This window comes from Amycolatopsis tolypomycina, from assembly GCF_900105945.1.
In the GTDB taxonomy this organism is placed as follows: domain Bacteria; phylum Actinomycetota; class Actinomycetes; order Mycobacteriales; family Pseudonocardiaceae; genus Amycolatopsis; species Amycolatopsis tolypomycina.
The window spans coordinates 1-55,379 of sequence record NZ_FNSO01000003.1; the positions used below are offsets into that span (position 1 = coordinate 1).

The 55,379-nt window shown below is 71.2% G+C and carries 57 protein-coding genes and 4 pseudogenes (1 of these 61 running past the window's edge); 21 read left to right on the forward strand and 40 right to left on the reverse strand.

The window, feature by feature from the left end; all coding sequences use genetic code 11:
• Positions 1–130: 130 nt before the first annotated feature.
• The 7 genes and pseudogenes from arfB to BLW76_RS05525 all read right to left on the reverse strand — a co-directional run bounded on the left by arfB (position 131) and on the right by BLW76_RS05525 (position 5,932).
• A pseudogene (arfB, locus tag BLW76_RS05495) lies at positions 131–563 on the reverse strand (alternative ribosome rescue aminoacyl-tRNA hydrolase ArfB).
• A 2-nt stretch (positions 564–565) separates the two neighbouring features.
• Positions 566–1,632, reverse strand: a pseudogene (gene purM / locus BLW76_RS05500) (phosphoribosylformylglycinamidine cyclo-ligase).
• A gap of 28 nt (positions 1,633–1,660) precedes the next feature.
• Positions 1,661–3,187 (reverse strand): amidophosphoribosyltransferase, encoded by a 1,527-nt coding sequence (gene purF, locus BLW76_RS05505; RefSeq protein WP_091304777.1) that lies wholly within the window; start codon positions 3,185–3,187, stop codon positions 1,661–1,663.
• Between the two features lie 118 nt (positions 3,188–3,305).
• Complete coding sequence (locus BLW76_RS05510; protein WP_091304778.1) at positions 3,306–3,611, reverse strand: hypothetical protein; 306 nt, start codon at positions 3,609–3,611, stop codon at positions 3,306–3,308.
• Positions 3,598–3,837, reverse strand: a complete 240-nt coding sequence (locus BLW76_RS05515) for a DUF397 domain-containing protein (RefSeq protein WP_091304779.1) — start codon at positions 3,835–3,837, stop codon at positions 3,598–3,600. Before BLW76_RS05515 ends, BLW76_RS05510 begins: the two co-directional genes overlap by 14 nt.
• 263 nt (positions 3,838–4,100) lie before the next feature.
• Entirely contained in the window at positions 4,101–4,979 is an 879-nt protein-coding gene (locus BLW76_RS05520) for a helix-turn-helix domain-containing protein (RefSeq protein WP_091304780.1), read from the reverse strand.
• 59 nt (positions 4,980–5,038) lie between these two features.
• The gene (locus BLW76_RS05525; RefSeq protein WP_091304781.1) at positions 5,039–5,932 is read right to left on the reverse strand and encodes an IS982 family transposase; all 894 of its coding nucleotides are present in this window, start codon (positions 5,930–5,932) and stop codon (positions 5,039–5,041) included.
• A gap of 227 nt (positions 5,933–6,159) precedes the next feature.
• Between BLW76_RS05525 and BLW76_RS05530 the strand changes: the two genes are divergently transcribed.
• Positions 6,160–6,957, forward strand: coding sequence for an SAM-dependent methyltransferase (locus BLW76_RS05530; protein WP_167384554.1), 798 nt, complete (start codon positions 6,160–6,162; stop codon positions 6,955–6,957).
• Positions 6,958–6,979: 22 nt separating this feature from the next.
• Here the strand turns inward: BLW76_RS05530 and BLW76_RS05535 are convergent, their stop codons facing one another.
• A complete protein-coding gene (locus tag BLW76_RS05535) occupies positions 6,980–7,360 on the reverse strand; it encodes a sterol carrier family protein (protein ID WP_167384481.1) in 381 nt (126 codons plus the stop codon).
• 56 nt (positions 7,361–7,416) lie between these two features.
• Between BLW76_RS05535 and BLW76_RS05540 the strand changes: the two genes are divergently transcribed.
• The 5 genes from BLW76_RS05540 (at position 7,417) to BLW76_RS05560 (ending at position 12,203) form a co-directional block, all read left to right on the forward strand.
• Positions 7,417–8,124 carry a type VII secretion system-associated protein gene (locus tag BLW76_RS05540; RefSeq protein ID WP_091304784.1) on the forward strand — a complete coding sequence of 236 codons (708 nt, stop codon included), beginning with the start codon at positions 7,417–7,419 and terminating at the stop codon, positions 8,122–8,124.
• A 104-nt stretch (positions 8,125–8,228) separates the two neighbouring features.
• Positions 8,229–9,029 (forward strand): lysozyme, encoded by an 801-nt coding sequence (locus tag BLW76_RS05545; protein ID WP_091304785.1) that lies wholly within the window; start codon positions 8,229–8,231, stop codon positions 9,027–9,029.
• A 193-nt stretch (positions 9,030–9,222) separates the two neighbouring features.
• Entirely contained in the window at positions 9,223–10,092 is an 870-nt protein-coding gene (locus BLW76_RS05550; RefSeq protein WP_091304786.1) for a lysozyme, read from the forward strand.
• 175 nt (positions 10,093–10,267) lie between these two features.
• Positions 10,268–11,119, forward strand: a complete 852-nt coding sequence (locus tag BLW76_RS05555) for a hypothetical protein (protein ID WP_091304787.1) — start codon at positions 10,268–10,270, stop codon at positions 11,117–11,119.
• Between the two features lie 4 nt (positions 11,120–11,123).
• Positions 11,124–12,203: a pentapeptide repeat-containing protein gene (locus tag BLW76_RS05560; RefSeq protein WP_091304788.1), complete on the forward strand. Its 1,080-nt coding sequence runs from the start codon at positions 11,124–11,126 to the stop codon at positions 12,201–12,203.
• 66 nt (positions 12,204–12,269) lie between these two features.
• Here BLW76_RS05560 and BLW76_RS05565 read toward each other — a convergent pair whose 3' ends face one another.
• Positions 12,270–12,992 (reverse strand): TetR/AcrR family transcriptional regulator, encoded by a 723-nt coding sequence (locus tag BLW76_RS05565; RefSeq protein WP_208613221.1) that lies wholly within the window; start codon positions 12,990–12,992, stop codon positions 12,270–12,272.
• 68 nt (positions 12,993–13,060) lie between these two features.
• Here BLW76_RS05565 and BLW76_RS05570 point away from each other — a divergent pair, with 68 nt between their 5' ends.
• Positions 13,061–14,224, forward strand: coding sequence for a DUF418 domain-containing protein (locus BLW76_RS05570; RefSeq protein WP_091304789.1), 1,164 nt, complete (start codon positions 13,061–13,063; stop codon positions 14,222–14,224).
• Between the two features lie 40 nt (positions 14,225–14,264).
• Here BLW76_RS05570 and purL read toward each other — a convergent pair whose 3' ends face one another.
• On the reverse strand, positions 14,265–16,571 hold the full coding sequence (purL, locus tag BLW76_RS05575) for a phosphoribosylformylglycinamidine synthase subunit PurL (protein ID WP_167384482.1): 2,307 nt from the start codon (positions 16,569–16,571) through the stop codon (positions 14,265–14,267).
• Between the two features lie 282 nt (positions 16,572–16,853).
• Here purL and BLW76_RS05580 point away from each other — a divergent pair, with 282 nt between their 5' ends.
• From BLW76_RS05580 to BLW76_RS05590, 3 genes are all read left to right on the forward strand, one after another.
• Entirely contained in the window at positions 16,854–18,488 is a 1,635-nt protein-coding gene (locus BLW76_RS05580; protein ID WP_091304790.1) for an ABC transporter ATP-binding protein, read from the forward strand.
• The gene (locus tag BLW76_RS05585) at positions 18,485–20,230 is read left to right on the forward strand and encodes an ABC transporter ATP-binding protein (protein ID WP_091304791.1); all 1,746 of its coding nucleotides are present in this window, start codon (positions 18,485–18,487) and stop codon (positions 20,228–20,230) included. Before BLW76_RS05580 ends, BLW76_RS05585 begins: the two co-directional genes overlap by 4 nt.
• Positions 20,231–20,296: 66 nt before the next feature.
• The gene (locus BLW76_RS05590) at positions 20,297–20,722 is read left to right on the forward strand and encodes a pyridoxamine 5'-phosphate oxidase family protein (RefSeq protein ID WP_091304792.1); all 426 of its coding nucleotides are present in this window, start codon (positions 20,297–20,299) and stop codon (positions 20,720–20,722) included.
• An 86-nt stretch (positions 20,723–20,808) separates the two neighbouring features.
• Here BLW76_RS05590 and purQ read toward each other — a convergent pair whose 3' ends face one another.
• Positions 20,809–21,486, reverse strand: coding sequence for a phosphoribosylformylglycinamidine synthase subunit PurQ (purQ, locus tag BLW76_RS05595; protein ID WP_091304793.1), 678 nt, complete (start codon positions 21,484–21,486; stop codon positions 20,809–20,811).
• On the reverse strand, positions 21,483–21,722 hold the full coding sequence (purS, locus tag BLW76_RS05600) for a phosphoribosylformylglycinamidine synthase subunit PurS (protein ID WP_013230759.1): 240 nt from the start codon (positions 21,720–21,722) through the stop codon (positions 21,483–21,485). Before purS ends, purQ begins: the two co-directional genes overlap by 4 nt.
• 155 nt (positions 21,723–21,877) lie before the next feature.
• Here purS and BLW76_RS05605 point away from each other — a divergent pair, with 155 nt between their 5' ends.
• Positions 21,878–23,452: a GMC family oxidoreductase gene (locus BLW76_RS05605; RefSeq protein ID WP_091304794.1), complete on the forward strand. Its 1,575-nt coding sequence runs from the start codon at positions 21,878–21,880 to the stop codon at positions 23,450–23,452.
• 119 nt (positions 23,453–23,571) lie between these two features.
• Here the strand turns inward: BLW76_RS05605 and BLW76_RS05610 are convergent, their stop codons facing one another.
• Both BLW76_RS05610 and BLW76_RS05615 read right to left on the reverse strand, forming a co-directional pair.
• A complete protein-coding gene (locus tag BLW76_RS05610) occupies positions 23,572–25,068 on the reverse strand; it encodes an aldehyde dehydrogenase family protein (protein WP_091304795.1) in 1,497 nt (498 codons plus the stop codon).
• A 33-nt stretch (positions 25,069–25,101) separates the two neighbouring features.
• A complete protein-coding gene (locus BLW76_RS05615) occupies positions 25,102–26,247 on the reverse strand; it encodes an MFS transporter (RefSeq protein WP_091304796.1) in 1,146 nt (381 codons plus the stop codon).
• Positions 26,248–26,308: 61 nt separating this feature from the next.
• Here BLW76_RS05615 and BLW76_RS05620 point away from each other — a divergent pair, with 61 nt between their 5' ends.
• Positions 26,309–27,241, forward strand: a complete 933-nt coding sequence (locus tag BLW76_RS05620; RefSeq protein ID WP_167384483.1) for an ArsR/SmtB family transcription factor — start codon at positions 26,309–26,311, stop codon at positions 27,239–27,241.
• A gap of 44 nt (positions 27,242–27,285) precedes the next feature.
• Positions 27,286–27,921, forward strand: a complete 636-nt coding sequence (locus BLW76_RS05625) for an MBL fold metallo-hydrolase (RefSeq protein WP_091304798.1) — start codon at positions 27,286–27,288, stop codon at positions 27,919–27,921.
• Positions 27,922–27,938: 17 nt separating this feature from the next.
• Here the strand turns inward: BLW76_RS05625 and BLW76_RS05630 are convergent, their stop codons facing one another.
• On the reverse strand, positions 27,939–28,880 hold the full coding sequence (locus BLW76_RS05630; protein WP_091304799.1) for an SDR family NAD(P)-dependent oxidoreductase: 942 nt from the start codon (positions 28,878–28,880) through the stop codon (positions 27,939–27,941).
• A 92-nt stretch (positions 28,881–28,972) separates the two neighbouring features.
• On the opposite strand from BLW76_RS05630, the gene BLW76_RS05635 reads away from it, so the two are divergent.
• The gene (locus BLW76_RS05635) at positions 28,973–29,632 is read left to right on the forward strand and encodes a TetR/AcrR family transcriptional regulator (RefSeq protein WP_091305766.1); all 660 of its coding nucleotides are present in this window, start codon (positions 28,973–28,975) and stop codon (positions 29,630–29,632) included.
• A 19-nt stretch (positions 29,633–29,651) separates the two neighbouring features.
• On the opposite strand, the gene BLW76_RS05640 is transcribed toward BLW76_RS05635, so the two are convergent.
• The 3 genes from BLW76_RS05640 to BLW76_RS05650 all read right to left on the reverse strand — a co-directional run bounded on the left by BLW76_RS05640 (position 29,652) and on the right by BLW76_RS05650 (position 31,816).
• Complete coding sequence (locus BLW76_RS05640) at positions 29,652–30,359, reverse strand: DUF2334 domain-containing protein (protein ID WP_208613222.1); 708 nt, start codon at positions 30,357–30,359, stop codon at positions 29,652–29,654.
• Positions 30,360–30,426: 67 nt separating this feature from the next.
• Positions 30,427–30,891 carry an NADPH-dependent FMN reductase gene (locus tag BLW76_RS05645; protein ID WP_091304800.1) on the reverse strand — a complete coding sequence of 155 codons (465 nt, stop codon included), beginning with the start codon at positions 30,889–30,891 and terminating at the stop codon, positions 30,427–30,429.
• Positions 30,812–31,816, reverse strand: a complete 1,005-nt coding sequence (locus BLW76_RS05650; protein ID WP_091304801.1) for a phosphoribosylaminoimidazolesuccinocarboxamide synthase — start codon at positions 31,814–31,816, stop codon at positions 30,812–30,814. The genes BLW76_RS05645 and BLW76_RS05650 overlap by 80 nt, the downstream gene beginning before the upstream one ends.
• Positions 31,817–31,863: 47 nt before the next feature.
• Between BLW76_RS05650 and BLW76_RS05655 the strand changes: the two genes are divergently transcribed.
• Complete coding sequence (locus tag BLW76_RS05655) at positions 31,864–32,670, forward strand: SAM hydrolase/SAM-dependent halogenase family protein (protein WP_091304802.1); 807 nt, start codon at positions 31,864–31,866, stop codon at positions 32,668–32,670.
• On the opposite strand, the gene BLW76_RS05660 is transcribed toward BLW76_RS05655, so the two are convergent.
• The 10 genes from BLW76_RS05660 to BLW76_RS05705 all read right to left on the reverse strand — a co-directional run bounded on the left by BLW76_RS05660 (position 32,553) and on the right by BLW76_RS05705 (position 41,231).
• Positions 32,553–33,434, reverse strand: a complete 882-nt coding sequence (locus BLW76_RS05660) for an MOSC domain-containing protein (RefSeq protein WP_208613223.1) — start codon at positions 33,432–33,434, stop codon at positions 32,553–32,555. The genes BLW76_RS05655 and BLW76_RS05660 overlap by 118 nt on opposite strands.
• Before the next feature lie 9 nt (positions 33,435–33,443).
• Positions 33,444–33,869, reverse strand: coding sequence for a hypothetical protein (locus BLW76_RS05665; RefSeq protein ID WP_244170064.1), 426 nt, complete (start codon positions 33,867–33,869; stop codon positions 33,444–33,446).
• A 53-nt stretch (positions 33,870–33,922) separates the two neighbouring features.
• Positions 33,923–34,663, reverse strand: coding sequence for an amino acid ABC transporter ATP-binding protein (locus BLW76_RS05670; RefSeq protein ID WP_091304803.1), 741 nt, complete (start codon positions 34,661–34,663; stop codon positions 33,923–33,925).
• A complete protein-coding gene (locus BLW76_RS05675) occupies positions 34,660–35,424 on the reverse strand; it encodes an amino acid ABC transporter permease (protein ID WP_091304804.1) in 765 nt (254 codons plus the stop codon). The genes BLW76_RS05670 and BLW76_RS05675 overlap by 4 nt, the downstream gene beginning before the upstream one ends.
• 6 nt (positions 35,425–35,430) lie before the next feature.
• Positions 35,431–36,210, reverse strand: coding sequence for an ABC transporter substrate-binding protein (locus BLW76_RS05680; RefSeq protein WP_091304805.1), 780 nt, complete (start codon positions 36,208–36,210; stop codon positions 35,431–35,433).
• Positions 36,211–36,217: 7 nt separating this feature from the next.
• Entirely contained in the window at positions 36,218–36,982 is a 765-nt protein-coding gene (locus tag BLW76_RS05685) for an ABC transporter substrate-binding protein (protein ID WP_091304806.1), read from the reverse strand.
• A gap of 1 nt (position 36,983) precedes the next feature.
• Positions 36,984–37,802: a substrate-binding periplasmic protein gene (locus BLW76_RS05690; RefSeq protein WP_091305771.1), complete on the reverse strand. Its 819-nt coding sequence runs from the start codon at positions 37,800–37,802 to the stop codon at positions 36,984–36,986.
• 114 nt (positions 37,803–37,916) lie between these two features.
• The gene (gene purB, locus BLW76_RS05695; protein WP_091304807.1) at positions 37,917–39,344 is read right to left on the reverse strand and encodes an adenylosuccinate lyase; all 1,428 of its coding nucleotides are present in this window, start codon (positions 39,342–39,344) and stop codon (positions 37,917–37,919) included.
• 46 nt (positions 39,345–39,390) lie between these two features.
• Positions 39,391–40,536, reverse strand: a complete 1,146-nt coding sequence (gene dgoD, locus BLW76_RS05700; protein WP_091304808.1) for a galactonate dehydratase — start codon at positions 40,534–40,536, stop codon at positions 39,391–39,393.
• 17 nt (positions 40,537–40,553) lie between these two features.
• The gene (locus BLW76_RS05705; protein ID WP_091304809.1) at positions 40,554–41,231 is read right to left on the reverse strand and encodes an SDR family NAD(P)-dependent oxidoreductase; all 678 of its coding nucleotides are present in this window, start codon (positions 41,229–41,231) and stop codon (positions 40,554–40,556) included.
• Between the two features lie 73 nt (positions 41,232–41,304).
• On the opposite strand from BLW76_RS05705, the gene BLW76_RS05710 reads away from it, so the two are divergent.
• The 3 genes from BLW76_RS05710 to BLW76_RS05720 are packed head-to-tail and all read left to right on the forward strand — an operon-like array spanning position 41,305 to position 43,669.
• Positions 41,305–41,922 (forward strand): bifunctional 4-hydroxy-2-oxoglutarate aldolase/2-dehydro-3-deoxy-phosphogluconate aldolase, encoded by a 618-nt coding sequence (locus BLW76_RS05710; protein ID WP_091304810.1) that lies wholly within the window; start codon positions 41,305–41,307, stop codon positions 41,920–41,922.
• Entirely contained in the window at positions 41,915–42,919 is a 1,005-nt protein-coding gene (locus tag BLW76_RS05715; protein WP_091304811.1) for a lactonase family protein, read from the forward strand. Before BLW76_RS05710 ends, BLW76_RS05715 begins: the two co-directional genes overlap by 8 nt.
• A gap of 45 nt (positions 42,920–42,964) precedes the next feature.
• Positions 42,965–43,669 carry a FadR/GntR family transcriptional regulator gene (locus BLW76_RS05720; RefSeq protein WP_091304812.1) on the forward strand — a complete coding sequence of 235 codons (705 nt, stop codon included), beginning with the start codon at positions 42,965–42,967 and terminating at the stop codon, positions 43,667–43,669.
• Here the strand turns inward: BLW76_RS05720 and BLW76_RS05725 are convergent.
• From BLW76_RS05725 to BLW76_RS05735, 3 genes are read right to left on the reverse strand one after another with little or no spacing between them, the layout of a single operon-like run.
• A complete protein-coding gene (locus BLW76_RS05725) occupies positions 43,651–44,265 on the reverse strand; it encodes a TetR/AcrR family transcriptional regulator (protein WP_091304813.1) in 615 nt (204 codons plus the stop codon). The genes BLW76_RS05720 and BLW76_RS05725 overlap by 19 nt on opposite strands.
• A gap of 34 nt (positions 44,266–44,299) precedes the next feature.
• Entirely contained in the window at positions 44,300–45,016 is a 717-nt protein-coding gene (locus BLW76_RS05730) for a hypothetical protein (protein ID WP_091304814.1), read from the reverse strand.
• Entirely contained in the window at positions 45,009–45,518 is a 510-nt protein-coding gene (locus BLW76_RS05735; protein ID WP_091304815.1) for a SigE family RNA polymerase sigma factor, read from the reverse strand. The genes BLW76_RS05730 and BLW76_RS05735 overlap by 8 nt, the downstream gene beginning before the upstream one ends.
• A 136-nt stretch (positions 45,519–45,654) precedes the next feature.
• Here BLW76_RS05735 and BLW76_RS05740 point away from each other — a divergent pair, with 136 nt between their 5' ends.
• The 3 genes from BLW76_RS05740 (at position 45,655) to BLW76_RS05750 (ending at position 48,179) form a co-directional block, all read left to right on the forward strand.
• A complete protein-coding gene (locus BLW76_RS05740) occupies positions 45,655–46,677 on the forward strand; it encodes a threonine aldolase family protein (RefSeq protein WP_091304816.1) in 1,023 nt (340 codons plus the stop codon).
• Positions 46,678–46,697: 20 nt separating this feature from the next.
• Positions 46,698–47,276: an HAD family hydrolase gene (locus tag BLW76_RS05745; RefSeq protein ID WP_091304817.1), complete on the forward strand. Its 579-nt coding sequence runs from the start codon at positions 46,698–46,700 to the stop codon at positions 47,274–47,276.
• Between the two features lie 87 nt (positions 47,277–47,363).
• Positions 47,364–48,179 (forward strand): SAM-dependent methyltransferase, encoded by an 816-nt coding sequence (locus BLW76_RS05750; RefSeq protein ID WP_091304818.1) that lies wholly within the window; start codon positions 47,364–47,366, stop codon positions 48,177–48,179.
• A gap of 3 nt (positions 48,180–48,182) precedes the next feature.
• On the opposite strand, the gene BLW76_RS05755 is transcribed toward BLW76_RS05750, so the two are convergent.
• The 9 genes and pseudogenes from BLW76_RS05755 to BLW76_RS05795 all read right to left on the reverse strand — a co-directional run.
• Positions 48,183–48,371 carry a hypothetical protein gene (locus tag BLW76_RS05755; RefSeq protein WP_091304819.1) on the reverse strand — a complete coding sequence of 63 codons (189 nt, stop codon included), beginning with the start codon at positions 48,369–48,371 and terminating at the stop codon, positions 48,183–48,185.
• Positions 48,372–48,468: 97 nt separating this feature from the next.
• Positions 48,469–49,650 (reverse strand): pyridoxal phosphate-dependent aminotransferase, encoded by a 1,182-nt coding sequence (locus BLW76_RS05760; protein WP_091304820.1) that lies wholly within the window; start codon positions 49,648–49,650, stop codon positions 48,469–48,471.
• A gap of 9 nt (positions 49,651–49,659) precedes the next feature.
• Positions 49,660–49,875, reverse strand: a pseudogene (locus tag BLW76_RS05765) (transglycosylase SLT domain-containing protein); the annotation flags it as partial.
• A 1,095-nt stretch (positions 49,876–50,970) separates the two neighbouring features.
• Positions 50,971–51,891 (reverse strand): annotated as a pseudogene (locus tag BLW76_RS50760) (WXG100 family type VII secretion target); the annotation flags it as partial.
• A 19-nt stretch (positions 51,892–51,910) separates the two neighbouring features.
• Complete coding sequence (locus BLW76_RS05775) at positions 51,911–52,222, reverse strand: hypothetical protein (RefSeq protein ID WP_091304821.1); 312 nt, start codon at positions 52,220–52,222, stop codon at positions 51,911–51,913.
• Between the two features lie 133 nt (positions 52,223–52,355).
• Positions 52,356–53,114, reverse strand: a complete 759-nt coding sequence (locus BLW76_RS05780; RefSeq protein ID WP_091304822.1) for an ESX secretion-associated protein EspG — start codon at positions 53,112–53,114, stop codon at positions 52,356–52,358.
• 2 nt (positions 53,115–53,116) lie between these two features.
• Positions 53,117–54,700: a PPE domain-containing protein gene (locus tag BLW76_RS05785; RefSeq protein ID WP_091304823.1), complete on the reverse strand. Its 1,584-nt coding sequence runs from the start codon at positions 54,698–54,700 to the stop codon at positions 53,117–53,119.
• 9 nt (positions 54,701–54,709) lie between these two features.
• The gene (locus tag BLW76_RS05790) at positions 54,710–55,276 is read right to left on the reverse strand and encodes a DUF3558 domain-containing protein (protein ID WP_091305772.1); all 567 of its coding nucleotides are present in this window, start codon (positions 55,274–55,276) and stop codon (positions 54,710–54,712) included.
• Positions 55,277–55,292: 16 nt separating this feature from the next.
• Positions 55,293–55,379, reverse strand: partial view of a hypothetical protein gene (locus BLW76_RS05795; RefSeq protein WP_208613224.1) — the end only. It continues 294 nt past the right edge of the window; only the last 87 of its 381 coding nucleotides appear in the window; its start codon lies off the right edge, out of view — the gene reads right to left on this strand; the stop codon is at positions 55,293–55,295.

Genomic DNA, 55,379 nt, shown 5'->3' on the forward strand with positions numbered 1-55,379 from the left:
GCCTCACCCGCGAGGTCCACGAGGCCGGGGCGCACACGGCGTTCCTCACCCCCGGCGACCTGGGGATCGGGAACGTCTACGCCCGCGTCGGCTACCGGCCGGCGGGCGAGTGCGTGCACCTCTCGATGAGTTAGTCGTCGAAGCGGCCGGAGCGGCCCTTCTTCACGTCGCTCCGGCGCTTTCTTCGACGCCAGGCGGCGCTCCTTCGAACCCCGCGAGGGTTTCGTGGGACGCCGCTTGGCGGGCGGCCGGCGCCGAGGCGTCGAGCAGGAGGTTCGCGAGCCTGCCGCGGGCTGCCTCACGGTTCTGCAGCTGGGACCGGTGTTCGCTGGCCGCGATCGTCAGGACGCCGTCGACCAGCCGGGACGCCAGCCCGGCCAGCAGCGCTCACGCAGGTGCTCGGGGATCGACGGCGACCCGGCGACGTCGAACGACAGCTCGACCCGCGAGTCCGTCGTGTTGACGCCTTGACCGCCGGGGCCGGACGACCGCGAGAAGCGTTCGCTGAGCTCGGCTTCCGGGATGACGAACCGGGAGCCGACGACGACGTCCCCGGCGGCCACCGTCAGAACCGCGGGTGGTCGCCCGAGAGCACGCGCGCGGGCCGTCGACGTCTTCGGCGGGCTGGACGTCGCCGAGCACCCATGCCGGGACATGCCGCGCGGTGAGCATGGCCAGCGCCCTGTCCACGTCTTCGGCGCCGACGATCGCGACCATGCCGACACCCATGTTGAACGTCTTCTCCAGCTCGGCGCGCTCGACCTTGCCGCGCTGGCCGATCAGCGCGAACACCGGCGCCGGCGTCCAGGTGCCGCGGTCGAGCCGGGCGACCAGGCCGCGCGCATGACGCGCGCGAGGTTGGCCTCCAGGCCGCCGCCGGTGATGTGCGCGAACGTCCGGACCTCGGTCTCGGCGGCGAGCGCCAGGCAGTCCTTCGCGTAGATCCGCGTCGGCTCCAGCATCTCCTCGCCGAGGGTGCGGCCGAACTCCTCGACGTGCCCGCCGAGCGGCATCCGGGCGATGTCCAGCAGCACGTGGCGGGCCAGGGAGTACCCGTTCGAGTGCAATCCGGACGAGCCGAGCGCCAGCACGACGTCACCGGGCGGACCTTCTCGGCGAGAGCAGCTGGGCCGCCTCGACCACGCCGACGCCGGTGGCCGACATGTCGTAGTCGTGCTCGCCCATCAGGCCCGGGTGCTCGGCCGTCTCGCCGCCGAGCAGCGCGCAGCCGGCCTGGACGCAGCCCTCGGCGATGCCGCCGACCAGGGCGGCGATCTTCTCCGGGTGCACCTTGCCGACGGCGATGTAGTCCTGCAGGAACAGCGGCTCGGCGCCGGTCACGACCAGGTCGTCGACCACCATGGCGACCAGGTCGATGCCGACCGTGTCGTACTTGTCGAGCGCCTGCGCGACCGCGATCTTGGTGCCGACGCCGTCGGTCGAGGACGCGAGGATCGGCTCCTTCCACTTGTCGAGCTTGAGGGAGAAGAGCCCGGCGAAGCCGCCGACACCGCCCATGACCTCGGGCCGCGTGGCCCGCTCGGCGTGCGGCTTGAGCAGCTCGACGGCTTGGTCGCCGGCGTCGATGCTGACGCCGGCGGCGGCGTACGTGGCGCTCGTGGACTCGCTCACGGTGGACGGACTCCCTACTGGAAGGAACTCAGGGACGCCGGACGGCGTCCTCGGCACCGTACCCGGCGGGGCTGACGGGGGTCGCCGCGCCATTGACCGCGTCGAGGCTTTCGAGCAGGTGTTTCCCGATCAACGCGTCTTCCGGCAGCGGGATCGGGTACTCGCCCGAGAAGCACGCCGTGCACAGCCGCGACTTCGGCTGTTCCGTGGCCGCTACCAGGCCGTCCAGGGAAATGTAGCCCAGGGAGTCGGCCCCGATCGAGCGCCGGATGCCGTCGGTGTCGACGCCGTTCGCGACCAGCTCGGCCCGCGAAGCGAAGTCGATGCCGTAGAAGCACGGCCAGCGCACGGGCGGCGACGCGATCCGGACGTGCACCTCGAGCGCGCCGGCTTCCCGCAACATGCGGACGAGCGCGCGCTGGGTGTTGCCGCGGACGATCGAGTCGTCCACCACGACCAGGCGCTTGCCGCGGATGACGTCGCGCAGCGGGTTCAGCTTGAGCCGGATGCCCAGCTGGCGGATGGTCTGCGACGGCTGGATGAAGGTGCGCCCGACGTAGGCGTTCTTGACCAGGCCGGTGCCGTAGGGGATACCCGAGCCCTGCGCGTAGCCGATCGCGGCCGGGGTGCCCGACTCCGGTACCGGCATCACCAGGTCGGCCTCGACCGGCTGCTCGGCCGCGAGGCGGCGGCCGATCTCGACGCGGGTGGCGTGCACGCCGCGGCCGGCGATCGTGGTGTCGGGGCGGGCCAGGTAGACGTACTCGAACACGCAGCCCTTGGGGTCCGGGTTCGCGAACCGCGAGGACCGCAGGCCCTCGGCGTCGATGGCGATCAGCTCGCCCGGCTCGACCTCGCGGACGAACGACGCGCCGACGATGTCGAGGCCCGCCGTCTCGCTCGAGACGACCCAGCCGCGCTCGAGCCTGCCGAGCACCAGCGGGTGCACGCCGTGCGGGTCACGCGCCGCGTACAGCGTGTTTTCGTCGGAGAACACCAGGCAGAACGCGCCCTTCAGGGTGGGCAGCAGCTCCATGGCCGCGGCCTCGATGCCCTTGTCGGCGGCGTTCGCGGCGAGCAGGCCGCAGATCAGGTCGGAGTCGCTGGACGAGCCGGTGAGGCCCGCGTGCGGCTTCAGCCCCGCTTCGATGGTGCGTTCGCGCAGCTCGGCCGTGTTCACCAGGTTGCCGTTGTGCGCGAAGGAGAGGCCGCTGCCGGTCTCGGTGGTGCGGAAGATCGGCTGGGCGTTCTCCCAGATGGTCGCGCCGGTGGTCGAGTACCGGCAGTGACCGACGGCGATGTGGCCCTGCAGCGACTGCAGGATCTGCTCGTCGAACACCTGGCTGACCAGGCCGAGGTCCTTGAAGACCACGATCTGCGAGCCGTCGGAGACGGAGATGCCGGCGGCCTCCTGGCCCCGGTGCTGCAGGGCGTAGAGGCCGTAGTAGGTCAGCTTCGCGACTTCTTCCCCGGGAGCCCAGACGCCGAAGACGCCACACTCCTCACGGGGTTCCGGTTCGGGCTGGTCGGACACGAGCTGCGGGTCGGAAACCACCGAGGAGCTCCTGGGAAGACGTGGTCAGGCCGATTTCAGTGTAGACGGTGCGGGCATGAGTCAGGCCCCGCCCGGCGTGGTTCTGACCACTTCGGACGGGGCCCGCAAGCCTGTTCCGCTAACACGCGTCGGGCAACGAAAGGATCTCCGCCAGCACCTGCGCGCCTTCCCCGCGGCGGCGCCACAGCCACCGCTCCGGCTCGAAGATGTTCTCCTCCGAGCCGGGCATCCTGGTCGCCACGACGTCGTCCTCGGCGTTGAGCCGGACCACGTCCACCACGTCGTCGTGCACCCGCACGCCGACGACGGCGAGGACCTCGCCGCGCTCGTCGGCGGGGTGGACGAACTGGTAGCCGCGAGCCACCAGCTCCTGCAGACCGGTCTCGATGTCGAAGACGGGGGCGACGGCCTCAGCCGAGGACATCGTCGAATTCACCGTCCTTCGCGCCCGCCAGGAACGCCGCCATCTCGGCGCGCGTGTAGACGAGCGCCGGGCCGGTCGGGAAGCGCGAGTTGCGCATCGCGATCTCGCCGTTGGACAGCGGCGCGACCTCGACGCAGTTGCCGTTGAAGTTGCTGTAGCTCGCCTTGCGCCATGCGACACCGGTCAGCCGATCAGCCGGGACGCCGTTCTCGAATCGCTCAGCCATGATCCCACCTCTCGCAGCAGAAAAGCCTTCCGGACGATGCATCTGCATGTGCATTTGCCCGCGTGTCCGAGGCTAGCACGTGTGCTTGCAGCGGTAAATGCACGTGCAGAATTTCTTGCAAAGTTCTCGGACGGTAAAGAATCAGCTGGTCGAGCTTACCCTGTCGGGTGACAGATACTCGCCCTAACGGGTTAACCGCTACGCCAAGTTACCGGTCAGCGGGCAGCACCCGGCACCGCCGAATCGGGTACAGGCAAGGCTTTCTAGATCTCCTGGCGACGCTTCGCGAGCATCCCCCGGCTCCGCTCCGGAGTCTCCGCGTCGACGGCCAGCATGTCGAGCGCGCGGCTGTACTTTTCGATCTCTTCGCGCTTCTCGATGTAGTGCGCGCCCGTCAGGTACTCGACGTAGGCGATGTTCGGCAGTTCGGGCTCGCCGAACCGCAGCAGCGAAAAAGCGTGTTCCGCGGAGAGGCCGCTGCTCTCGTACGGCAGCACCTGGATCGACACGTGCGGCAACGCGCTCATTTCCAGCAGGTATTCGATCTGCTGCTTGAGGACCTTCGGGCCACCGATCGGGCGGTGCAGCACCGACTCGTCGAGCACCATCCACACGCGGGGCGCGTCCGGCCTGCTGAACATCTTCTGGCGGCGCATCCGCAGCGCGACGAGCTGGTCGACCCGCTCGTCGGCCATGTCCGGGCGGCCGTGGCTGAAGATCGCTCGTGCGTACGGCTCGACCTGCAGGAGGCCCGACACGTAGATCGGCTCCCAGATCTGGATTCGCGCGGCGGCTTCTTCGAGGCCGACCAGGTCGGTGAACCAGTTCGGCATGGTGTCGCCGAAGCGCCGCCACCAGCCCGGCTCGTTCGACTGCTTGACCATGTCGAGGAACGCCCGGCGCTCGGCCGGGTCGTCGACGCCGTACATCGTCAGCAGGTCGGTGACGTCGCGTTCCTTGAACCCGACCCGGCCCAGCTCCAGCCGGCTGATCTTGGACTCGGACCCACGGATGTTGTAACCGGCCTGCTGACGGGTGATGCCGGCCTCTTCGCGGAGACGGCGCAGTTGCGAGCCGAGGATCATGCGGCGCGCCGTCGGGCCGATGTTCTGTTCACCTGCGGACGCGTTCACCGCGTTCATTCCCGGCCCTTCCGCGCTCACGTCACCAGGGGGTTCTAGACGAGTAATGCGTAACTCGGTCAGTGGTCGTAGGCGGTCAGTGATCGGGTGATGGGTTGGCCGGTGGCGCGGTTGTGCCAGATGGCGGCGGTGAGGGCCAGGAGGCGTTGGGCGATGCGGACTCCGACGCCTTCGATGGTGCGTCCACCGTGCTGTTCCAGGTTCAGCTGGCCCTTGAGGGTGTCGTTGACCGACTCGATGAGCTGGCGGATGGACTTGAGCAGCGGCTCACCGGGATGCGGCTTGCGGTTGCGGTAGGACGGCCGGATCAGCCGGACCCCGCGCTCGGCCAGGAAGCGGTCCAGTTCCGCGGAGACGTAGCCCTTGTCGGCGATGATCAGCAGCCCCGGACGTTCGGTGAGCAGGTGGGGTTCGTGGTCGCAGATGGCCATGAGCACCTGCCGCTCGTCGACCTTCGGGTCGGCCAGCGCCCAGGCGATGGGGAGTCCGGCCGGGGTGCAGACCAGATGCAGCCGCAGTCCCCAGAACCAGCGCGAGTGGGAGCGGCAGAAGCCATACTTTGCCCAGCCGGCCAGCTCCGAACGCTGGACCGTGGGTCGGGAGCGACCGCATTCGACCGGGGTGGAGTCCACGATCCAGGTGGTGTCGGTCCACAGGTCGGTGTCCGCCGCCAGCCAGCGCATGACCTGCTTGACCAGCGGCAACGCGGCACGCAGCCGACGGTTGTAGCCGGACTGGCCAGGCAGATAGCGGAACGCGCCGGGCATCCGGGCGGGCAGGAACCGCAGCCAGCGGGCCTCGGAGGTGAACCCCAGCAACGCCTGGGCCACGGCCAAGGTCACCAGCTCCGCGTCGGTCAGCTTCGGCGGCCTGCCCACCCGCCGCCTGCCGGCGAGGTGGTCGTCGATCTTGACGTAGAGTGCGGTGAGAAGGGTGTTCAGGTCTGTCGTCACAAACCGATCTTGAACACCCTTCGCCCATCTCCAGCCACCACCCAGACTTACGCATTACTCGTCTAGCCCGACTACCGAAAGTACACGTTGAGGCTTCTTGCGCAAAGGGGTGACCCGGTTTACCCCATGCGCGCGTCGTCCTACTGTACGTAGAGCACGAGACTTTCAACACAAAACTTGCGAGGTTCAAGATGCCCGACGCCGCGACCCGGACCGAACGAGTTCCCGTGGGGGTCGACCCGACCCGAGCGAGCATCGCGCGCGTGTACGACGCCTTCCTCCTCGGGAAGGACAACTACGAGATCGACCGGGAGGTCCTGCACAAGGTGCAGAAGGCCGCCCCGGAGGCACAGGACCTCGCGTTCGAAAACCGCGGCTTCCTGATCCGGGCCTGCCGCTTCCTCGCCAGCCAGACCGGCATCACGCAGTTCCTCGACTGCGGCTCCGGCCTGCCGACCGCCGAGAACACCCACCAGGTCGTCCAGCGGATCAACCCGGAGATCAAGGTCGTCTACGTCGACAACGACCCGGTCGTGCTCGCCCACGGCCGCGCGCTGCTCGAAGAGAACGAGAACACCCACTTCGTCGCCGAGGACATCTTCGAGCCGCAGCGGATCCTCGAGCACGAGGCCGTCCGGCAGCACATCGACTTCTCGCAGCCGGTCGCCTTCCTCCAGCTGGGCACGCTGCACCACTACAACGGCCCGCACGAGCGGCCGGCGGAGATCATGAAGGAGTACGTCGACGCGCTGCCGTCGGGCTCGTTCGTGGCGATCTCGCACTTCTTCGACCCCGAGGACGAGGACTCCGCCACCGCCCGCAAGATGGAGGACTTCTTCCTGCACAGCCCGATGGGCTCGGGCACCTTCCGGACGCAGAAGGAGATCGAGGACCTGTTCGCCGGCCTCGAGATGGTGCCCCCCGGCGTCGTCCGCTGCGCCGACTGGTGGCCGGACGGCCCGCGGCTCAAGGAGCTCAACGTGGCCCAGCGGACCATCGCGGGCGGGATCGGCCGCAAGCCGTAGCCCCTGTCCCCGGTCCCGTCCGTCAGAGCCGGACGAGGGGGAGCCAGTGGGACAGGTCGGCCCGGGTGCCCGACGCGGACACCCGGCCGGCCGCCACTGCCGTGGTCCAGTCCAGTTGCCCGGTGGCCAGTTCGAGCCACGTGCGCGGGTCGGTCTCGATCACGTTCGGCGGGGTGCCGCGGGTGTGCCGCGGGCCCTCGACGCACTGCACCGCGGCGAAGGGCGGCACCCGCACCTCGACCGTCCGGCCCGGCGCGTCCGCCGCCAGCGCGCGCAGCGACAACCGCACCGCCGCAGCCAGTTCCGGGCGCGCGGGAGCGGGCTCGCCGCCCTGCAACCACGGGGAAACCGCCAGCACCGCCGCACGTAACTGTCCGGGGTCGACCGAACGCGAAGAGGCCATGGGCAAACAGTAGAGTGGCGCACCAAGACTTGGCAGGCACACCCGAGAACGTGGGGATGACGATGGCGCAGCGGGACGAGGCGGATCGGATGGTTTCGCAGCAGCCCACCGGAAGCGGAGCCGATCGCCCCGGCGGCAGGCACGGCAAGCACGACCGCACCGCGCGTCGCGACGGCCGGCAGGCGCGCCGCTCCGGCAAGCAGGGCACGCCCGAGATCACCGAGGAGATGCGCGCGAACGCCCGCGCCAACCCGAACAGCTGGCTCTACGTCATCGACGAGGCCTTCGACCCGAACGGCCCGGTGCCGTCGTGGGCGGTCGTCGGCGCCTACCCGGTGAACGACGCCGGCGACGTCGTCGCCGACTTCCACCCCAACGACCGCTACCGACCCTCGCCCAAGGCGCTCGGCTTCCCGGAACCGGCGAACGACCTCGAGCACCTGCTGCAGCTCGTCCGCACCGAGCACCGCCCGCCGTCCGACCTGCCGAAGGTCGTCCTCGACGCGACGCTGTTCGTCTACGCGATGTCGCCGGTGCAGCGGACCGTCATCGGCTTCCACAACACCGACGGCCGGGTCATGGTGCCCGCCTACACGCGCAAGTCGCTCGTGCCGCGCGAGTGGCCGCACGCGCGGGCCGTGGTCGGGCGCGACATCGTCGACCTCCTCGGCGGGCACCCGGTCGCGATCAACCCGCACGACCTCATCACGGCCGTCGTGCCGGCTGAGCACCTGATGAAGGCCATCGCCGAAGAACGACGCTGACCTGCGGCTCCCACTCGATCGAGTGATCATCGACTCGCCGATCCGGCGACGCCGGTGCATGGTGAGGCTGAAGAAGTCTCACGAGATCGGTGGGGAGCCAGAGGGTGAAAAGACGTTCGCTGCCCTTCGCCGCCGTCCTCGCGGCCACCCTCCTCGTGGCCGGGCAGGCGACGGCGAAGGCCGACGACATCTACGCCGGCGCCCAGGACCACTTCGCGGGTTCGCAGATCGCCAAGGTCGAGGGCGTCGGCGAAGCGCCGGACGTGCTGTACGGCGGTGAAGACCAGGTGCTCGGCCACGACGTCAGCGGGCACCAGGGCCCGGTCGACTGGCGGGGCGCGGCCGGCTCGGGCGCCAAGTTCGTCTACGTCAAGGCGACCGAGGGCACCGGCTTCGTCAACCCGCAGTTCGCCCAGCAGTACAACGGCTCCTACAAGGCCGGCCTGATCCGCGGCGCCTACCACTTCGCCCGGCCGGACATCTCCGACGGCGCGGCGCAGGCGCGGTACTTCCTGGCCCACGGCGGCGGCTGGTCCGCCGACGGCAAGACCCTGCCCGGCGCGCTCGACGCGGAGTACAACCCGTACGGCGAAACCTGCTACGGCAAGGACGCCGCGGGGATGGTCGCCTGGATCCGCGCGTTCTCCGACACCTACCGCGCGGCGACCGGCCGTCCCCCGACGATCTACACGTCGACGAGCTGGTGGAAGCGGTGCACCGCGAACAACGGCGGCTTCGGCGCCAACCCGCTGTGGATCGCGCGCTACAACACCTTCGTCGGCGAGCTGCCCGCCGGCTGGGGCGTGCACACGATCTGGCAGTTCGCCGACCGCGGAACCCTGCCCGGCGACCAGAACTGGTTCAACGGCTCGGCGGACCGGCTGCTCGCCCTCGCACTGGGCTGAACGGCCCAGCATTTCCAATAATAGGTGTTAACCCGTCACCAATTAACGATCTTCTTCCCGGGAAAATCACCCACACGTATACCCAATTTCACGGAACTGAGTGACAAACGCCACTTCGTCCTCAACAATCGTGCTCGGGCGGCTACCTGCAGTAAGCCGCTCGTCGCGAGGGTATCTGTGAAGGGATCCAACGATGTCCACATCCCGAAGAGGGCGGCTGTTCGCTGCCCTGGTCGTCCCGGCCACGCTGCTCCTGCTCGGCAGCACGGCCCAGGCGGCGACCTTGTCCCCCGAAGTCGACCCCGTGGCCGCGATCAACGCGGACATCGCACAGCACAACCACGATCTGGGGTCGCAGATCCGGCGCGTCGAAGGCGACAAGTCGACGCCGGACACGCAGCGGGCGGCGCAGCAGCCGCAGCCCGGCCAGGCCATCCCCGGCCAGGTGCTGGCCACGGTGGCCGGCATGGACGTCGCCAGCTACCAGGGCAACGTCGACTGGGCGTACTGGTGGAACCAGGGCAAGCGGTTCGTCTGGACCAAGGCCACGGAGAGCACCAGCTACACGAACCCGTACTTCGCGCAGCAGTACAACGGCTCCTACAACCAGGGCTTCATCCGCGGCGCCTACCACTTCGCCACCCCGAACACCTCGAGCGGCGCGGCGCAGGCGCGGTACTTCGTCGCCCACGGCGGCGGCTGGTCGAAGGACGGCAGGACGCTGCCGGGCGCGCTCGACATGGAGTACAACCCGTACGGCGCGACCTGCTACGGGCTGAGCAAGGCGGGGATGACGTCGTGGATCCTCGACTTCCACGACACGTACAAGTCCCTGACCGGGCGCTGGCCGGTCATCTACACGTCGACGAGCTGGTGGAGCAGCTGCGTGAGCGGTGACTTCTCCAGCACGGCCCCGCTGTGGGTCGCGCGGTACTCGTCGTCGGTCGGCACCCTGCCCTACAACTGGGGCTTCTACACCGTCTGGCAGTACACCTCGAGCCCGCTCGACCAGGACACCTTCAACGGTGCCTACGACCGGCTCCAGGCGCTCGCCAACGGCTGACCCACCCCGGCCCGGCTCCCGGATCGTGACGGGTTCGCGTCGTCACGATCCGGGAGCCGGTTTCATGCCGTACCGTCCGGGCATTGCAGAATGCTGCAGTCACGTCCTGGGGAACCGCACGCGCCCACCGGACGTCGGAAGCGCACGAACCCCAGCGCCCGGAAGGCACGGACCCATGACCTACCCGCCTCAGCCCGGCCAGCCTGATCCGTACGGCCAGCCGCAGTCCGGCGGCGTCCCGCAGCAGCCGTACCCCCAGCAGGGCGGGTGGGACCCCAACCAGCAGCAACAGCCGTACCCGACGCAGCAGTACCCGCCGGCCTCGGGCGGGTTCCCGGCCAACCCGCAGCCGACGTGGGGCGACCCGTACGCCCAGCAGCAACCGCAGCAGTCGGCGTGGGCGGACCCGAACGCGCAGCAGTACGGCCAGCAGGCGTGGGACCCGAACGCGGCCGCCGGCCAGCTGTCCGGCTGGGACCCGGCGACCGGCGGCTACTCGCAGGGCTTCGGCGGGCCGCCCGCGCCGCCGAAGAAGAGCAAGACCGGGATGTGGATCGCCATCGGCGCCGCGGTGGTCGTCGTGCTCGCCGTGGTGGGCGTCACGGGCTTCGTCGCGCCAGGGTTCTTCCTGTCGAAGGACGACACCAACACGGCGGCGCCGGCGTCGAGCACGTCCGCGAAGCCGACGGCGCCGAAGTCGACGACCAAGAAGCCGCCGTCCGGCAGCGAAGGCGGCAGCTCGGACGGCAAGGCCGTGCTGCAGGGCTTCGTCGACAAGCTGAACGCGGGCGACAACGCCGGCGCCGTCGCCATGGGGTGCGCCGACTCGAAGCAGCAGATCAGCTCGTGGCTCGAGACGTTCCTCGAGCCGCCGCTGCAGTTGCAGCTGAGCGACATCCCCGCGAGCAAGTCCCTCGTCGTGGCCGAGGTTTCCGGCACGTCCGCCGGCAAGCCGGTCCAGGGCACGCTGAGCGCCACGAACTTCGACAAAAAGGGCTTCTGCGTCAGCACGATGCTGGTGTCCTGAGCCGGTGAAACTCTGGCGATCGCCGCTGGCGTGGACGTTCCTCGCGTCGGTGGTGCTGCTGCTCGGGGTCGGCGGCTGGCTGCTGGCCGACCCCGCCACCAGCCGCAGCGACGCGCTCAAGACCGGCGGCCTGGCCGGCGGTGCGATCGTGGCGTTGTACGCGCTGTGGCTGAACGACCGGCGCCGCCGGGTCGAGGAACGGCGCCAGGACATCGAGCGGCAGCGGCACGAACTCGAGGCGCAGCGCGCGGAACAGGACCGCGAGCGGGTGGCGGACGAGCGGTTCGCGAAGGCGGTCGAGCTGCTCGGCCACGCGGCCGACCAGGTGCGGGTGGGGGCTCTGCACGCGCTCGCGGGGTTGGCGCGGAGCCGGCCGGGCTACACGCAGACGGTGCTGGACGTGCTGTGTTCCTACCTGCGGCGGCCGTTCGACTACACCCGGCCCACGTCCTCGGACGAGGACCCCGATCCCGAGCGGGAACGCGAGCTCACGGTCCGGCTCACGGCGCAACGGCTGGTGTCGGACCTGCTCCCGGCGCGCGACGACGACGCCCCGGCGTACGACCTCGACCTGACCGGCGCCCGGCTGGAGTACCTGGACCTGTCGGGCAAGCTGATCGGCGGGCTGCTGCTGCGGTACGCGTCGCTGCACAGCACCACGAACCTCAGCGGCTGCCGCTTCAAAGGCCGGGTGTACTTCACCGCCGCGGGCACGCAATCCGGTCGCCAGGTGGGTTACTTCCGTTGCCGCGGCGCGGTTTTCGAAAGCCGCGCCTGGTTCAGCGGCACGGAGTTCGCGGAGACCGCGGAGTTCACCGACACGACTTTCGCCGGGCGGACGGCGTTCAAGGACGCGAAGTTCGCGAAGGACGCGGGGTTCTCCGGCGTGGTCGCCTCGGAGGCGCTGGACCTGCGGCGGACTTCCTTCGAGGGGCAGACCGATCTGCGGTTCGCCTCGCTGCCCGAGTCGGTTTCGCTGTACAACACGCTGGTGCGGGCCGAGAAGGACGTGCGGTTGCCCGAGGCGTGGACGCTCGAGGAACTGCGCGACGGGATTGCCCGGATCGTGGCCAAGGCGGGCTGAGCAGCCCCCGTTTTCCACGCTACCGGCGGGCACCGACAGTTTCCGGCTGTTAGTCCACAGTGGACGTCACTGGCGGGCGATGACCGCCGCGACGCCGTCGAGGATCAGCTCCAGGCCGAACGTGAGGTCGTGGTCGGCCGGGTCTCCGCCGGCCGGCTCGAAGACCTCGGCCGTGAACAGCACGGCCGCGTCCGGGAACCGGTGCGGTTCGACCAGCTCCGCCAGTGCCCGGCCGTAGTCGCGCTCCAGCGCGGCCTGGTCGACCGCCGCGTACTGGCGGGACAGCACGGCCGCGTTCCGGATGTGCCCGCTCAGCACGTTCAGCACGCCCGCCTGCGTGCCCAGGTCCAGCCTGGTGCCGCGCAGGGCCCGCAGCAGCGCGTCCATCCAGCCGATCGCGTTCGGGCCGCGCGGCGGGCCCGCCATCGGCACGTCGACGAGCCACGGGTGTTCGGCGTACCGCGCCCGGACCGCGGTCGCCCACTGCCGCACGCCCTCGCGCCACTCCGGTGGCTCGCCGAGGTCGGGCACCGGGCCCGCGGCGTGGTCGGCCATCAGCTCGAACAGCTCCTCCTTCGAGCCGACGTGGCGGTACAGCGCCATCTTCGTGAAGCCGAGGCTCTGGGCGACCTTCTGCAGCGTCACCCCGGCCAGCCCGTCGCGGTCGGCCAGCTCGACGGCCGCGACCACCACGCTGTCGACGTCCAGCTCGGCCGGCCGTCCCGCGCGCGGCGCCGCCGGACGCCGCCACAGCCGCCGCAGGGCCGCGGGCAGCTCCGTCTCGGCCATGGGCTTCCTCCAATTAGCGTCCGAGGGATAGTATCTAGGGGACATTAACTACTGACCTGGGGAAACACATGACACGGCCGTTCGCCGCGGGGACCCGCGTGCAGGACGTCGATGCCCTGCGCGGGTTCGCGCTCCTCGGCATCTTCATCGTCAACATCACCTTCATGGCCTCCGGCTACCCCGGCAACCTCGTCACCGACCCGGCGTTCTCCTCGACGTTCGACGACGTCGTCCGCGGGCTGTCGTCGGTGTTCGTCGACATGAAGTTCTACCTCCTGTTCTCGTTCCTCTTCGGCTACAGCTTCACCCTGCAGATCGAGGCGGCCGCCCGCGCGGGCGCGGCCTTCGCGCCGCGCATGCTGTGCCGGATTGCCGGCCTGTTCGCGCTGGGCGTGCTGCACATCGTGCTCCTCTACGGCGGCGACATCCTCACCACCTACGCCGTGGTGTGCCTCATCCTGTTCTGGCTGCGCGGGGTCAGCGACCGGACGGCGCTGCGGATCGCGGCCGTCGTCTACGGCGTCGTGCTGCTCAGCGCGCTGGCGAGCGGGCTCTTCCTGGACCGCTCCGCCTTCGTGCCGTCCGGCGCCGAAGCGCTGGCCAACGCCGAACGCTCGACCGCCGCCCTGCTCGGCGGCTGGGGTGACGTCATCGGCGAGCACCTCGACGGGCTGTCGCTGCTGTTCGTGCAGGCGGTTTCGCTGCAGGGGCCGGCCGGGCTCGCGATGTTCCTGCTCGGCATGGTCGCCGGCCGTCGACGGCTGTTCGCGCGGGTGCGCGGCGACGAGCCGGTCCTGCGCCGCCTCCAGTGGATCGGCTTCCCGGTGGGGATCGCCGGCGGGGTGGCCTACACACTTGGCGGCGGGAACGGCAACACGCTTGCCGTCGCGGCGAGCATCGCCACCGCGCCGCTGCTGACCGCGGCCTACGTCGCGACGCTGCTGCGGGTGATGCACCGGACCGCCTCCGTCCGGGACGCGCTCGCGCCGGCCGGGCGCATCGCGCTGACGAACTACCTCGCCCAAGCGCTGTTCGGCCTGCTCGTCTTCACCGGTGCCGGGCTCGGGCTCGCCGGGACGTTCTCGCCGCTCGCCACGACCGGGCTGGCCGTGGCGTTCTTCGCCGTCCAGCTCGCGGCGAGCGCGTGGTGGCTGCGCGGGCACCGGTACGGGCCCGCGGAGTGGCTGCTGCGCTGGATCACCAACGCGCGGCGGCCGGCCTGGCGCGCTTGATCGGTTCGGGGCCTTCGGCGGCGCCGAAGGCCCCGACCGCTCAGTCGAACAGGGCCGGGAGCGTGCGCTCCCAGGCCTCGCGCAGCTCGTCGAGCGTGAACTCGGTGATGCCCTGCAGCTCCAGCGTGCCCGACTCCGGGTCGACGACGCCGGTCTTGCGCCACGGGAGGCCGCGCGCCGTGCACATCTCCGTGAAGCGCAGCTCTTCCGTGCGCGGAACCGCCACGAGCACGCGGCCGGCGGACTCGGAGAACAGCTGGACGAACGGGTCCTGGTCGGCGTCGAGGAACACCCGGGCGCCGCACTGTCCGATGAGGACGGTCTCGACCAGCGTCTGGATCAGGCCGCCGTCGGACAGGTCGTGCGCGGCCGAGATCATGCCGTCGCGGGAACCCGCCACCAGGATGTCCGCCAGCAGCTTCTCGCGGGCGAGATCGACCTTCGGCGGAACGCCGCCGAGGTGGCCGTGGAGCTCGCGGGCCCACGCCGAGCCGTCCAGCTCGTCGTGCGTTTCGCCCAGCAGCAGCAGGGTTTCGCCGGCTTCCGCGCCGATGCCGGTCGGGATGCGGCGGGTGACGTCGTCGATCACGCCGAGGACGCCGATCACCGGCGTCGGCAGGATCGCCGTGTCACCGGTCTGGTTGAAGAAGCTCACGTTGCCGCCGGTGACCGGGATGCCCAGCTCGACGCAGCCGTCCGCGAGGCCGTGCACGGCCTGCTCGAACTGCCACATCACGCCCGGGTCGGTCGGGGCGCCGAAGTTCAGGCAGTCCGACACCGCCACCGGCGTCGCGCCGCCCGTGGCGACGTTGCGGTAGGCCTCCGCCAGCGCCAGCTGCGCGCCGCGGTACGGGTCGAGGTAGACGAACTTGCTGTTGCAGTCGGTGGCCACCGAGACGCCGCGGCCGGTCGACTCGTCGATCCGGATCATGCCGGAGTCCGACGGCTGGGCCAGCACGGAATTGCCGCGCACGTACCGGTCGTACTGCGACGTCACCCATTCCTTCGACGCCTGGTTCGGCGCCGAGATGAGCTTGAGGACGTCCGCGCGCAGTTCTTCCGGAGTGGACGGACGCGGCAGGTTCGCCGACGTGTCCGCGATCAGGGCGTCCTGAGTGGACGGTCGTTCGATCGGCCGGTCGTACACCGGGCCCTGGTGGGCGACCGTGTGCGCCGGGACGTCGACGACGACCTCGTCGTGCCAGGTGATGACCAGGTGCTCGCCGTCGGTGACCTCGCCGATGTCGGTGGCGATGACGTCCCACTTGCGGCAGACGGCCATGAACGCCTCGACGTTCTCCGGCGCGACGACCGCGCACATGCGCTCCTGCGACTCGCTGGAGAGCACCTCGGCGGGCGTCATGCCCTTGGCGCGCAGCGGAACGCGGTCGAGGTAGATGTGCATGCCGCCGTCGCCGGCCGCGGCCAGCTCCGACGTCGCGCAGGACAGCCCGGCGCCGCCGAGGTCCTGGATGCCGACGACGAGCTTCTGCGCGAACAGCTCGAGGCAGCACTCGATGAGCACCTTCTCGGTGAAGGGGTCGCCGACCTGGACGCTCGGCAGCTTCTTGCGGCCCGACGCCGACTCGTCACCCGAAAAGGTGTCACTCGCCAGGACGGAAACGCCGCCGATGCCGTCGAGGCCGGTGCGCGCGCCGAACAGGATGATCTTGTTGCCGGTGCCGGACGCGAAGGCGAGGTGCAGGTCCTCGACGCGCATCGCGCCGACGCAGAGGGCGTTCACCAGCGGGTTGCCCGAGTAGGACGGGTCGAAGACGAGCTCGCCGCCGATGTTCGGCAGGCCGAGGCAGTTGCCGTAGCCGCCGACACCGGCGACCACACCGGGCAGCACGCGCTTGGTGTCGGGGGCGTCGGCCGGGCCGAACCGCAGTGCGTCGGCGACCGCGAGCGGCCGCGCGCCCATGGCCATGATGTCGCGGACGATGCCGCCGACCCCGGTCGCGGCGCCCTGGTACGGCTCCACATAGGACGGGTGGTTGTGGCTCTCCACCTTGAAGGTGACCGCCCAGCCCTCGCCGATGTCGACGACGCCGGCGTTCTCCCCGATGCCGGCCAGCATCTTGGCCTTCATCTCGTCGGTGGCAGTCTCCCCGAAGTAGCGCAGGTGCTTCTTGGAGGACTTGTACGAGCAGTGCTCGCTCCACATGACCGAGTACATCGCCAGCTCCGCGTCGGTGGGCCGGCGGCCGAGGATCTCCCGGATGCGGGCGTACTCGTCGTCGGCGAGGCCCAGTTCGCGGTAGGGCTGGGTGTGGTCCGGGGTCGCCCCGGCGCGCTCGGTGGTGTCAACGGTGCTGGTCACGGTGTCCGTGTCAGGGTTCGCCACGGCCGTCAGGATACGTGCCGGGCCCGGCCGCCCCGGACGGTGGGCCGCCGAAGCCGGACACCGCTCGGCGGGTGTGACCGAGCAGACATCCGGAGGACCTGGGGACAACTCGGGTGCGTGGCGCGCCTTGTGGACAACTCGGGGTGCGGGCCGGGCGCGCGGGCCGGAATCGTCGGTGGGCGCGAGTAACGTTGAAACCGGGGGTCCCCTAAGCGCCGGGCGTGCGCGAGCTGCCGGAAAATCGGTCGCCTTCCGCTGGTCGGCGGCTTACCGTCGAGAATCGTGCTTTCCGCCACGTACCCCTTTCCGCCGCTGCGGCTACCCGCGCGGCCGACCGCGAGCCGCTTCCTGCTCGCCGTGTTCCGGGCTCGGCTCGGCTCGGTGCTCGGCGCGGCCGCGATCGGTGTCGTGTGGGCGCTTCCCGGCGCGCTGCTGCCCCTGGTCGTCGGCCAGGGCATCGGCGCCATCAGCGCGCACGACGGCGCGGCCGTCTGGCGCTGGGCGCTGGCCGCGGCCGCGCTCGGGCTGGTCCAGACGGCGTTCGGGACCTGGCTGCACTTCCTCAACTACGGCCTGTGGCTCCACGGCGCGGGCACCACGCAGCGAACCGTGTCGGCGCACACCACGCGCGTCGGCGCCGGGCTGCGCGAGCAGACCACCACCGGGAACCTCGTCGCGGTCTCCACGACCGACGTCAACCACATCGGCAACACCGTCGAGATGACCGGCCGCGCGTTCGGCTCGCTGCTGGCGTTCGTCGTGGTCGCGGTGTGGCTGGTCTCGACGTCGCCGCTGCTCGGCGTGGTCGCGCTGGTCGGCGTGCCGGTCGCGGTGCTCGGCATCGGCCCGCTGCTCGCGCCGCTGCAAAAGCGCAAGGCGAAGCAGCGCGAGAAGCGCGGGGACGTCAACGCGCTCGGCGCGGACATCGTGTCCGGCCTGCGGATCCTGCGCGGCATCGGCGGCGAGCGGCGGTTTTTCGCCCGCTTCCGCGAGACGAGCCAGCGGGTGCGGCAGGCGGGTGTCGAGGTCGGCAAGGCCGAGGCGTGGCTGGCCGCGGCGGAGATCGCGCTGCCCGGCCTGGTCACCGTGGTGATCACCTGGCTCGGCGCGCGGCTGGCCGTGGCGGGCTCGATCGACATCGGGCAGCTGGTGGCGTTCTACGGCGTCTCGGCCTTCCTCATCTGGCCGGTCAACGCCGCGACGGAGGCCGTCGGGTCGATCACGTCGGGCCTGGTCGCGTCGCGGAAGGTGGTGGCGCTGCTGGCGATCCGCCCGAAGCTGGCGGACCCGGAGACGCCGGTGCCGCTGCCCGACGGCCCGCTGGAGCTGGTGGACACCACGTCCGGGGTGCGGGTGGCGCCGGGCCGCCTGACGGTCGTCGACTTCGGCGCCGACGGCGAAGCGGTGGCCGACCGGCTGGCGCGGTTCGCCGATCCGGCCGAGGACGAAGAAGTGCTGGTCGGCGGGGTCCGGGCGGACCACGTCGCGCTCGCGGAGCTGCGGCGGCGGATCGTCTACGCGCACAACCAGGACATCTGGTTCTCGGGCGTGCTGCGCGAGCAGCTGGCACCCGCTCGACCGGGTGACGTCAGCATCACCGAAGCGCTGTACGCGGCCGATGCCGACGACATCGTCGACGCGCTGCCCAACGGTGTCGACGAGGTGATCGGCGAGCGCGGCCGCGAGGTGTCCGGCGGCCAGCGGCAACGGCTCAACCTGGCCCGCGCGCTGGCGACCGACGCCGACGTCCTGGTGCTCGACGAACCGACGTCGGCGGTCGACGCGCACACGGAGGCCCGCATCACCGAACGCATCGCCGAGCTGCGGCGCGGCAAGACGACGGTGGTGTTCAGCCAGAGTCCCTTGTGGACACACGTGGCGGACGAAGTCTTCACGAAGAAGGTAGTGACGGTATGAAACGGCTCCCCACGGCGTCCCGGCGGGACGTCCGCCGCTGGGCGCTGAAGACGGCGGCGATCCACAAACGCGAGTTCGGCCTGCTGCTGGGCTCGCTGGCGGTGGCCACGCTGATCGGGCTGGCCGGGCCGCAGCTGCTCGGCGCGCTCGTCGACGACGTCGCGGCCGGCACCACGACCGGGCACGTCGACGTGCTGGCGGCGGCGTTCGTCGGCATCCTGCTGCTGCAGGCGGTGGGCCAGAAGATCGCGCGGATGCGGGGCGCGATCTTCGGTGAGCTGGTGCTGGCCGAGACGCGCGAGGAATTCGTCGGAACGGCGTTGCAGCTGCCGCTTGGCACGGTCGAGGCGGCGGGCACCGGCGACCTGCTGAGCCGGGCCACCACCGACCTCGGCCGGATCGACCACGCGGCGCGGTTCGCCGTGCCGCAGATCCTGGTCGCGACGGTGACCGTGGTGTTCACGATCGTGGCGATGGTGCTGACGTCGCCGCTGCTGTCGCTGGGCCTGCTGGTCGCGCTGCCGCTGCTGGTGCCGGTGAACTTCTGGTACCAGCGGCGGATCCCGGCGGTCATGCAGTGGATGCTCGACCGCTGGGCCGACCTGACCACCAGCGTCCACGAGACCGCGGAGGGCGCGCGCACGACCGAGGCGCTCGGGCTGACCGAGCGGCGGATCGACGCCGCGCACGACGCGCTCGACCAGAGCATCTACGGCGAGCGCCGGATGCGGGCGCTGCAGCTGCGGTGGCTGCCGTCGCTGGAGATCAGCTACGTGCTGCCGCTCGCGGTGATGCTGCTGCTCGGCCTGCTCGCGTACACGCAGGGCTGGGCCGGGCTCGGCGTGATCACCACGATGCTGCTGTACGTGCAGGGCATGGCGGCGCCGCTCAACGAGGCGCTGTTCTGGCTGGAGGACCTGCAGGTCGCGGCGGCCGCGGCGCGCCGGATCATCGGTGTCCGGCCGGTCGCCGTCGAAGACGCGCCGAAGGTGACCGAGGTGCCGCGCGGGCGGGACATCGACGTCGACGGCGTCCGGTTCGGCTACACCGCGGACCGCGAGGTGCTGCACGGCATCGACCTGCGGGTCCCGCGCGGCGAGCGGCTGGCGATCGTCGGGCCGTCGGGCGCGGGCAAGTCGACGCTGGGCCGGCTGCTGGCCGGCATCGCGGCGCCGTCGGCGGGCTCGGTGCGCGTCGGCGGCCAGGACGTCTCGGCGCTGGCCGATGACGTGCTGCGAGGCGAGGTGCTGCTGCTGACCCAGGAGCACCACGTGTTCTCCGGGACGCTGCGGCAGAACCTGGCGCTGCCGGCCCGCCGGGCGGGTGGCGACTGGACGGACGAGGAGCTGACGGCGGCGCTGGCGTCGGCGGGCGCGTCGGACTGGGTCGCGTCACTGCCGGCCGGGCTGGACACGAAGCTGGGCTCGGGCGAGCACCCCGTGCCGGCGGCGATCGCCCAGCAGCTGGCGCTGGCCCGGGTGGTGCTGGCGGACCCGCACACGCTGGTGCTCGACGAGGCGACGTCGCTGCTGGACACGGGCTCGGCCCGCGAGCTGGAGCGGTCGCTGAACAGCGTGCTGGCGGGCCGGACGGTGATCGCGATCGCCCACCGCCTGCACACGGCCGCGGCGGCCGACCGGGTCGCGGTGGTCGAGGGCGGCCGCATCACGGAGCTGGGCCCGCACGAGGAGCTGCTGTCGGCAGGCGGCTCGTACGCCCGCCTCGTGGCGGCGGCTTCGTAGTCCGGAATGTCCGAACTGTGCGACGTGTTGCTCCCCGGGTAGGCGATCTTCTACCTGGGGAGTGACATGTCTTCGTTCGTGATGACCGCCGCGGAACGCGAAGAGTTCCTGAGCGGCGTACACGTGGGAGTGCTCGCGGTGGAGCGCGCGGGACGGGCGCCCCTGGCGGTGCCGATCTGGTACGACTACGAACCGGGCGGCGAGGTGCTGCTGTGGATGGAGCGCGACACGGTCAAGGACAGGTCGATCCGCGCGGCCGGCCGGCTCAGTTTGGTCGCCCAGGACGAGAACCCGCCGTACAAGTACGTGACGGTCGAGGGCCCGGTGGTGGCGAACGACGAGCCCCCGACGCGCGAGCAGGCCCTACGCATCGCGAAGCGCTACTGGCCGGCCGACCAGGCAACGGCTTACGTCGACTCGGCGCTCGGCGAGAAGTCGGTCCTGGTCCGGATGCGCCCGGAGAAGTGGCTGTCCAACGACCAGAGCAAGTGACCCGGGGCTGTGGACAACTCACCTCCACAGCCCCGGAACTGTCGGTGCCCCCCGGTAGAATGGTTACCGGGGGGCGCGGCCCACCCTCAGGCCTTCACCAGCGCGTCCACCGCGCTGAAGAACATGCCGAGCCCGTCGTCCGACGGCCCGGTCAGCGCGTCGATCGCGTGCTCCGGGTGCGGCATCAGCCCGACGACCCGGCCGTTTTCGCTGCGGATCCCGGCGATGTCGTTGCGCGACCCGTTCGGGTTGCCGCCGACGTACCGGAACACCACGCGGCCCTCGCCCTCGAGCTCGTCCAAAGTGGACTGCTCGGCCATGTAGCAGCCGTCGATGTTCTTCATCGGGATGAGGATCTCGGCGCCGGCGTCGTACCGCGTGGTCCACGCCGTTTCGGTGTTCTCCACGCGCAGCCACTGGTCGCGGCAGATGAAGTGCAGGCCCTGGTTGCGGATCATCGCGCCCGGCAGCAGGCCGGCCTCGCAGAGGATCTGGAACCCGTTGCAGATGCCGAGCACCGGCATGCCCGCGCGCGCCGCGTCGATCACCGACGTCATGATCGGCGCGAACCGGGCGATCACGCCCGCGCGCAGGTAGTCGCCGTAGGAGAAGCCACCCGGGACGACGACGGCGTCGACGTCGTGGAGGTTCTCGTCGGCGTGCCAGAGCGACACGGCCTCGCCGCCGGCGTAACGGACCGCGCGCGCCGCGTCGACGTCGTCCAGCGTGCCGGGGAACGTGATGACGCCGATGCGCGCGCTCACGCGTCCACCCGCGTGATCGTCCACTGCTCGATGACCGGGTTCGCGAGGAAGCCTTCGGCGATCTTCTCCAGCGTGGCGTCGTCGACCGTGTCGTCGACCTCGATCTCGAAGTGCTTGCCCTGGCGGATCTCGGTGATCCCGGTGAACCCCAGGCGGCCGGCGGCGCCGAGCGCGGCCTGTCCCTGCGGGTCGAGGATTTCGGGCTTCGGCATGACGTCGACGACGACTCGGGCCACGGCAGGCTGCTCCTTATTCACGCAGGTCGTGGGTACCCCGCGAGCATAGTTCACCCTCTCGACCCCCTGGCGGGGCCCACCGGGAAACCTAGACTGGCCGACGGCGCGGCGCTGCGCCATGATGAGTCGTTGACATCTCGCCAACAGGAGGCACCGTGGCCGTCCAAGACTCCTACGACTACGTCATCGTCGGCGCCGGGAGCGCGGGCTGCGTGCTGGCGAACCGGCTGACCGAGGACCCGGCGGCACAGGTCCTGCTCCTCGAGGCGGGCGCGGAGGACACCGCCGACGAGATCCACATCCCGGCCGCCTTCGCGTCGCTGTTCAAGACCAAGTGGGACTGGAACTACGAGACGGTCGAGCAGAAGCACACGGGCAAGACGTCGTACTGGCCGCGCGGGAAGATGCTCGGCGGCTGCTCGTCGATCAACGCGATGATCTACATCCGCGGCAACCGCGCCGACTACGACGGCTGGCGCGATTCGCACGGCGCCGCGGGCTGGGGCTGGGACGACGTCCTGCCGTACTTCAAGCGCGCCGAGGGCAACCAGCGGCTCGGCGGGCCGCTGCACGGAACGGACGGCCCGCTGCACGTCGAGGACCGCCGGTTCACCCACGAGCTGTCGAACGCGTGGGTCGATTCGGCCGTCGCGTGGGGGCTCAAGCGCACCGACGACTTCAACGGCGAGAGCCAGGAAGGCGCCGGCGTCTACCAGGTGACGTGCAAGAAGGGCCGCCGCTGGTCCACGGCGGACGCCTACCTGCGCCCGGCGCTTTCGCGGCCGAACCTGACCGTGAAGACCTGCTCGCCCGCCACCCGCGTCGTCTTCGAGGGCACGCGCGCGGTCGGGGTGTCCTATTTGGACAACGGCGTGGAGCGGACTGCCCGCGCTTCGGCCGAAGTCGTGCTGAGCGGCGGCGCCGTCAACTCGCCGCAGTTGCTGATGGTGTCGGGCGTCGGGCCGGCCGAGCACCTGCGCGAGCACGGCATCGACGTCGTCGCCGCGCTGCCCGGCGTCGGCGAGAACCTGCACGACCACCCGGCGTGCGGGGTCATCTGGTCCACCCGCGACACCACCGACCTCGTCGACGCGGCTTCGCTGTTCGGGCTGGCGCGGTACCAGCTGACGCGCCGCGGCCCGTTGACGTCGAACATCGGCGAGGCGGGCGCGTTCTACCCGACCACGGACGGGCTGCCGGCACCGGACATGCAGATCCACGTGGTGCCGTCGTTGTTCTACGACAACGGGTTGCGCGAGCCGACGATGCCCGGGTTCACCTCGGCGGCGACCCTGGTGGACGTCGCGAGCCGCGGCCGGCTGCGGCTGAAGTCCGCCAACCCGTTGTGGAAGCCGGAAATCGACCCGGCCTACTACGCCGACCCGCGGGACATGGAGCGGATGATCGCGGGGTTGCGGGCGTTGGCCGAGATCGGGCAGGTGGGGCCGTTGCGGCGGTTCCTGGACAAGCCGTTCCTGCCGTCGCGGCTCGATTTGAGCGATTCCGAGCTGGCGGACCACATCCGGGAGCACACGCAGACGCTCTACCACCCGGTGGGCACCTGCTCGATCGGGTCGGTGGTCGATCCGGAGCTGCGGGTGCAGGGAGTGGAGGGGTTGCGGGTGGTCGACGCCTCGGTGATGCCGGTGGTGCCGCGGGGGAACACGAACGCGCCGACGATCATGGTGGCGGAGAAGGCCGCGGACCTGATCCGGGGGCGGTCGGCCTAGCCGCGGGGCCGGTTCGCGGGCTTGTTGTGGGCGGCCCTCGGCCCCCCGGTATCCAGTTTACCGGTGGGCACCGACAGTTCCGGGGTTGCGGACGCGGTTGTCCACAACCCCGGGCCGGGTCAGCGCTTGCCGTGGAGGATCGTCACCAGCTTCGCGACCAGGGCGTCCGTCGATTCCTTGCGGCTGAACGACGTCAGCGTCAACGGCGCCGTGAACCGCTGGCGCGCGATCGCCTTCGTGCGGGCGAACTCGCGCAGTCCCTCCGGGCCGTGGATGCGGCCGAAGCCCGAATCGCCCACGCCGCCGAACGGCAGGGAAGCGATACCGGCGAACGACAGCGGCGCGTTGATCGCCGTCATGCCCGTGCGCAGCTTCTCCGCCAGCTCGACGCCTCGCGACTTCGAGAACACCGTCGACCCCAAGCCGTACTTCGTGTTGTTCGCGCGCTCGACCGCTTCGTCCATGTCGCGGACCTTGGCGATCGTCACCGTCGGCCCGAACGTCTCCTCCTTCACCGCCTCGGAGTCCTCCGGGACGTCCACCAGCACCGTCGGCTGCGCGTACCGGTCGCCGACCGCGTCCTCGCCGCCGAGCACCGCCTTGCCGCCGCGGGACAGCGCGTCCTGGATGTGGCGCTTGATCACGCCCAGCTGGGACGGCATCGTCACCGGGCCGTACTGGGCCGCCTCGTCCGAGCCCGCGCGGACGTCCTTCGACTTCTCGACCACCTTCGCCACGAACTCGTCGTGGACCTTCTCGTGGACGTACACGCGTTCGACGCCGATGCACGTCTGGCCCGAGTTGGAGAACGCGCCCCACACCGTGGCGTCCGCCGCCGCGTCGAGGTCGGCGTCCGCGTCGACCAGCACCGGGTCCTTGCCGCCCGCCTCGATGACCACCGGGGTCAACGTCTCGGCCGCCGCGGCCATGATGCGCTTGCCCGTCGCCGTCGAGCCGGTGAACGCGATCTTGTCGACCCCCGCGCCGACCAGCGCCGCGCCCGTCTCGCCGAAGCCCGTGATCAGCTGCAGCACCGGGTGCTCCGGCACGATCTCGGCGAACGCGTCGACCAGCCACTTGCCGACGCCCGGCGTGTACTCGCTCGGCTTGAAGACGACCGCGTTGCCCGCCGCGAGCGCGTACGCGATCGAGCCCAGCGGCGTGAACACCGGGTAGTTCCACGGGCCGATCACGCCGACCACGCCCAGCGGCTGGTACTCCACCGTCGCCGCCTGGTTCGACATCAGCAGCCCCGCGGACCGCTTCTGCTTGCCGAGGATCTTCTTCGCGTGCTTGCCCGCCCACGCGATGTGCTCGATGGCCAGGACGCTCTCCAGCTGCGCGTCGGCGATCGGCTTGCCGGTCTCGTCGCGGACCACCTGGCACAGCTGCGGCAGCCGCCGCGTCAGCACGCCCTTCCAGCTCTTGAGCCGCTCGGCGCGCCCGGCGAAGCCGAGGCCGGCCCACCACTCCGCCGCGACGCGCGCCCGTTCGACGGCCGCCTTGACGTCCTCCGCGGTGTGGATCGGGTAGGTTCCGACCACCTCGTCGGTCGCCGGGCTGAGCGAGTCGAAGGTCTCGCCGACCGTCGTCGGCTTCGGCTGGACGGCAGTCATCGGCGTCTCCCGTAGGTCGAGGTTCAGCCCAGGTTACGACGTTACTGACACGGCGCCAATAGTTCGCGCGGGCTTCACCACCAGCATTCCACCGGCGATCGCCGCGGCAAAGGCACCGAACACCGGGGCGAGCCACAACGGCAGCACGCCGACCGCCAGCGAGCCGAGCCCGAAGCCGCACGCCTGCACGGTGAAACTCAGCGAGAATCCCGCTGACCTGCGGTTCTTCGGCAGCAGCCGCTGCAGGTTCACCGACGTCGCGGCCACCAGCGGCCCGGTGCAGCCGCCGATCAAGGCCACCGACGCGATCAACCCGGGCCAGCCGAGGTCGGCGGCCAGCGCGAGGGCGCCGACGACGAACCCGCCGAGGAACAGCCTCGGGTCGCCGGTCTTCCCGCGCCACGCGTAGAGGGCGCTGCCCGCGATGCTCGCGCCGCTCAGCACGGCGATCACCACGGGCGCCGCGGCTGCCGGCGCGCCGAGGCGCTGGACCAAGGGCAGTGGCGCCACCTCGATCGTCGACAGGAGGAGCCCGACGGTGAACGCGCAGGCCAGCCATGGCAGGTACGTGATGAGCCGCGCCGCCGGGACGTCGTCGCCGGTTTCCGCCCGATCGGGCTCCCCCGCGCGGCGCGGGACGAGCACGGCAGCCGCCACGCAGGCGACGGCCATGGCGGCGACCGGGACGAACGTGCCGGCCAGGTCGAGCAGGGCGACCAGCGCCGGGCCGCCGATCAGCACGCCTTCGAGGATCATCGCGTCGACGGAGATCGCCCGCGGCAGCAGCGCGTCGTCGACCGTGTCGGCCAGCAGCGTCCGGAAGCCGCCGGACAACGCCCCCGCCGAGACGCCGGGCAGGAGGACGAGCGCGAGCAGCACGGCGTTCGGCGCGTGGCTCGCGGCCGCCACGGCCAGCACGACGAACCCGGCGCCCGTGACCAGCAGCAGCGCGGGCAGGCCGCGGGCCGGGCCGACGCGGTCCAGCAGCCGCCCGACCGGCACGGCGCCGGCCATCTCGGCGACGACGAAGACCGACATCAGCACGCCACCCAGCCGGTAGGACCCGGTCGTGGCGGTGGTCAGCAGGGTGAACGCGAGCGGCGCCATGGTCGCCGGCAGCCGGGCGAACTGGACGCCGGCCGACCAGCGCCAGTACGCGCGGTGGGTGAACAACGACATGTGCACACGCTCGCGCGCCGCGAGCGTCCGGCACACTGATTCGGGTGAGAGCGAATCAATCATGATCGAGCTCGTCCTGACGGCCGCGGGCGCGCAACGCGTCCGCTTCGCCATCTCGCCGCTGGAGGAGGTTCTCGGCGCGATCCAGACGTTGCTCGGCGTCCGCGCGCACCCGGCCCACCTGCCGTGGCTCTCCGGCGTACCCGACGTTCCCGAGCTGGCCGCGGTCCTGAGTGCACGGCACTACATCACCGAGTTCCTGAGCCCGCCGCCCGACGGCCCCGAGACGACCGCCGAAGCGCAGCTCGAGGTGGTCCGCGCGACGCCGCCGTCGCAGGTGGCGCTGGAGCTGGGCATGGTCGACGCGGACCTCTCCCGCCTCCCTGCCGACCCGGCGGCCGCGCGCGACCTGCTCGCCGGCCAGCTCGAGACGGTGTGGCACGCCCTGCTCGCCCCCGAGTGGCCTCGCCTGCGCGAGCTGCTCGCGGCGGACATCGCGTTCCGGACGCGGCAGCTGGGCTCGGGCGGGCTCGCGGCCATGCTCGCGGAGCTCCACCCGCGCGTCCGGCTGTCGGGGACGTCGGTGCTGGTCGACGTCCGGGCCCGGGAGCGGCTTTCGATCGACTCGCGGGGCCTGCTGTTGATCCCGGCGGTGTTCGCGTGGCCGAACGTGGGCGTGGTGACGGTGCCGCCGTGGCAGGTTTCGCTGCTGTACCCGGCTCGCGGCGTGGCTTCGTTGTGGGCTTCTTCCACGACCCCACCGGAACCGCTGGCCGAAATCCTCGGCCGGACGCGGGCGCTGCTGCTGACCACCCTCGACCGGCCCGCGGCCACGACCGAGCTGGCCCGCCGGCACGCCCTGGCGCCGGCCACGGTTTCGGCGCACCTGACAGCGTTGCGCGGAGCGGGGTTGCTGGCTTCGGAGCGACGCGGGCACCGCGTGCTGTACCGGCGCACGGAACTGGGCGACGCGTTGCTCACCGGGAAGCTCTGAGCGGGACTAGGCTGGAGTTGTTCACTCGCAAAGGAGAGCCATCGATGCGTATCGTCCATTTCGGACACGCCTGCGTGCTGCTGGAGACCGGCTCCGAGCGGATCCTGATCGACCCGGGCAAGTTCTCCACCGGCTTCGACGGTGAGCGGGAGCTGTCCGCTGTGCTCATCACGCACCAGCACTTCGACCACCTCGACGTCGAACGGCTGCCCGGTGTCCTCGAAGCCAACCCGGGCGCGAAGCTCATCGTCGATCCCGGGTCCGCGCCCGAGGTCGAGAAGCTGGGCCTCGAGTTCGACGTCGCCAATGTCGGGGACGCCTTCGCCGTCGGGGACACCTCGATCAAGGCCGTCGGCGGGGAACACGCGGTGATCCACGCCGACATCCCGGTCATCCCGAACATCGGCTACGTCTTCGACGACGGCGCGTTCTTCCACCCCGGCGACTCGTTCTTCGTGCCGGAACAGAAGATCGACGTGCTGGGCCTGCCGACCGGCGCGCCGTGGCTGAAGGCCGGGGAAGCCGTCGACTACCTGCGGGCCGTCGCGCCACGGGTGGCCGTGCCCATCCACGAGGCCGTGCTCGCCAGCCCGGCCATGCACTACGGCCTGTTCGGGAACCTCGCGCCCGAAGGCACCGAGGTCAAGGTGCTCGACCGGGGCGAACCCGCGAAGTTCTAGGCCGCCGGGCGTGCCGGTCACGTACCGACCGGCACGCCGCACAGCTCGGCCGCGTGCTGCCACAGCTCCTCCTCCCGCTCCTCGTCGTACGACTCCTCCGACGACGGGACGACCCGGCCGCGGTCGAGGTACGCCCCCGACTCGGCCGGCCGGGGCGCGGTCATGGCCGCGGCCAGCTTGGCTCCCGCCGTCTGCGGGCTGGACGCGATGGGCGTCGCCCACAACAGCGGCAGCAGCCACCGGAATCCGAAGCGCTGGATCGCGGAGGCGTCGCGGACCAGGCCCGTGCCGGGAACCAGCCCAGGGGTGTAGGCGTAGACGTCGATCCCCGGCAGCCGCCTCGCAAGCGCGTGCACCAGGTACTGCACGCCCAGCTTGCTCGTCGCGTAGGCCCGGCGCCCCGCGGACACGGTCTCTGCCTCGGGGCCGGTGCTCGGCTTGGCGAGGCTTTGCGGATCGGTCCACCGTGGCGCCGGAACGAGACCCATGTTGTGCCGGAAGTCGCCGAAGTGCGACTCGCTGCCGGTGATCACGACACGCGCGCCCGGCTCCAACCTGTCTGCCAGCAAGCGAAGCAGCAGGTAGTTCGCCAGGACGTTGATCCCGAACGTCGCCTCGAACCCGTCCGCCGTCGCCTTCGTGGCCGACGCCATCTGCACTCCCGCGTTGGCGAGAACACCCGTTAGCGGGGGAATCTCCCGCTCGTCGAGCAGCCTTCGCACGGTTTCCGCGGCCGCGCGCACCTCCGCCAGCGAACCGAGGTCGCAGGGGGCCGCCCGGACGTTCGCGTTCCCCGTGCGCGCGGCCAGATCCCGGGCGAGCCGGTGGCCGGCTTCCTCCCCGCGTACGAGGACGAGCAGCAGCTGGTCCGGCCGGTCGCGCAGCAGCCGCTCGGCCGCCGCCCGGCCCAGCCCGCGACTCGCGCCCGTCATGAGCAGCGTCTTCGTCGGTTCGGTCATGGTTGCATCCCTCGTCACTCGATGGGGTACTCGATTCGATTTGGTACTCGGTACCGTAGCGCACTCGATACCGGATGCGCTACCTTGGGGGCATGGAAAAACGCCCCTCACTGCGGGAGCGCAAGCAGAAACAGGCTCGTGAGCAGATCGTCGAGGCTGCCTTCGAACTGTTTGCGGAGCGCGGCTTCACCGACGTCACGGTCACGGACATCGCGGAGCGCGCAGAAGTGGGGCGGACGACGTTCTTCCGGTATTTCGGCGACAAGCAGGAGGTGGTGTTTTCGGACGAACAGAAGCTGTTGAACCAGCTGGCGGAGCGGCAGCGGGCGTGGCCCGACGAGGCACCACAGAGCCTTCCGGCGGCGCTGGAGCGGGTTCGCGCCCTGGTGCTCGAGGTGTGCGCGGAAGCCGCTGCGGATGCTGACCACTACGAGCTGCACCAACAACTGGTGGAGCAGAACCCGGAGCTCAAGGACCGCAGCGCGCGCAAGCTGCAGCGGTTCGCCGAGCTGGGCGAGGCGCTGCTGCAGGAGCGCGGCACGCCCAGGGAGGTCGCGGTACTGGCGGCGCAGCTCGCCGTGGCCTGCTACCAGGCGGGCAGCCGGCTCGCCGGCGCCGACGCAGCCGCGCTCGCCCCGGCGGTCGACGTGGCCTTCGGACGGCTCGACGTGCTCCTTGACCCGAGTCCGGCGCACTCGATCACGAACGAGCGCGCACCCCGGCAGGGGCGGTCTTTGACAACTCCAGAGTGAAGCGTGATCCCGCGGCCGTTCAGGCCGCGACCGTGCGCAACAGTGAGCGGTACGTGGCGCCGGACGCGCGGTTCTCCAGGGCGACGTCCACGGCGTCGAGCAGGGCCTGGCGGAGGCCGGGGCGGGTCAGGTCCGCGGCAGCCACCCCCAGCCGGACCAGCCCGCCCCGGCGGGCCGACCGAGCGGCCGCCAGCACCAGCGCGAAACAGCGCACCGTCTCGGTGCGGTGCGACTGGCTCGTGAACTCCTGGATCCGCGCGCGGCGGACTTCACCGGTCACGAGGTCCCGCACCGCGCCGAGGTCCGCGCACAGCCGGAAACCGTGCTCGGCCAGCGCTTGCAGCGTGCCCTGGGAGGCGATCCAGCGCGGTGGCGCGAAGCCGTCGGCCGACAACCCCGCGTTGTCCAGCGCGGCCTTCGCGGCGATCAGGCGCAGGCGTGCCTCGTGTGCCGGCAGGGTCGCGAACTCCGCCCGCTTGCCCAGGTACACCGTGCGGTGCGTGGGTGTCACCGTGTGGTCGTAACCGTGCAGCAGCACGGAATCACCGCCGCGGGCGCGGGTGCGCACCCACTCCGTCACCGGGCCGTCGCCGGTGCGGGCGGCGTACAGCACCGAGAGCGGCACCTTGCGGCGGTCGAGCTCGGCCGCGAGGTCGGCGCACCGGTGCAGCGTGCGCGGGGTGATTCCCGACAGCGAAACCAGCAAGCGAGCGTCCACGACCACCATTGGGACGCACGCGGCTAAAGCGCCCATGAACTGCGCAGAACGGGCGGGCGACCGTTCTCGTAAAAGCTCAGCCGGCTGCGCGCAGGTGCATGACCGCCACCGCGATCCGGCCGCGGAGGTCCGGGTCGGCGACCTGGCCGTCGGCGACGTCCGCGCGCGAGACCGGGATCCGCGCGCACGCCTCATCCACGATCTTCGCGCCCGCGTAGGTCAGGACCTTGCGCAAGGAGTCGTGCGCGTCCCGGCCGCCGGTCGGTGCCGCGACCGAGGAGGCGTTGATCCACGCCACCGGCTTGCCGTACATCTCGCCACCGCCGACCGTCCAGTCGAGGAGGTTCTTGAAGGAGCCCGGCAGCCCGCCCGCGTACTCCGGCGTGCAGATCAGCACCGCGTCGGCTTCCTTGATCGCGGCGCGCAGGGAAGCTACCTCAGGGTGCAGCGGGTCGCGGTCGTCATCGGGGTTGAAGTGCGGCAGATCGCCGAGGCCGGTGTACGTCTTGCTCGCGGTGAGGGTCGCGACGGTCCCCAACACCGCCGCATTGCCCGAGCCGGCTCGGAGGCTGCCGCAGATCAGCAGGATCACGAGGCCAGTCTGCCAGCGAAAGCCCGGTGATGCGGTGGTACGCCTCGATGTACCGGTCGCGCGTGGCCGTCACCACTTCGGGTGGCAACGGCGGCAGCGGCGACACACAGTCCCACCCGGAGGCCGGGTCGACCAGCCAGTCCCGCACGTGCTGCTTGTCGAACGACGGCTGCGGGACGCCGGGCTGGTGGCCGTCGGCGAGCCAGTAGCGGGCCGAATCCGGGGTGAGCAGCTCGTCCGCCAGCACGAGCCCGCCGCCGGCGCCGATGCCGAATTCGAATTTCGTGTCGGCCAGCAGCAGGCCCTGCTCCGCGGCGCGCGCGGCGCCCCGGCGGTACAGCTCCAGCGACGCCTCCCGGACCTCCTCGGCGAGCGCGCGGCCGAGCACCGAGACGCACGTGTCGAAGTCGATGTTCTCGTCCTTCTCGCCGGGACGCGCCTTCGTGGACGGCGTGAAGATCGGCTCGGGCAGCCGCGCCGACTCGGCCAGCCCGGCCGGCAGCGACAGCCCGCACACCTGCCCGGACCGGCGGTAGTCCGCGTACCCGCGGCCGGTGAGGTAGCCGCGGACGACCGCCTCCACCGGCAGCATGTCGAGCCGCTCGACCAGCAGCGCCCGGCCGCGGACGGTCTCCGGGATCAACGGCCCCTCGCAGGCCACGAGGTGGTTCGGCAGGACGTCGGCGAGCTCGCGGAACCAGAACACGCTCATCGCGGTGAGCACGCGGCCCTTGCCGGGGACCGAGGTGGGGAAGACGCGTTCGAAGGCGGAGATGCGGTCGGAGGCGACGACCAGCAGGCGGTCGTCGCCCACGGCGAACAGGTCGCGGACCTTGCCCGTGGCGAGCCGCTCGGGGATGGGGAGGGGTGTCACGCGCTGAACCCTAACGGGCACCCTCCGCCACCATGGATGATGCTGGCATGGCGTACGACTGGATCTCGGTGACCACCGACTACGGCCTGCGCGACGGCTTCGTGGCGGCCTGCCACGGCGTGATCGCGCGGCTGGCGCCCGCGGTGCGAGTGATCGACGTGACCCACGAAGTGCCGGCCCAGGACATCCGGCACGGGGCGATGGCGCTGGCCCAGACGGTCCCCTACCTGCCGGAATCGGTGCACGTCGCCGTGGTCGACCCCGGGGTGGGCACAGCCCGGCTCGGCGTGGTCGTCGTCGCGGACGACGGGCTGCTGGTCGGGCCGGACAACGGCCTCCTGCTGCCCGCCGCGCAGGCGCTGGGCGGGGTCCGGGCGGCCTACGAGCTGGCCGAGCCGTCGCTGCGGCTGCCGGCGACGTCGGCGACGTTCCACGGGCGGGACGTCTTCGCGCCCGCGGCCGCGCACCTGGCGCTGGGGGTTGCGCCGTCGGACTTCGGCGACCCGGTGGACGGCCTGGTCGCGATGCCGGAGCCGTTCGTCGCCGCCTTCCCCGGCAAGCTCGTTTCGGAAGTGCTGACGGTCGACCACTTCGGCAACGTCCAGCTGGCGGCGACCCCGGCGGACCTCGAGCTCTCCGGCCTGTCCGGCGCGGTTTCCGTGCACAGCGAGCGCGTGGCGGTGACCACCGTGCTCGGGCGCACCTTCGCCGACGTGCCTGCCGGCTCGCCGGTGCTCTACACCGATTCGGCGGGGCGCCTCGCCGTCGCCGTGAACGGCGGCTCGGCGGCCGCCGTGCTCGGGCTCGGGCCGGCCCAGGAGTGCACGATCACCTCGTCGCCGACGGCGACCTGACCCGGCCGCAGCACCGCGGCCTTCATGCCGAAGACGACGCCGCCGCCCGGGTCACGCCGGTACGTCGCGAGGGTGCGGATCGGCTCGGGACCGGCCTTGGCGCCGGTCTCCTGGTCGACCATCGGGACGGTGCAGCGGACGCACCTCTCGGCGTAGCCCAGCTTCGCGGTGCCCACTTCCAGCTCCCGGGCTTCGTCCTCGCGGTGGGGCTCGGCCCAGCCGGAGATGACGATGTTGGGGCGAAAGCGGTCCATCGGAACGGGTTCGCCCTGGGCGGCCGCGATCCGCTCGTTCAAACTGTCCAAAGAGGACTCGGAGGCGAGCAGCAGGGCGTGCGCGTCGCCGAACGCGGCCTGGCCCGGGAACTCGCCGCCGCTGACGCGGTCGTGGTCGGGCGTGACGCCGATCAGTTCGGCGGGCCGCCCGAGCAGGTCCGAGAACCATTCGTCGGCGCGGGGATCCTGCCGGACGCCTTCGCCGTGCCAGGTGAGCATCGACACCGGGCGGCGGGGGCCGTCGCGCCGGATGGCGATGACGACGTCTTCGCGGCCGGGGGCGGACAGGGCGAGCCGGTCGCCGAGCACCCGCGGGCGAACGGTCGCCATGATCGGGTGCGGGCGCTGGGTGAGGATGTCGCCGTCCGGCGTGATGACCTGGAAGACCCGGTCGTGCGCGAGCCCGGTTTCCGTCACCTCGGCGGACGGGACGTCGATCCCCGCGCAGGATTTCACCGGGTAGTAGGTCAGCCGAGCGATTCTCGCCATCTTCGCAGGCTACCCGGGACGTGGCGGGCGAAGCGTCCGCTTTTCTGCGCACCGCGTCGAGGTAGGCCCGGTCGGCGGCGAAGCGGGCCGCCACCTCGGGGCCCGTGGCCTCGAGCCGGTCGAGGGCCGCCGGGTAGGCGGTCTCCTGACCCGGGCGCCGGGGTCGAGGAGGGGATCAGGACGTCGGAGCATGTCGCCGGCGAGCACGACGGCGGCGTGGCCGACGGCGTGCGCGTCGTGCTCGATGAGCTCGGCCGGCAAGCCGCCGCCGTCCGCGGGCAGCGGGGTGAGGAGGCCGACCAGGTCGAGCGGGATGCCGGACGCGCTCTCCGCCGCCATCGCCTGCGCTCGTTCGCGGGCTTCGGCGGCCGCCCGGGCGCCGGCGGCGGTGGCGTACCGCGGGACGCAGGACGAGCCCGGTTTCCCCGCGCACACCGTGGTGTTGCTCCAGACCCACTCGCTCTGCCGGACCCAGACGCTCCGAATACTCAGAGCACCTGGGACAGGAACCGCTGCAGGCGCGGGCTCTCGGGCTCGTCGAAGAGCTGCGCCGGCGGCCCCTGCTCGACGATGCGGCCCGCGTCCATGAACGCCACCTCGTCGGCGACGCTGCGGGCGAAACCCATCTCGTGCGTCACCACGATCAGGGTGAGTCCCCGCGAGGCCAGGCCCGCCATCAGGTTCAGCACGCCCTTGACCAGCTCCGGGTCGAGCGCGCTGGTGGCCTCGTCGAAGAGCATCACCTCGGGGTCCATCGCCAGTGCCCGCGCGATCGCGACGCGCTGCTGCTGCCCGCCGGACAGCGCGCTCGGCCGGTACGGTGCCTTGTCCGCGAGACCGACCTCCGCCAGGCGGGCGCGGGCGATCGCCGACGCCTCCTCCTTGCTCAGCTTCTTCACGCTGCGCAGGGGCAGCACGATGTTGTCCAGCACGCTCCGGTGGCCGAAGAGGTTGAAGTGCTGGAACACCATGCCGACGCGCTGGCGCAGCGCGTCGGGGTCGGACCTGATCACCGATTCGCCGTCGAGCAGCAGGTCGCCGGAATCGGGCTCCTGCAGCCGGTTCACGCAGCGCAGGAGCGTCGACTTGCCGGAGCCGGACGGGCCGATGATGCACGTCGTCTTGCCGCTCTCCACGCGGAGGTCGACTCCGCGCAGGACTTCGAGCGTGCCGAAGCTGACGTGGATGTCCCGCAGCTCCACACTGGACGAACGCACCGCCGTCGTCACGAGGGGACCTTTCCGCTGGCGACCAGGTCCAGCTCGTCTCCGTCGCCCGGGTCGTCGGCGCGCACCTTGCGGCCGGTCCGGAGCTTCTTGTCGATGTAGTTGACCAGGTGGGTCAGCGGCACGGTGATGACCAGGAAGAACACGCCCGCGGCGACCAGCGGCGACAGGTTGCCCGTGTTGGCCGCGAGGTCCTGGCCGATCCGGAACAGCTCGCGCTGGCCGGACAGCAGCCCGAGCACGTAGACGAGGCTGGAGTCCTTGACCAGCGCGATGAACTGGTTCACCAGCGCCGGCAGCACCCGCCGGACGCCCTGCGGGATGATCACCAGCAGCATCGACTTGGTGTAGCTCATCCCGAGCGCGCGGCTGGCCTCCAGCTGGCCCTTGTCGACGCTCTGGATGCCGGACCGGAAGATCTCGCCGATGTAGGCGGCGGCGATCAGGGACAGGGCGAGGATGCCCATCGGGTACGGGTTCGTGCCGACGACGTCCCGGGCGAGCGTGCCGAGCCCTTGGCCGATCAGCAGGATCGTCAGGATGGCGGGCAGGCCGCGGAAGATGTCGGTGTAGACCCGCGCGGGCCAGCGCAGCCACCACTTGGTGGACAGGCCCATCACCGCGAGGACCATGCCGACCACGGTGCCGATCAGCGCCGAGGACACCGACAGGATCAGCGTGTTCAGCAGGCCGGTCTTGAGCAGGTCGGGCAGGACCTGGGAGATGTAGTCCCAGTCGAGGAACGTGTTGACGAAATCGTCCATTGTGGACTACTGCCCCGGCTTGAACTCGGCGGGCACGGGCGCGGTGGGCTCGAACTGGTCGTGCACCTTGACCCAGGTGCCATCCGCGATGACCTTCTTGAGGCCGTCGTTGATCTTGTTGATCAGGTCCGTGTTGCCCTTCTTGAAGGCGAACCCGTGCGGGATGGTCGTGGTGATCGCCTTGGTCACCTTGAGCTTCGCGTCCGGGTTGTTCTTGGCGTAGTCCTCGGCGGTCGCCTGGTCGAACACGGCGCCGTCGATCGCGCCGGTCTTGAGGGCGTTGAGGGCCGCGGCGTCGTTGGGGAACCGGACGGCCTGCGCGGTGGGCGCGTTCGAGCCGAGCCAGGTGTCCGAGACCGTGCCCTGGACGACGCCGATGCGCTTGCCGGCCAACGATTTCTCGTCGGTGATGCCGGCGGTTTCCTTGGCCTCGATGCCGAGGGCCTGGTAGTTGTACGGCGCCGAGAAGTCGACGGTCTTCTTGCGGGCGTCGGTCTGGGAGATCGCCGAGCTGCCGATGTCGAAGGTGCCGTTCGCGACCTGGCCGAGCAGCGCCGAAAACTCCGTCGCGGCGAACTCGAGCTTGAGGCCTTCCTTGGCCGCGATGGCCTTGAGGAGCTCGTTGTCGAAGCCGGTGTAGTTGCCGTTCTCCTGGTAGGCGTTCGGCTTCGAGTCGCTGAGCGTGCCGACGCGCAGGGCCTTCTCGCCGCCGCTGTCCGAGCCGCCGCACGCCGTGAGGGCGGCCAGCAGGGTCGCGGTGAGCGCCGTGACCAGTGTTTTCTTCATGCTTCTCCTAACCCTGGAACCCGGCCGGCACCGGAGCGGTCGGCAGGAACTGCTGGTGCAGCTTAAGCCAGGTTCCGTCGGCGATCACCTGCTTGAGCCCGTCGTTGATCTTGCCCAGCAGCTCGGCGTTGCCCTTCTTCACCGCGAAACCGTGCGGCACGTCGGTGACGAAGCTCTTCACGACGACCAGCTTGGCGTCCGGGTTGTCGGTGACGTTCTTCTCGGCAATGGACTGGTCCAGGATGTACGCGTCGACCGCGCCGCTCTTCAACGCGGTCAGCGCGGCGGCGTAGTCGGGGAAGCGCACGGCCTGGGCGTCCGGCACCGTGCTGGTCAGCCAGTGATCGCCGACGGTCGCCTGGATGACGGCGACGCGCTTGCCTGCCAGGCCCTTCTCGTCGGTGACCGGCGTGCCCTGCTTGGCCTGGATGCTCATCGTCTCGAAGTCGTAGGCCGCGGAGAAGTCGACCGTCTTCTTGCGCTCGTCGGTCTGCGCGATCGCCGAGCTGGCGATGTCGTAGCGGCCCGACGCCACCTGCCCGAGCAGCGCGGAGAAGTCGGTGGCGGCGAACTCCAGCTTCAGGTTCTGCTTGGCCGCGATGGCCTTGAGGAGCTCGTTGTCGAAGCCGGTGTAGTTGCCGCCGGAGAGGTAGATGTTCGGCGGCGCGTCGCTCAGCGTGCCCACGCGCAGGGTCGAGGAAGCGCTGTCCGACCCGCCGCAGGCGGTGAGCGTGAGGGCCGCGGCCAGTACGGTGACGATCAGCTTCTTCATGTCACGCACCCAGGTTCTTCACGGGCAGGCCGGGCCCGCCCTGCCGGAGTTCCTTCGACAGCGGGGTGTTCTTGTAGAACTGGCCGTAGATGCGGGCGACCGTGCCGTCCGCGATCGCCTTCGCGAGGCCGTCGTTGAGCTTGGTCAGCAGGTCCGTGTTCTTCTTGGCCACGGCGAACGCCGACGGGGTGTCCTTGTCCTCGACGGTGTAGCCCAGCTCCAGCGGGACGGCCGGGTTCTGGTCCAGGTACTTCTGGCCGATGTCCTGCGGCACGACCCAGCCGTCGAGGGTGCCGTTCTTCAGCTGCGCGAAGCCGGCGTTGTAGTCGGGGAAGCGGACGACCTGGGCCCCGGCGACCTTGCCCGCGAACTCGTCCTGCACCGAACCCTGGACCACGCCGAGGCGCTTCCCGCCCAGCGCGGCGAGGTCCTTGAGGTTCGCGCCCTTCGCCGTGACGATCGTGGTGAAGCCGGTGTTGTAGCCGTTGGAGAAGGCCACCGTCTTCTTGCGGGCCTCGGTGCTCGAGATCGTCGAGCTGCCGATGTCGAACTTGCCGCCCGCGACGCCGGCGAGCAGGCTCGAGAACTCGGTGCCGACGAACTCGACCTCGAAGCCTTCACGCTTGGCGATGTCGCGCAGCAGCTCGTTGTCGTAGCCGGTGAACCGGCCGTTCTCCAGGTAGATCGACGGCGGGGCGTCGCTCAGCGTCCCGACGCGCAGGGTGGTCGACCCCGCGTCGGAGCCACCGCAGGCGGCGAGGGTCAACGTCAGCGCGCCCGCGGTCAGGGCGGCGGCGATCTTGGACAGCGTGGATCTCATCGCTTCTTCCATGGTGAGGACAAGCGCTCGGCAGCGCTCCGTGGTCAGCGATCGAGATTAGGGATTTCGCCCGTTCGAGTGGATTCGTTCCAGTCCGTGGACTCGTGCGTCAGCTCACAGAATGGGCTGAGGCGCGTAGCCCGCGGCCTCGGGGAACCGCTCGAGCACCTGTGCGACGCGCTCGGCCACCTGGGCGACCTGACGGCCGGCCGTGCCGGTGAAGGAGATCCGGTCGGCGAGGAGTTTGTCCAGCTCACCGCGGTCGAGCGGGATGCGCTCGTCGGCCGCGAACCGGTCGAGCAGGTCGTTGTCCGCGCGGCCTTCGCGCATCTCGAGCGCGACGGCGACCGCGTGCTCCTTGATCGCTTCGTGGGCCGTCTCACGTCCGACGCCGGCGCGGACCGACGCCATCAGCACCTTCGTCGTGGTGAGGAACGGCAGATAGCGATCGAGCTCACGCTCGATCACCGCGGGGAAGGCGCCGAACTCGGCGAGCACGGTGAGGAACGTCTCCAGCAGGCCGTCGAGGGCGAAGAACGCGTCCGGCAGCGCGACCCGGCGGACGACCGAGTCGGAGACGTCGCCCTCGTTCCACTGGTCGCCGGCCAGCTCGCCGATCATCGAGAGGTAGCCGCGCAGCACGACGGCCAGACCGTTCACGCGCTCGCACGAGCGGGTGTTCATCTTGTGCGGCATGGCGGACGAGCCCACCTGGCCGGGCTTGAAGCCCTCGGTGACCAGCTCGTGGCCGGCCATCAGCCGGATGGTCTTGGCCAGGCTGGACGGCGCCGCGGCGAGCTGGACCACAGTGGACAGCACGTCGAAGTCGAGCGAGCGCGGGTACACCTGGCCGACGCTGACGAACCGGCGACCGAAGCCGAGGTGCTGCATGACGCGGTCCTCGAGCTCGTCCAAAGTGGACTCGTCACCGAGCAGGTCGAGCATGTCCTGCGCGGTGCCGACCGGGCCCTTGATGCCGCGCAGCGGGTAGCGCTCGATGAGGTTGTCGAGCCGCTCGAACGCGACCAGCAGCTCGTCGGCCGCCGTGGCGAACCGCTTGCCGAGCGTGGTGGCCTGCGCGGCGACGTTGTGCGAGCGCCCGGCCATGACGGTGTCCGCGTGCTCGACGGCGAGGGCGGCCAGCCGCGCGAGCACGGCGGCGACGCGGGTGCGCACGAGTTCGAGGGAGCGGAGCAGCTGCAGCTGCTCGACGTTCTCGGTGAGGTCGCGCGAGGTCATGCCCTTGTGGATGTGCTCCTGGCCGGCGAGGTCGCTGAACTCCTCGATCCGCGCCTTGACGTCGTGGCGGGTGACGCGCTCGCGGGCCGCGATCGACTCGAGGTCGACGTTCTCCAGCACGCGCTCGTAGGCCTCGACCACCCCGTCGGGCACCTCGACGCCGAGGTCCTGCTGTGCCTTCAGGACGGCGAGCCAGAGCTGCCGTTCCAGGACGACCTTCTGCTCCGGGGACCAGAGCGAGACCAGCTCCGCGGAGGCGTAGCGGGCGGCGAGTACGTTCGGAATGCGGGGCTTGTCCGTCACGCCCTCACGATACCTGCGCAGGTCAGCGCGGTGACGGCCCGGGGTTTCACCACTCGGCGAGGCCCCCGTCGTCGTGCCGCCAGACCGGTGACCGCCACGCGTGCCCGATCTCGTCCGCCCGGCGCACGGCCGCTTCGTCGACCTCGATGCCGAGTCCGGGCCCGAGCGGGCGGGCGGCGTAGCCGTCCTGGAAGGCGAAGATCGACGGATCCGCGAGGTACGTGGGTTCGCGGCCCTCGTGGTAGTGCATGCCCACACTTTGTTCCTGGATCAGGAAGTTCGGCGTCGCGAAGGCAACCTGCAGCGACGCCGCCAGCGAAATCGGCCCCAGCGGGCAGTGCGGGGCCAGCGAAGCGCCGTACATCTCGGCCAGCGCGCCGATCCGCCGCAGCTCGGAGATGCCGCCGGCGTGCGACGGGTCGGGCTGGACCACCGCGACACCGGCGTCGAGCACCGGCTTGAACTCCCACCGCGAATACAGCCGCTCGCCGAGTGCGATCGGCACCGTGGAGGCCTCGACGACCGCGCGCAGTGCGTCGCCTTGGGTCTCCGGGAGCACCGGCTCTTCGACGAACATCGGCTGGACGTCTTCCAGCATGCGCACCAGCCGGCGCGCCATCGCGGGCGAGACGCGGCCGTGGAAGTCGATGGCGAGGTCGCGGTGCGGGCCGAGCACCTCCCGCGCCTCCCAGGCGCGGGCGACCGCGGCGTCGGCCTCGGCCGGGGACGCGATCGCCGTCAGCGGGCCGGCGACGTTCATCTTGACCGCGGTGAACCCGGCCTCGACCTGGGCGGTCACGGCTTCGCGGATGCCGGCCGGGCGATCGCCGCCGACCCAGCTGTAGACGCGGACGCGGTCGCGGACCGGGCCGCCGAGCAGCTCGTGCACCGGCGCGTCGCGGACCTTGCCCGCGATGTCCCAGAGCGCGTGGTCGAACCCGGCGAGAGCGCTGGAGAGCACCGGGCCGCCGCGGTAGAACCCGCCGCGGCGCAGCACCTGCCAGTGGTCCTCGATGCGCAGCGGGTCCTGGCCGACGAGCAGCTCGGACAGCTCGTGCACGGCCGCGCGCACGGTCCCGGCGCGACCCTCGACCACCGGCTCGCCCCAGCCGCTGATCCCTTCGTCCGTGCTGACCTTGAGGAACAGCCAGCGCGGCGCGACCAGGAACGTTTCGATCGCGGTGATCTTCACCCGGGTTCCCCCACTTCCTACGCGGAATCCTTGGCGGCGGACCAGCCGCCGTCGACGGTCAGCTCGGCCCCGGTGACGAACGACGCGGCGGCCGACAACAGGAACGCGATCACGTTCGCGACTTCTTCCGGGTCGCCGAGCCGGCCGACCGGCGTCGCCCGCGCGCTGCGTTCGCGGTCCTCGGGCGAGATGCGGTTCCAGGCCTCGGTGAGCACGGGCCCCGGCAGCACCGAGTTGACCCGCACGTCCGGGGCGTACTCGACGGCCAGCTGCCGGGCGAGCGCGACGAGGGCGCCCTTGCTCGCGGCGTACGCCGGGTGGCCCGGCAGGCCGAAGTGCGCGTGCACCGACGACACCAGCACGATCGCCCCGCGCCGGGCCCGCAGCGACGGCAGGCACGCCTTCACGGCGAGGTAGGTGCCGGTCAGGTTGACGTCGAGCTGGCGCTGCCACTCGGCCCGGTCGATCTCGTGCAGCGATCCGGTGCTGGGCGTGTAGGCGTTGCTGACCAGGGCGTCCACTTCGCCGATGGCGGCCCAGGTGGCCTCGTCCCGGACGTCGCCGCGGACCGGCACGACACCGTCGGGGAGTTCGGCGATGTCCACACCCAGCACGCGGTAGCCGTCTGCCACGAGCTTCCGTGCGGTCGCCGCACCGATCCCGGACGCCGCTCCGGTCACCACCGCTGTGGGCATCGCCCCTCCTGTTCTCAGCGCACCCCGTCGAGGATAAATCCTAAATTAGGATTTCACAAGGTAGGCTGCCGTCATGAGCTACCGGTGGGAAATCATGGCGGACGCGGTGCGCCAAGGCGTCGTGGGAATCGTGCGCACCCGCGACGCGGACTCCGCGGTGGAGGCGGCCCGCGCGGCCCTCGAAGCCGGGCTGCGCTCGATCGAACTGCCGCTGACGAACCCCGGCGCCCTCGAAGCCATCGCCGGGCTCACCGCCGCCTACCCGGAGGCGACGATCGGCGCCGGCACGGTCCTCGACGAGACGTCCGCGGTGCTGGCGATCCACGCCGGGGCGCGGTTTCTCGTGTCGCCGTCGGTGGACACCGCGGTGATCCGGACCGCGCACCGGTACGGCGCGGCGGCGTTCCCCGGCGCCGGCTCGGTGACCGAAATCGTGTGGGCGCTGGAGGCAGGCGCCGACGCGGTGAAGGTGTTCCCGGCGTCGGCGCTCGGGCCGTCGTGGGTGTCGGACGTGCGGGCAGCGCTGCCGCAGGCCCCGCTGGTGCCCACCGGCGGCATCGGTCCCGAAGACGTGCCAGGCTGGCTCTCGGCGGGTGCGGTCGCCTGCGGGATCGGCTCGGCGCTGACCCGCGGCACCGCCGCGGAGATCACCGCCCGGGTCGAGACGCTGTTGAGGAGCGCGCATGGCTGAGCTGGTCTTCGTCGGGTGCTACACCGGCGACGCGGGGAACGGCACCGGGATCACGACGCTTTCGCGGTCGCCGTCCGGCTCGTTGCGCGAAGTGGCTTCACTGCCGCTGGAATCGCCCTCGTGGCTGGTGCGCCACCCGTCGTTGCCCGTGCTGTACGCGGCCAACGAGACCACGGACGGCAGCGTGACGGCGTTGGCCATTTCGCCGTCGGGCGAGCTGTCGGTCATCGGCACGGCCGAGACGGGCGGCGCGCACCCGTGCCACCTGGCGGTGACGCCGGACGGCCGGTTCCTGTTGTGCGCCAACTACACCGGCGGCAGCGTGGCGGTGTTCTCGCTGTCCGACTCGGGCGAACTGGCCGCCCGGACGGCGCTGGTCCGGCACAGCGGCACCGGCCCGGTGGCCGACCGCCAGGAAGCGGCGCACGTCCACATGGCGGTCCCGTCGCCGGACGGTTCCGTGGTGAGCGCGGTCGACCTGGGCACGGACGAGATCCGCAGCTACACGCTGACGTCGTCGGGCGGGCTCGAGCCGCTGGCGGTGTCCTCGCTGCCGCCGGGCACCGGACCGCGCCAGCTGGTGCGGCGGCCGGGCACGGACCTGGCCTACGTCGTCGGCGAGCTGGCCGGAACGCTGATCACGGTCCGCGAGAAGTCGCCGGGCGCCTTCGAGGTCGTCGCTTCGACGCCGTCGACGCTGTCGTCCGTGAAGCCCAACCTGGTGGCCCACCTCGAACTGGCCGACTCGCGCCTGTACGTGTCGAACCGCGGCCCGGACTGCGTGACGGAGTTCGCGCTGGACGACGCGGCCGCGGTGGCCGACCAGCCGTGCGGGGCGAACCCGCGGCACTTCGCGCTGGTGGACGGGACCTGCTACGTGGCCGCGCAGTCCGAGGACGCCATCACGGCGTTCACGCTGACCGCGTCCGGCGAGGCGGAACTGCGCTACCACCCGACGGGGTCACCGACGTTCGTGCTGCCGGTTTCGCTGCCTTGACCCGGCCTCCATAATGCGGTCAACACCTGCTGGGAGGGCCCTCCATTGACCGAACACCGGCCACGCGGGCTGCACGGCCAGACCGTGGAGGCCCTGGCCAGCCGGATCCTCTCCGAAGAGTGGGGTGAGGGCACCGTCCTGGACCTGCCCGCGCTGCGCGAAGAGCTCGACATCAGCCTGACCGCGCTGCGCGAGGCGCTGAAGGTGCTGGCGGCCAAGGGCATGATCGACGCCCGGCAGAAGCGCGGCACCTTCGTCCAGCCGCGCGAGAAGTGGAACATGCTCGACGCCGACGTCATGCGCTGGCAGACCGCCGCCGCCGACGATCCCGGGCTGCTCGACGAGCTGACCGAGGTCCGGACGGTCGTGGAGCCCGCCGCGGCCCGGATCGCCGCCGGGCGGGCGACCGAAGAAGACATCGAGGCCCTGCGGGACGCGCTCGCCGACATGGCCGCGGCGGGCGACGACCCGGACGCAAGCGTCCAGGCCGACCTCGCCTTCCACCGGCGGCTGATGGCCGCCACGCACAACAACTTCCTGATGCGGATGGAGCGGATCATCGCGATCGGGCTGGCCGAGCGCGACAAGGTGGTGCACGGGGCGCCGACCGCGGAAGACCCGGTGCCGAGCCACCGGAAGGTGTTCGACGCGATCGTCGCGGGTGACGCGGCCGCGGCCGAACAGGCGATGCTGACGCTGGTCACCAAGGCCCGCGAAGACCTGGAGAAAGCTCAGCGCACCCGGTCCTGATCCGTCGGCTCCAGCGCCGCCTGCAGCATCCGGGCCGCCGCCGCGCGGGGCTCCGGGTCGACCTCGACCAGCGCGTTGACGACCGCGCCGTCGACCAGCGCGACCAGCCGCGCCAGCTCGGTGGCGGTGACCGGCGTGCCCGAGCGGGCGAAGATCTCCGTCAGCAGCTCGTTGAGCTGGGCCGACAGCGTCCGCATCAGCGGCCGCAGGTACGGGCGGCGGCCGGTGACGACCAGCCGCTCGTAGCGCAGGAGGACGGCTTCGGCGTCGGCCGCCGGGTCGCCGCTCTCCGGGCCGAGCAGCATGTCCAGCACCAGCTCGACGGTGGCCTGCACGCCGCGGTTGCGGGTCGCGAGCTCCTCCAGCCGGCGGCGGCCGGTCGCCAGCTCGGCCTTCGCGTGGTGCTCGACGGCCGCGGTGACCAGGTCTTCCAGCGAGTCGAAGTAGTACGTCGTCGACGCCAGCGGCAGCCCGGCCCGCTCGGCGACCGCCCGGTGCCGCACGGCGTCGAACCCGCCCTCGACGAGCAGTTTCGCGGCGGCCTCGACGAGCGCGGCGCGCCGTCGCTCCCCCTTCGGGGTGGTCGCAGCGGTCATGGCCGGTCATTCTGCCAACTCGGCCGCCCCGGGCTCAGAAGCGGGGCGCGAGATCGTGCGCGAACTGCTCCACCTGCCCCGCGTACGGCGCCGTCGCTCCGGCGGCCGGCACGCTGACCAGCACCAACACCCCACCGGACGCGGTGCCGAGCTGGGCCGTGACCGTGCCGGCGGGCTGGGACTTGAAGACCACCGGAATGCCCTTCGGGTACACCGCCGCGGCGACTTCGCCGCCCGGCACCGGGAACCCGGCGGACCGCGCCGCCGTCGAACAGGCGCCGCCCGGGACGGCCTGCGCGGCGGAGACGTGGCCGGGGAGCTCGCCAGCGAGGGCGATGGCGAGCTCCCCGTCCACCTGTTCGCACCCGGAGGCGCCTTCGGCCAGTTGGCCGGTCTTCCCGTCCCCGGCACCCCCCTGCTGAGGTGGCTGGGCCGGGAAGTTCGGTGACTCCCCACCGACTTCAGGACGCATCGACCCGTCCCCGGGTTGCGCGACCCCCGGGCCGGAATGCACGGGCACACCGCTGTCCGTCGCCGCGGTCACCGACTTCGGAATGCCCCCGGAAAGCACTCCGTACGCCCCGAACCCGACGACGACCAGCGCGGCGGCGCTCACCCCCGCGGTGATCCGGTTCCGGCGGCGCACGGTCTGGCGCCGGGATTCGCGGACGACGTCGTCCGCGGTGAACGTCGGCGACGGCGCGTCCGGGGGCGCGGCGGAGAACAACGAGCGCAGCTCCTGCTCATCCATTGGTCTCCACCTCCCGTTCGAGGACCTGCCTCAGGTTCGCCAGCCCGCGGGCGGTCTGGCTCTTCACGTTGCCTTCGCTGCAGCCCAGCGCCTTCGCCGCGCCGGTCACGTCGAGTCCTTCGAAGAACCGCATCACCAGCACCGCCCGCTGCTTGGGCGGTACCTCCTTCAACGCCGCGAGCAGGTCTTCCCTGGTCGCGACGAGGTCGTCGAGGCCGGGCGTGTCGTCGGGCGGCTCGGGCAGCGTCTCGGTCTGCCACTCGCGCCGCCACGGCCGCCGTGACTCGTCGATCGACGCCCGGACGAGCGTCTTGCGGACGTACGCGTCGGTCGCCGCGCGATCCCTGATCTTCTTCCACCTCCGGTGCAGTGCCACGAACGCCGTCTGCGCGAGGTCGTCCGCCCGGTGCCAGTCGCCGCAGAGCATGTACGCGGTCCGGCGCACGGCGTCCCGCCTGGCGGCGAAGTACTCCGCGAACTCCTGCTCGTCGCGCTGGTCCACGCGCAGTCGTGCTCCGCTCTGTTGTCGGTCGCCCGGGAGGACGGAATCAGGGGCGTCCACGGTTGCACGGACCGAGTGGGTTCGACCACTCAAGGGCTGATTGATCCTCACGACGTGGGTGTGATGTGATCGGTCCGTGACCTTCAACCCGCCCGTACTGGACTTCCGCTCCGACACTGTCACCCGGCCGGATGACACGATGCGGGCGGCGATGGCCACCGCGGAGGTCGGGGACAACGTCCTCGAGCGCGACCCCACGGTCGCGGCGCTGGAGGAGCGGGCGGCCCACGTCCTGGGCATGCCGGCGGCGCTCTGGGTGCCGAGCGGGACCATGGCCAACCTGATCGCGCTGAGCCTGCACCTGCAGCGCGGCGACCGGTTCCTCGCCACCCGCGGCGCGCACGTGCTGGTCAACGAGCTGGGCTCGGCGGCGTGGCTGGCCGGCGGGATGCCGGACATCCTCGAGCACGACGGCGGCCCGGGCCGCCCATCGCCCGACGCCCTCGCAGCCGCGATCGGACAACCCGGGCCATACTTCACATTACGGACATCGCTCCTCTGCCTGGAGAACACCCACAACGCCGCCGGCGGCGCGGTGACGCCGCCCGACGAGCACGCCCAGCTGCTGTCCGTCGCCAAGGAGGCGGGCCTGACCGTGCACCTCGACGGCGCCCGGCTCTGGCAGGCCGCGGTCGCGCTCGAGGTGCCGCCGGCCGCGCTGACCGTCGGCGTCGACACCGTGTCGGCGTGCTTCAGCAAGGGTCTCGGCGCGCCGGTCGGCTCGGTCGTCGCGGGCAGCACGGCGTTCGTCGAGCGGGCCCGCCGGATGCGCCAGATGCTCGGCGGCGGCGTCCGGCAGGGAGGTGTCCTGGCCGCGGCCTGCCTGATCGCCCTGGACCGCATCCCCGAGCTGGCCGAGTCGCACGAGAACGCCCAGCGGCTCGCCGAAGGCCTGCGCGAGCACGGCTGGCCCGCCAACCACCCCGACACCAACATCGTGCTCGCCGAGGTACCCGACATCCCGACCGCGCTGGCCTGGCTCGACTCGCTCGGCATCCGCGCGGTGCCGATGGCGGGCAAGGTCCGGTTCGTCACCCACCGGGACCTGAGCGCGGCCGACGTCGAAGAAGCCCTGCGCCGGATCAAGACCGGCGCCTGACGAAGTTCCGGGGGTACAGCATGAACTGGATCGTGTTCGACTACGGCGACGTGCTCAGCAAGCCGAGCGCCGCCCTGCCCGACCTGGCGGCGGCGATGCGCGCGCCGCTGCCGGAGTTCCTGGCGGCGTACTGGGAGTACCGGCTCGCGTACGACGCCGGCAGCACGCCGCTCGAGTACTGGCAGGCGGTCGGCAACGCCGTGGGCGCGCCCGTCGACGAGACGTTGTCGGACGAGCTGACCCGCATCGACGTCGAGGGCTGGGGACACCTGGAGCCGTCGTCGAAGGCGCTGCTCGAAGCGCTCTCCGAGGCCGGCGCGAACCTGGCCCTGCTCTCGAACGCGCCGGTCGCGTTCGGCGAGTGGGTCCGCGCGCAGGACTTCGCGCGGCACTTCCGCGTGACGCTGTTCTCCGGCGACGTCCGGTGCGTCAAGCCGGACGCGAAGATCTTCCGCCTCCTGCTCGACGAGCTCGGCGCGGAGCCTGCCGACTGCCTGTTCTTCGACGACCGGGAGTCCAATGTGGACGGCGCACGGGCGGTCGGGCTCCGCGCCCACGTCTGGAACGGCGCCGACGCGGCCCGCGCCTGGCTGGACTGAGGAGCTCACGCGCACCGCACGGCCGCCTACCCGCCGTGATCCCGATGTCCTAGGCTGAGCGTCCCCACACTCCCCGGATAGGTGCGCATGGCGACGAGCGAACGACCGTCGGCCCACGTCGACTTCGAACGGCCGAGCTTCGCTCGCGTCTCCGACGCGCTGCTGGGCGGGCAGAACCACTACGAGCCCGACCGCGCCGTGCTGCGGCAGCTGACGGCCATCGCCCCGGAAGCCCCGGCCATGGCGCGGGAAGTGCGGCAGTGGCTGGTCCGCGCCGTCCGCTACCTGACCGAGCGGCTCGACGTCGACCAGTTCCTCGACCTCGGTTCCGGCTTCCCGACGGCGGAGAACATCCACCAGGTGGCGCAGAAGTACAACCCGGAAGCGCACGTCGTGTACGTCGACGACGACCCGGTGGTGAGCGCGCACGGCCGGGCCCTGCTCGTCGACAACGAGTTCACGCACATCTGCGGCACCGACCCGCTGAACCCCGGCGAGACGCTCGCCGGGGTCGAGCGGTACATCGACTTCGACCGGCCCGCCGGGCTCGTGCTGTGCGGCGTCGTCGACCACATCGCCGACCTCCAGCAGGCGCAGCAGGTGGTCAAGTCCTACGTCGGCGCGCTGGCGCCGGGTTCGTACCTGCTCCTGCTGCACCAGCACAACCCGGACGACGGTTCCGACGCGGCCGCCGTCGCGACGTCGCTGCAGGACCGGTTCGGCCGCACCGGGCTCGACACGCTCTACCGCACCCGTGCCGAGATCACGTCGTTCTTCGACGGCCTCGACCTGCTCGAACCCGGGTTGACCGCGCCGCACCTGTGGTGGCCGGACGGGCCGCGCCTGGCGCCGCTGACGCCGGTCAACTGGACAGCGCTGGGCGGCGTGGCGCGGATCCCCTGATGCTCAGTAGCGGTTGATGCGCTTGTAGTCCTTCTTGCCGCTGATCGCCTTGTAGCCGGCCGCGCCGAGGAAGGCGATGCCGCCGATGATGGCGATCCACAGGACGGCCTTGAACACGAAGCCGATCACGGCGCCCAGCACCATGAACGCCACCCAGGCGACGATCAGGCCGCCGACGATCTTCCAGAACATGGCTCCTCCGATGCTTCCCCGTGGCCCCGCCGGCCCGATGACTCCACACTGCCACCTGCCGCGGTGAAACTCCCCTCGGAACGGCAACGTTCGGGGTTTATTCAGGGTTCCCCCTGGCCAGCCAGGCACCGAGCCGTCGGACGCCTTCGTCGATGTCCTCGGCGCTGCCGGCGAAGGAGAACCGGACGTACTTCCCGCCGTCGACCGGGTCGAAGTCGACGCCGGGCGTGATGGCGAGCCCGGTGTCGGCGAGCAGCCGCTGGCACCAGCTCAGGCTGTCTTCGGTGTAGGCGCTGACGTCGGCGTACGCGTAGAAGGCGCCGTCGGCGGGGGCGAGCCGGTCGAGGCCGATGCGGCGCAGGCCGGCGAAGAGCCGGTCGCGGTTGGCGCGGTACCGCGCGACGTGCGCGTCGGCTTCCGCGTAGGCCTCCGGCGTGAAGGCGGCGAGGGCCGCGTACTGCGAAACCGCGGGCGGGCAGATGGTGAAGTTGCCGGTCAGGACGTCGACGGCGCGGTGCAGGCGCTGCGGCACGAGCATCCAGCCGAGCCGCCAGCCTGTCATCGCGAAGTACTTCGAGAAGCTGCCGAGCACGATCGGCTCCCGGCCGTACTGCCACGCGCAGTCGAGCTCGGCGCCGTAGGAGATCCCGTGGTAGATCTCGTCGCTGATCAGCTGGACGCCGTGCGACGCGCACCAGCCGGTGATGGCGGCGAGTTCGCCGGGCGGCAGCACGGTGCCGGTGGGGTTGCTCGGGCTGGCGACGATCAGGCCGTCGATCGGGCCGAGTTCGTCGAGCAGCTTCGTCGTCGGCTGGAAGTTCGTCTCGGCGGTGGTGGCGAACTCGACGACCTCGCAGCCGAGCACCGAGAGCAGGTTGCGGTAGGCGGGATAGCCGGGCCGCGCCATCGCGACCTTGGCGCCGGGGTCGAAGGCGCTGAGGAAGGCGAGCAGGAAACCCCCGGACGACCCGGTGGTCAGGACGACGTCATGCGCCTGGACGTCGACGTCGTACCGCGTCCGGTAGTGCCCGGCGACGGCTTCGCGCAGCTCGGGGATGCCGAGCTGCTCGGTGTAGCCGAGGGTGCTTTTCTGCAGCGCCTCCTGGGCGGCCGCGAGCACGGCCTTCGGCGCGGGCGCGGACGGCTGCCCGGCGGCGAGGGACACGAGATCGCCGTGACTGCGCTGCCGGGCGCCGGCCGCGGAGAGGACGTCCATGACGTGGAAGGGCGGCACGCCGGCCCGCAGCGCGGGCCCGGCGAAAGCTCCGAGGTCGGCCATGGGGCCAGGCTAGTAGCCGCGGTAGGCACCACCGTGGGCCATGGCCTTGATGCCGGGCACGTTGTCCAGGCTGCCGTACCGGTCGAAGGAGTACCGGACACCGGCGATGATGTTGTCGACCGGGTTGTAGATGTTGTCGTGCCCGGGCAGCTTGTGGGCGTTGAACGTGGAGTCGATGCACTGCATGAGCCCCTTGGACGGGTGCCCCGCGGCGGCGTTCGAATTACCGGTCAGGAAGATGTGGTCGCCTTCCTGAGCTGTCCACGTGCCCAGTTCCGTGGTCACGCACCACACGTCGCCCCGCCCGGCCGGTTCCTTCCGCAGGAACGCGCCCGTGATGATCGGATTGTTGAGGTGCACGGAGAACTCGGGGCGCCAGGTCTCCGGCTGGTTCTTCCGCGCCACGGGCAGCACCCGAGGCCGGGCTCCGGACAGGTAGCCGGCCAGCGCGATCGCGTCGAGGACTGTGCCGGGCCCCTGGTAGATGACGACCTGAGGTCGCGAGTAACCGGGCCGCACGTATCGGGTGCCCTCGGCGTCGGTGATCGCTTCGAGCCACGCATCGCGCTGTTCGGTGGACATCGCCAGCACCTGGGCGGCCGCGTCGGACCGGGGATGTCCGGCGCGCGCGAGCAGGTCTTGGGCGTAGTCGTGGTCCAGCCGAAACTGGTGCCGGGGCCCGCACCCACTGCGGTCATCGACGTACACCACGTGCGGTACACCGTCGAGGAGCTTGCGGAGCTTTTCCACCATCTCGGGCTTCGACTGCGCGATGGACATGGTCGGGCGGTGCCGTCGGGTCTCGATGTACCCGTCACCGGCGATCCACCCGAGGATGGCCGCTTCGGAGACGCTGATGTCCAGGGAAGATTCGGTCGCGGCCGGTGCCGACAGGAGGATCCGATCGCGTGACCGGACGTCCTCGGTGGTGACGAAGCCGGGCTCGGTCTCGTAGCGGTTCTCCTGCTTCGGCGAGACGAAGCCGTGCTTCTTGCGCCGGTGCACCGCGACGCCGTTCGCCGGCTGCTGCGCCGCCCGCGGCTCCCAACCACACTCCGGGCAAACGACTGGCAGATCGGCGCGCCCGACATTGACCCGCGGCAGGTTGAGCCAACGGTGGTTCGGCGTCGTGGTCGCCTGCCAGCGCGTGTTGCACATCCGGACCAGCTCGGCGTCTTCGTGGTGGACAACCCGGGTGACCCGGGTCCACTCGCTCCGCCCGGTGGCCGGGTTGAAGCCGATCGTCTCGTCGCCGACCTCGACCGCGTCGTGCTTCAGGAGCCCTCGCCTGGTCACGATCAGCGTGTCCAGCGGCACGCAGTCCCAGTTGTTGATGGCGTTGGGATTTCCGCCGGACTCGTGCTGGATGATCGCCCAGATCTTCGGGATGTCCGCGTCCGTCACCGGAATTCCCGCGGCCTGGAGGGCCTTCATGGCCTCCTGGATCCACTGCTGGACGTTTCCCGGGGGCGGGGAAGAAGGCGGGCCGCCGCTCGGCCCGAGGCCGCCGCCACCCCCTCCGCCGCCACCCCCACCGCCGCCTCCGCCGCCGTGGGAGGAGCCGTTGCTGTGGATGCCGCCCGTGCTCTTGGGGGCCGACGCCGAGCTGTTCGGGAGCGGGACCTGGTCGTAGCCGCCCTCGATCTGCTGGGACATCAGCTTCTGCGACGCCTTGATCGCCGTGTCGGCCTGGGTCTGCAGGCCCGTCACGTCGCCGTCGAAGCCGGCGGTGATGGTGTGGATGTCCGTCTTCGCGGTGGCCAGGATCTGGTCGGCGCTGGGACTGGGCCCCGGCTTGCCTTCTTCGTGCGCCTTTTTCGCCGCGGCCAAGGCGTTGTTGATGTCCGTTTCGGCCTTGGCGTTGCGCTCGTTGACCGCCTTTTCCGCGGCCAGCTGCTTGTCCCCGACGTTCTTCTTGATCTGGTCGAGGGACTTCGCGAGGTCGTCGAGGTCCTTGGCGACGTCCTCGAGGTGGGTCTGCACCTTGGTCCCGGCGTCGCGCACCTGGCGGACGTACCGGAAGAATTCGTCCGCCGCGGGACCGGCCCACACCTTCGCGTCCAGCGCGTCGGTGGAGCTCTTCAAAGAGGCATTGTGGTCACCGGCGTTCTTGCCCGCCTCGCGGAACTGCGCGGCCGCCGCGGTGATTTTGGCCAAATCGACCTTTTCGACCTGGTCGACCTTCTTCATGAAGGCTTCCCAGTTGTCCGGCGTTCCGGCGCCGCCCCCGTTCAAACCCACTCTGGTGCCCCCTGCTGGCTCACTTGTCGACGTGCAGCTTGAGATCGCCGGCCGCGACCTGGTCGGTTTCGGCGATCAGCCCGGCGGCCTTGCGCATGGCGAACCCCAGCGCCTCCATGTGCTTGCCGGCGGCGTCGAACTGGTTGTGCACGCCGTCCTTGAACTTGCCGACGGCGCCGTGCGCGTCGCCGGTGGAGTCCATCCCGCCGAAGGGGCTTTCCTTCTCGTGGTCCAGGCCGGTGACCTTCTGCTTGGACTTTTCGAACTCGTCCTTGAGCTTCTCCACCTGGCCGGCGGCGATGGCCATCGACTCGACGTCGTAGACAGGCACGGTTCGTCATCCCCTTCGGAAAACTTGTGTCCGCCCGATCAGACGTCGTCATGACCAGGACGGTTCCGCGCTTACTTTATGACTTCCCGAGGGGCGCGCGTGCGGTTCCCGGCCAACTTCCACCCGGCGGGGATCAGGCTTCCGCCACCAGTTCGCGGATCCGCGTGGCCAGCAGGGCGTTGTCCGCCGGGGTGACGGTGGCCCACTCGCGGCCGTCGCGGTCGCGGCCGACCTGGAACAGGTAGCGGCCCGCGTCGGTGTCGAAGAACGCCACCACCCGGCCCGCCCGGTGGACCACGCCGTCGCGGGACGTGCGTTCCGCGCCGAACTGGCCGCGGGCGTCCTGGCCCAGCAGCATGCCCGACAGCTCCTGGGCCTGGAACAGCGGCACTCCGCGGTCCTCCAAAGCCGTGACCAGCGCTTTCGCGTCGCCTTTCGCCGCCGCGTCGGCGGACTTCACGACGTCGTAGGGCAGGCTGACCGTCTGGCCGACGCCCGGGCCCAGGTCGCCCGCCACCGAGACGGCCGCCTCCGCGAGGCCGTCCTCGGTGGCCGGGATCAGCCAGACCTCGCCGTTGTCCACCACCGCCAGCACCGCCTGGCCGCGCAGGCTGACCGCGCGGCCGCGGATCTCGCGTTCCGCCCACACCCACACGTCGATCGCGGACTGCGGGCGCGCCAGCAGGTGCAGCAGGTCGGCCAGTTCACCGGACACCCGGCGGTTGCGGGCGAGGCGCCGCTCGCTCAGCGACGCCCACGCCGACTCCACCAGCGCGAGCCGCTCGGTGCGGGTGGTTCCTTCGCTCGGCACGTCCAGCGCGACGTGCCGGCGGGGCAGTTCGAAGGACTCCCAGAGCACGTCGAACTCGAGGGCCGACAGGACGAGCGACACGGTCAGCGACCGTCCCGGCCGTGGTCGCCCAGCACGTCGGGGGAAACCATCCGCTGGTCGGCGAACAGGTCCTGGTCGTCGACGCCGTAGCGGCGGACGTGCTCGGCGTCCTCCTCCTGCGGGGCCGCCTCGGACAGGAACTTCGCCTCGCCGGGCCGCTGCTTCGGGCTGATCTGCTCGGACTTCCGCAGCGCGACGGCTTCCTCCTCGGGCAGCTGACCGACCGGCAGCGGCCGCACCGGGCCCTTCGGCTGGCTCTTCTCGCGCCGCTGGCGTTCCTTGTCGCCGCTCAGCGCGCCGCCGGCCACGCCCGCGCCGATCGCCGCCGCGCCCGCGCCGATGTCGCCGGGGGTCGCGCCGGGCTTCACCGGGAAGGCGCGTTCGCCCGTGTACTGCCCGGGCTGGAGCGGGGCCTGCGGCATCGCGCCGACCGTGCGGCCCTTGCCCAGCAACCCGTCGGCGCCGCGGCCGGCCGAGCTGTCGATGCCGGTCGAACCGCCGGGCGCGCCGCCACCACCGCTGCCGCCGAGCGACTTGATCGGCGCCGTCGCGGGAGCCGAGCCGGGCGGCAGGCCGCCGGGCGCACCCGGCGGGACGAACGGATCGCCGTGGCCTCCGCCCGCCGGGCCGGGGGTGAAGCGACCTGCCGGTTCGCCGGACGTGCCACGGCCCGGGTTCTGGACCCAGCCGGGTCCGGGGGTGTGCGCCGGCGGTTTCGCGCCCGCAGGCGTCGTCGAGCTCGGTGTCGTGTGCTGGGCGGCGGGTGCGGCGCCCACCGACCCGGTCTGCCGCGACGGCTGCTGCGGCGCGGGCCGGGACGGCTGCGCGGCCGCGACGCCGTAGGCCGGGGTCGGCGGGTCGGCGTGGACGGTGTGCGAGACCGGCTGCACCACCGGCGGTTCGACGCGGACCGACCGGACCTTGTCCGAGGCCGGCTTCACGCCGCCGTCCGGGGTCACCTCGACCGCGGCGCCGGCGACGTCCAGCACCCCCGGTGTGATGCCGGGAGCGGCCAGCTTCAGCGACTCGGGGTCGGACAGGGCCTGCGTCGAGAGCAGGTTCGTGCCGCTCTGCTGCGCGTACTCGTTCAGCGCCTGCTGCGCCTGCGCCTTGGCGTCGTTCGCGGCCTCGACCTGCCGGGCGTGGTCGGTCTCGAAGCCGATCAGGCTCATCAGCAGGCCGTCGGTGAGGGTGAGGCCGCCCGCGCCCTTCCGGACCGTCTCGGCGTCCGGCAGCTTGTACTTGGTGCGGTTGAAGGCCTCACCCTGCTCGAACACCATTTCCGCGGCGTGCGCGACCTTCGTGGTGGCGTCCTGGGAGAAGCCGGCCTGCTCGGTGAACACCTGGCTCGCGGCGCCACCGGCCTGGCTCTGCCACTCGACACCGAGCTCGAGCAGCTGCGCGCGCAGCGTCTCGTCGGTGCGGGCGAGCGCGGTCGCGACGGCCTTCAGCGCCTCGACGGCGGTGCCGATGCTGCCGGTGCCGTCGCCGTTGACCATCCGGGTGATCTGGTCGGCGATCGCGGTGTTGGTCCAGCCGTCGAACCGGTGGTTCTGGATCCCGGCCGCGAGCTCGGAGAATTCCACGCGCCCTCCCTAGTTGCGTGCTTTCAGGGACTGCAACGCCAGGTCGGCGGCGTGGGCCGACATGTCGCACAGCTGCGGCTGGGTGAGCTTGCCGCGGGTGATGGCGAAGGTCTGGACGGCGAGCGTCTGTCCCTTCGCGACGCCGACGAGCGTCTCGCAGTCGGCCGGGTCGCCGGCCGCGCGGTAGTTCGTCAGCGCCGGGTAGCCACCGATGGTCTTCGGCTCGGTGGTCATGCTGCTCTTCTTGCGGTTGCCGGTGATCCACTGCTCGAGGTCCGCCGGCACCGCCCGGACGTGGTAGGCGTGCACCGGCTCGGCGCCGTCGGCGTCGAACACGCAGGTCGGGCCGTCCTGCTCCGGCGCCTGCCGCGGCACGCTGGTGATCTTCAGCTCGTCGAGCTGCACCTGGGCGAAGATCTCGCACAGGGTGACGCCCTGCAGCGACAGGTCGGCCGGCCGCTGCGGCAGCTGGGCCGCCTTGGCGCTCTGCGACGCGGCCGTGGCGGCCGTCTCGATCGGGTACGGCGTGCCTTCGGTGCCCGCGGAGCAGCCGGCGAGCGCCGCCGTCGCGAGCACGCCCCCGGCGATCCGGTTACGCACCGTGCTTGCCGCGGTCACCGAACACCGCCGCCTTCTCCTCTTCGCTGACCTTGTAGTCCTTCGCGGCTTCGCGCAGCTG

Bases quoted from the DNA above. Each gene is read 5' to 3' on its own strand.
- BLW76_RS05710 (WP_091304810.1), top strand. From the start codon at position 41,305: ATGAGCTACCGGTGGGAAATCATGGCGGACGCGGTGCGCCAAGGCGTC.
- BLW76_RS05565 (WP_208613221.1), bottom strand. From the start codon at position 12,992: ATGGCCGAGACGGAGCTGCCCGCGGCCCTGCGGCGGCTGTGGCGGCGT.
- BLW76_RS05760 (WP_091304820.1), bottom strand. From the start codon at position 49,650: ATGGCCGACCTCGGAGCTTTCGCCGGGCCCGCGCTGCGGGCCGGCGTG.
- BLW76_RS05610 (WP_091304795.1), bottom strand. From the start codon at position 25,068: ATGACTGCCGTCCAGCCGAAGCCGACGACGGTCGGCGAGACCTTCGAC.
- BLW76_RS05540 (WP_091304784.1), top strand. From the start codon at position 7,417: ATGACGATGGCGCAGCGGGACGAGGCGGATCGGATGGTTTCGCAGCAG.
- BLW76_RS05725 (WP_091304813.1), bottom strand. From the start codon at position 44,265: ATGACCGCTGCGACCACCCCGAAGGGGGAGCGACGGCGCGCCGCGCTC.
- BLW76_RS05715 (WP_091304811.1), top strand. From the start codon at position 41,915: ATGGCTGAGCTGGTCTTCGTCGGGTGCTACACCGGCGACGCGGGGAAC.
- BLW76_RS05520 (WP_091304780.1), bottom strand. From the start codon at position 4,979: ATGAACGCGGTGAACGCGTCCGCAGGTGAACAGAACATCGGCCCGACG.
- BLW76_RS05590 (WP_091304792.1), top strand. From the start codon at position 20,297: ATGTCTTCGTTCGTGATGACCGCCGCGGAACGCGAAGAGTTCCTGAGC.
- BLW76_RS05705 (WP_091304809.1), bottom strand. From the start codon at position 41,231: ATGCCCACAGCGGTGGTGACCGGAGCGGCGTCCGGGATCGGTGCGGCG.
- BLW76_RS05510 (WP_091304778.1), bottom strand. From the start codon at position 3,611: ATGTCCTCGGCTGAGGCCGTCGCCCCCGTCTTCGACATCGAGACCGGT.
- BLW76_RS05745 (WP_091304817.1), top strand. From the start codon at position 46,698: ATGAACTGGATCGTGTTCGACTACGGCGACGTGCTCAGCAAGCCGAGC.
- BLW76_RS05690 (WP_091305771.1), bottom strand. From the start codon at position 37,802: ATGAGATCCACGCTGTCCAAGATCGCCGCCGCCCTGACCGCGGGCGCG.
- BLW76_RS05750 (WP_091304818.1), top strand. From the start codon at position 47,364: ATGGCGACGAGCGAACGACCGTCGGCCCACGTCGACTTCGAACGGCCG.
- BLW76_RS05515 (WP_091304779.1), bottom strand. From the start codon at position 3,837: ATGGCTGAGCGATTCGAGAACGGCGTCCCGGCTGATCGGCTGACCGGT.
- BLW76_RS05585 (WP_091304791.1), top strand. From the start codon at position 18,485: ATGAAACGGCTCCCCACGGCGTCCCGGCGGGACGTCCGCCGCTGGGCG.
- BLW76_RS05660 (WP_208613223.1), bottom strand. From the start codon at position 33,434: ATGGCGAGAATCGCTCGGCTGACCTACTACCCGGTGAAATCCTGCGCG.
- BLW76_RS05535 (WP_167384481.1), bottom strand. From the start codon at position 7,360: ATGGCCTCTTCGCGTTCGGTCGACCCCGGACAGTTACGTGCGGCGGTG.
- BLW76_RS05685 (WP_091304806.1), bottom strand. From the start codon at position 36,982: ATGAAGAAGCTGATCGTCACCGTACTGGCCGCGGCCCTCACGCTCACC.
- BLW76_RS05640 (WP_208613222.1), bottom strand. From the start codon at position 30,359: ATGGTGGTCGTGGACGCTCGCTTGCTGGTTTCGCTGTCGGGAATCACC.
- BLW76_RS05550 (WP_091304786.1), top strand. From the start codon at position 9,223: ATGTCCACATCCCGAAGAGGGCGGCTGTTCGCTGCCCTGGTCGTCCCG.
- BLW76_RS05620 (WP_167384483.1), top strand. From the start codon at position 26,309: ATGATCGAGCTCGTCCTGACGGCCGCGGGCGCGCAACGCGTCCGCTTC.
- BLW76_RS05555 (WP_091304787.1), top strand. From the start codon at position 10,268: ATGACCTACCCGCCTCAGCCCGGCCAGCCTGATCCGTACGGCCAGCCG.
- BLW76_RS05625 (WP_091304798.1), top strand. From the start codon at position 27,286: ATGCGTATCGTCCATTTCGGACACGCCTGCGTGCTGCTGGAGACCGGC.
- BLW76_RS05755 (WP_091304819.1), bottom strand. From the start codon at position 48,371: ATGTTCTGGAAGATCGTCGGCGGCCTGATCGTCGCCTGGGTGGCGTTC.
- BLW76_RS05615 (WP_091304796.1), bottom strand. From the start codon at position 26,247: ATGTCGTTGTTCACCCACCGCGCGTACTGGCGCTGGTCGGCCGGCGTC.
- BLW76_RS05730 (WP_091304814.1), bottom strand. From the start codon at position 45,016: ATGGATGAGCAGGAGCTGCGCTCGTTGTTCTCCGCCGCGCCCCCGGAC.
- BLW76_RS05635 (WP_091305766.1), top strand. From the start codon at position 28,973: ATGGAAAAACGCCCCTCACTGCGGGAGCGCAAGCAGAAACAGGCTCGT.
- BLW76_RS05655 (WP_091304802.1), top strand. From the start codon at position 31,864: ATGGCGTACGACTGGATCTCGGTGACCACCGACTACGGCCTGCGCGAC.
- BLW76_RS05680 (WP_091304805.1), bottom strand. From the start codon at position 36,210: ATGAAGAAAACACTGGTCACGGCGCTCACCGCGACCCTGCTGGCCGCC.
- BLW76_RS05630 (WP_091304799.1), bottom strand. From the start codon at position 28,880: ATGACCGAACCGACGAAGACGCTGCTCATGACGGGCGCGAGTCGCGGG.
- BLW76_RS05570 (WP_091304789.1), top strand. From the start codon at position 13,061: ATGACACGGCCGTTCGCCGCGGGGACCCGCGTGCAGGACGTCGATGCC.
- BLW76_RS05675 (WP_091304804.1), bottom strand. From the start codon at position 35,424: ATGGACGATTTCGTCAACACGTTCCTCGACTGGGACTACATCTCCCAG.